At 74.3% G+C, this 57671-nt stretch carries 50 protein-coding genes and 1 tRNA gene (2 of these 51 cut by a window edge); 40 read left to right on the top strand and 11 right to left on the bottom strand.

The window, feature by feature from the left end:
• The 6 genes from pgeF to ACI795_RS08120 all read left to right on the top strand — a co-directional run.
• On the top strand, positions 1–568 hold the 3' portion of the coding sequence (pgeF, locus tag ACI795_RS08145) for a peptidoglycan editing factor PgeF (RefSeq protein ID WP_457074971.1). 182 nt of this gene lie to the left of the window's left edge; 568 of the gene's 750 nt are visible here — the last part of the coding sequence; its start codon lies beyond the left edge, outside the window; it ends in the stop codon at positions 566–568.
• Complete coding sequence (locus ACI795_RS08140) at positions 565–1338, top strand: YggS family pyridoxal phosphate-dependent enzyme (protein WP_457074970.1); 774 nt, start codon at positions 565–567, stop codon at positions 1336–1338. The genes pgeF and ACI795_RS08140 overlap by 4 nt, the downstream gene beginning before the upstream one ends.
• Before the next feature lie 74 nt (positions 1339–1412).
• Positions 1413–2222, top strand: coding sequence for a cell division protein SepF (locus tag ACI795_RS08135; RefSeq protein ID WP_457074969.1), 810 nt, complete (start codon positions 1413–1415; stop codon positions 2220–2222).
• A 52-nt stretch (positions 2223–2274) separates the two neighbouring features.
• Positions 2275–2571 (top strand): YggT family protein, encoded by a 297-nt coding sequence (locus ACI795_RS08130; protein ID WP_457074968.1) that lies wholly within the window; start codon positions 2275–2277, stop codon positions 2569–2571.
• A gap of 100 nt (positions 2572–2671) precedes the next feature.
• Complete coding sequence (gene wag31, locus ACI795_RS08125; RefSeq protein ID WP_457074967.1) at positions 2672–3397, top strand: DivIVA-like cell division protein Wag31; 726 nt, start codon at positions 2672–2674, stop codon at positions 3395–3397.
• Between the two features lie 137 nt (positions 3398–3534).
• Complete coding sequence (locus tag ACI795_RS08120) at positions 3535–4248, top strand: hypothetical protein (RefSeq protein ID WP_457074966.1); 714 nt, start codon at positions 3535–3537, stop codon at positions 4246–4248.
• Positions 4249–4278: 30 nt separating this feature from the next.
• Here ACI795_RS08120 and ileS read toward each other — a convergent pair whose 3' ends face one another.
• Positions 4279–7440, bottom strand: a complete 3162-nt coding sequence (ileS, locus tag ACI795_RS08115; protein WP_457074965.1) for an isoleucine--tRNA ligase — start codon at positions 7438–7440, stop codon at positions 4279–4281.
• Between the two features lie 94 nt (positions 7441–7534).
• On the opposite strand from ileS, the gene ACI795_RS08110 reads away from it, so the two are divergent.
• Positions 7535–9046 (top strand): potassium/proton antiporter, encoded by a 1512-nt coding sequence (locus tag ACI795_RS08110; RefSeq protein ID WP_457074964.1) that lies wholly within the window; start codon positions 7535–7537, stop codon positions 9044–9046.
• Positions 9047–9056: 10 nt separating this feature from the next.
• Here ACI795_RS08110 and ACI795_RS08105 read toward each other — a convergent pair whose 3' ends face one another.
• Positions 9057–10541: a malate:quinone oxidoreductase gene (locus ACI795_RS08105; protein WP_457074963.1), complete on the bottom strand. Its 1485-nt coding sequence runs from the start codon at positions 10539–10541 to the stop codon at positions 9057–9059.
• A 254-nt stretch (positions 10542–10795) separates the two neighbouring features.
• On the opposite strand from ACI795_RS08105, the gene lspA reads away from it, so the two are divergent.
• The 6 genes from lspA (at position 10796) to ACI795_RS08075 (ending at position 18335) form a co-directional block, all read left to right on the top strand.
• Positions 10796–11416: a signal peptidase II gene (gene lspA / locus ACI795_RS08100; RefSeq protein ID WP_457074962.1), complete on the top strand. Its 621-nt coding sequence runs from the start codon at positions 10796–10798 to the stop codon at positions 11414–11416.
• Positions 11417–11453: 37 nt separating this feature from the next.
• Positions 11454–12416 (top strand): RluA family pseudouridine synthase, encoded by a 963-nt coding sequence (locus ACI795_RS08095; RefSeq protein WP_457074961.1) that lies wholly within the window; start codon positions 11454–11456, stop codon positions 12414–12416.
• 12 nt (positions 12417–12428) lie between these two features.
• Positions 12429–13250, top strand: coding sequence for a CPBP family intramembrane glutamic endopeptidase (locus tag ACI795_RS08090; protein ID WP_457074960.1), 822 nt, complete (start codon positions 12429–12431; stop codon positions 13248–13250).
• Positions 13247–13711, top strand: coding sequence for a GNAT family N-acetyltransferase (locus ACI795_RS08085; protein WP_457074959.1), 465 nt, complete (start codon positions 13247–13249; stop codon positions 13709–13711). Before ACI795_RS08090 ends, ACI795_RS08085 begins: the two co-directional genes overlap by 4 nt.
• 223 nt (positions 13712–13934) lie before the next feature.
• The gene (dnaE, locus tag ACI795_RS08080; protein ID WP_457074958.1) at positions 13935–17501 is read left to right on the top strand and encodes a DNA polymerase III subunit alpha; all 3567 of its coding nucleotides are present in this window, start codon (positions 13935–13937) and stop codon (positions 17499–17501) included.
• A 150-nt stretch (positions 17502–17651) separates the two neighbouring features.
• Positions 17652–18335, top strand: a complete 684-nt coding sequence (locus ACI795_RS08075) for a DUF2567 domain-containing protein (protein ID WP_457074957.1) — start codon at positions 17652–17654, stop codon at positions 18333–18335.
• Positions 18336–18402: 67 nt separating this feature from the next.
• On the opposite strand, the gene ACI795_RS08070 is transcribed toward ACI795_RS08075, so the two are convergent.
• A complete protein-coding gene (locus ACI795_RS08070) occupies positions 18403–19302 on the bottom strand; it encodes an LON peptidase substrate-binding domain-containing protein (protein ID WP_457074956.1) in 900 nt (299 codons plus the stop codon).
• Between the two features lie 144 nt (positions 19303–19446).
• Between ACI795_RS08070 and hisD the strand changes: the two genes are divergently transcribed.
• From hisD to ACI795_RS08040, 6 genes are all read left to right on the top strand, one after another.
• Entirely contained in the window at positions 19447–20751 is a 1305-nt protein-coding gene (gene hisD, locus ACI795_RS08065; RefSeq protein WP_457074955.1) for a histidinol dehydrogenase, read from the top strand.
• The gene (locus ACI795_RS08060) at positions 20748–21869 is read left to right on the top strand and encodes a histidinol-phosphate transaminase (RefSeq protein WP_457074954.1); all 1122 of its coding nucleotides are present in this window, start codon (positions 20748–20750) and stop codon (positions 21867–21869) included. Before hisD ends, ACI795_RS08060 begins: the two co-directional genes overlap by 4 nt.
• Positions 21866–22462, top strand: a complete 597-nt coding sequence (hisB, locus tag ACI795_RS08055) for an imidazoleglycerol-phosphate dehydratase HisB (RefSeq protein ID WP_457074953.1) — start codon at positions 21866–21868, stop codon at positions 22460–22462. The genes ACI795_RS08060 and hisB overlap by 4 nt, the downstream gene beginning before the upstream one ends.
• Positions 22463–22467: 5 nt before the next feature.
• The gene (locus ACI795_RS08050; protein ID WP_457074951.1) at positions 22468–22644 is read left to right on the top strand and encodes a hypothetical protein; all 177 of its coding nucleotides are present in this window, start codon (positions 22468–22470) and stop codon (positions 22642–22644) included.
• A 52-nt stretch (positions 22645–22696) separates the two neighbouring features.
• A complete protein-coding gene (gene hisH / locus ACI795_RS08045; protein WP_457074950.1) occupies positions 22697–23335 on the top strand; it encodes an imidazole glycerol phosphate synthase subunit HisH in 639 nt (212 codons plus the stop codon).
• 65 nt (positions 23336–23400) lie between these two features.
• On the top strand, positions 23401–25704 hold the full coding sequence (locus ACI795_RS08040; RefSeq protein WP_457074949.1) for a M28 family peptidase: 2304 nt from the start codon (positions 23401–23403) through the stop codon (positions 25702–25704).
• A gap of 3 nt (positions 25705–25707) precedes the next feature.
• On the opposite strand, the gene ACI795_RS08035 is transcribed toward ACI795_RS08040, so the two are convergent.
• Positions 25708–26481 (bottom strand): SDR family NAD(P)-dependent oxidoreductase, encoded by a 774-nt coding sequence (locus ACI795_RS08035; RefSeq protein WP_457074948.1) that lies wholly within the window; start codon positions 26479–26481, stop codon positions 25708–25710.
• Between the two features lie 16 nt (positions 26482–26497).
• On the bottom strand, positions 26498–27097 hold the full coding sequence (locus ACI795_RS08030; RefSeq protein ID WP_457074947.1) for a nitroreductase family protein: 600 nt from the start codon (positions 27095–27097) through the stop codon (positions 26498–26500).
• Positions 27098–27158: 61 nt separating this feature from the next.
• On the opposite strand from ACI795_RS08030, the gene priA reads away from it, so the two are divergent.
• Genes priA through hisF form a run of 3 tightly spaced genes read left to right on the top strand, consistent with a single transcriptional unit; the run spans position 27159 to position 29076 of the window.
• The gene (priA, locus tag ACI795_RS08025; protein ID WP_457074946.1) at positions 27159–27884 is read left to right on the top strand and encodes a bifunctional 1-(5-phosphoribosyl)-5-((5-phosphoribosylamino)methylideneamino)imidazole-4-carboxamide isomerase/phosphoribosylanthranilate isomerase PriA; all 726 of its coding nucleotides are present in this window, start codon (positions 27159–27161) and stop codon (positions 27882–27884) included.
• Positions 27881–28285: a RidA family protein gene (locus ACI795_RS08020; protein ID WP_457074945.1), complete on the top strand. Its 405-nt coding sequence runs from the start codon at positions 27881–27883 to the stop codon at positions 28283–28285. The genes priA and ACI795_RS08020 overlap by 4 nt, the downstream gene beginning before the upstream one ends.
• Complete coding sequence (gene hisF, locus ACI795_RS08015; RefSeq protein WP_457074944.1) at positions 28282–29076, top strand: imidazole glycerol phosphate synthase subunit HisF; 795 nt, start codon at positions 28282–28284, stop codon at positions 29074–29076. The genes ACI795_RS08020 and hisF overlap by 4 nt, the downstream gene beginning before the upstream one ends.
• Positions 29077–29198: 122 nt before the next feature.
• On the opposite strand, the gene ACI795_RS08010 is transcribed toward hisF, so the two are convergent.
• Entirely contained in the window at positions 29199–29825 is a 627-nt protein-coding gene (locus tag ACI795_RS08010; protein ID WP_457074942.1) for a TIGR03085 family metal-binding protein, read from the bottom strand.
• Between the two features lie 129 nt (positions 29826–29954).
• Between ACI795_RS08010 and ACI795_RS08005 the strand changes: the two genes are divergently transcribed.
• From ACI795_RS08005 to ACI795_RS07930, 16 genes are all read left to right on the top strand, one after another.
• On the top strand, positions 29955–31766 hold the full coding sequence (locus ACI795_RS08005; RefSeq protein WP_457074941.1) for an ABC transporter ATP-binding protein: 1812 nt from the start codon (positions 29955–29957) through the stop codon (positions 31764–31766).
• A gap of 25 nt (positions 31767–31791) precedes the next feature.
• Positions 31792–33633: an ABC transporter ATP-binding protein gene (locus ACI795_RS08000; RefSeq protein ID WP_457074973.1), complete on the top strand. Its 1842-nt coding sequence runs from the start codon at positions 31792–31794 to the stop codon at positions 33631–33633.
• Between the two features lie 29 nt (positions 33634–33662).
• A complete protein-coding gene (locus ACI795_RS07995) occupies positions 33663–34190 on the top strand; it encodes a hypothetical protein (protein ID WP_457074940.1) in 528 nt (175 codons plus the stop codon).
• Complete coding sequence (locus ACI795_RS07990) at positions 34174–35829, top strand: FAD-binding dehydrogenase (RefSeq protein ID WP_457074939.1); 1656 nt, start codon at positions 34174–34176, stop codon at positions 35827–35829. Before ACI795_RS07995 ends, ACI795_RS07990 begins: the two co-directional genes overlap by 17 nt.
• Complete coding sequence (locus ACI795_RS07985; RefSeq protein WP_457074938.1) at positions 35826–36512, top strand: DUF3824 domain-containing protein; 687 nt, start codon at positions 35826–35828, stop codon at positions 36510–36512. The genes ACI795_RS07990 and ACI795_RS07985 overlap by 4 nt, the downstream gene beginning before the upstream one ends.
• A 35-nt stretch (positions 36513–36547) precedes the next feature.
• Positions 36548–36916: a phosphoribosyl-AMP cyclohydrolase gene (hisI, locus tag ACI795_RS07980; RefSeq protein ID WP_457074937.1), complete on the top strand. Its 369-nt coding sequence runs from the start codon at positions 36548–36550 to the stop codon at positions 36914–36916.
• Positions 36903–38402: an anthranilate synthase component I gene (locus ACI795_RS07975; protein ID WP_457074936.1), complete on the top strand. Its 1500-nt coding sequence runs from the start codon at positions 36903–36905 to the stop codon at positions 38400–38402. Before hisI ends, ACI795_RS07975 begins: the two co-directional genes overlap by 14 nt.
• Positions 38399–39007 (top strand): Trp biosynthesis-associated membrane protein, encoded by a 609-nt coding sequence (locus ACI795_RS07970; RefSeq protein ID WP_457074935.1) that lies wholly within the window; start codon positions 38399–38401, stop codon positions 39005–39007. The genes ACI795_RS07975 and ACI795_RS07970 overlap by 4 nt, the downstream gene beginning before the upstream one ends.
• Positions 39008–39139: 132 nt before the next feature.
• Complete coding sequence (gene trpC / locus ACI795_RS07965) at positions 39140–39949, top strand: indole-3-glycerol phosphate synthase TrpC (protein ID WP_457074934.1); 810 nt, start codon at positions 39140–39142, stop codon at positions 39947–39949.
• An 87-nt stretch (positions 39950–40036) separates the two neighbouring features.
• Positions 40037–41395 (top strand): tryptophan synthase subunit beta, encoded by a 1359-nt coding sequence (gene trpB, locus ACI795_RS07960; protein WP_457074933.1) that lies wholly within the window; start codon positions 40037–40039, stop codon positions 41393–41395.
• Positions 41392–42192, top strand: a complete 801-nt coding sequence (trpA, locus tag ACI795_RS07955) for a tryptophan synthase subunit alpha (protein WP_457074932.1) — start codon at positions 41392–41394, stop codon at positions 42190–42192. The genes trpB and trpA overlap by 4 nt, the downstream gene beginning before the upstream one ends.
• Entirely contained in the window at positions 42189–43190 is a 1002-nt protein-coding gene (gene lgt, locus ACI795_RS07950; protein ID WP_457074931.1) for a prolipoprotein diacylglyceryl transferase, read from the top strand. Before trpA ends, lgt begins: the two co-directional genes overlap by 4 nt.
• A 397-nt stretch (positions 43191–43587) precedes the next feature.
• Positions 43588–48261: a glutamate synthase large subunit gene (gltB, locus tag ACI795_RS07945; protein ID WP_457074930.1), complete on the top strand. Its 4674-nt coding sequence runs from the start codon at positions 43588–43590 to the stop codon at positions 48259–48261.
• The gene (locus ACI795_RS07940; RefSeq protein ID WP_457074928.1) at positions 48254–49741 is read left to right on the top strand and encodes a glutamate synthase subunit beta; all 1488 of its coding nucleotides are present in this window, start codon (positions 48254–48256) and stop codon (positions 49739–49741) included. Before gltB ends, ACI795_RS07940 begins: the two co-directional genes overlap by 8 nt.
• A 106-nt stretch (positions 49742–49847) precedes the next feature.
• On the top strand, positions 49848–51263 hold the full coding sequence (pyk, locus tag ACI795_RS07935; protein WP_457074927.1) for a pyruvate kinase: 1416 nt from the start codon (positions 49848–49850) through the stop codon (positions 51261–51263).
• A complete protein-coding gene (locus ACI795_RS07930; RefSeq protein ID WP_457074926.1) occupies positions 51260–52159 on the top strand; it encodes an acyl-CoA thioesterase in 900 nt (299 codons plus the stop codon). Before pyk ends, ACI795_RS07930 begins: the two co-directional genes overlap by 4 nt.
• Positions 52160–52175: 16 nt before the next feature.
• On the opposite strand, the gene ACI795_RS07925 is transcribed toward ACI795_RS07930, so the two are convergent.
• Both ACI795_RS07925 and ACI795_RS07920 read right to left on the bottom strand, forming a co-directional pair.
• Entirely contained in the window at positions 52176–53858 is a 1683-nt protein-coding gene (locus tag ACI795_RS07925) for a pyridoxal-dependent decarboxylase (RefSeq protein WP_457074925.1), read from the bottom strand.
• Positions 53859–53962: 104 nt separating this feature from the next.
• A tRNA-Leu gene (locus tag ACI795_RS07920) sits at positions 53963–54039 on the bottom strand.
• Between the two features lie 69 nt (positions 54040–54108).
• Here ACI795_RS07920 and ACI795_RS07915 point away from each other — a divergent pair.
• Both ACI795_RS07915 and ACI795_RS07910 read left to right on the top strand, forming a co-directional pair.
• On the top strand, positions 54109–54723 hold the full coding sequence (locus ACI795_RS07915; protein ID WP_457074924.1) for an ANTAR domain-containing response regulator: 615 nt from the start codon (positions 54109–54111) through the stop codon (positions 54721–54723).
• A gap of 310 nt (positions 54724–55033) precedes the next feature.
• The gene (locus ACI795_RS07910; protein WP_457074923.1) at positions 55034–56374 is read left to right on the top strand and encodes an ABC transporter substrate-binding protein; all 1341 of its coding nucleotides are present in this window, start codon (positions 55034–55036) and stop codon (positions 56372–56374) included.
• 63 nt (positions 56375–56437) lie between these two features.
• On the opposite strand, the gene ACI795_RS07905 is transcribed toward ACI795_RS07910, so the two are convergent.
• From ACI795_RS07905 to ACI795_RS07895, 3 genes are all read right to left on the bottom strand, one after another.
• On the bottom strand, positions 56438–56701 hold the full coding sequence (locus ACI795_RS07905) for a hypothetical protein (protein ID WP_457074922.1): 264 nt from the start codon (positions 56699–56701) through the stop codon (positions 56438–56440).
• A gap of 86 nt (positions 56702–56787) precedes the next feature.
• Positions 56788–57648, bottom strand: coding sequence for an ABC transporter ATP-binding protein (locus ACI795_RS07900; protein ID WP_457074921.1), 861 nt, complete (start codon positions 57646–57648; stop codon positions 56788–56790).
• A protein-coding gene (locus tag ACI795_RS07895) for an ABC transporter ATP-binding protein (RefSeq protein ID WP_457074920.1) crosses the window boundary here: on the bottom strand, positions 57645–57671 show its 3' portion. Its footprint extends 999 nt past the window's final position; only the last 27 of its 1026 coding nucleotides appear in the window; its start codon lies off the right edge, out of view; it ends in the stop codon at positions 57645–57647. The genes ACI795_RS07900 and ACI795_RS07895 overlap by 4 nt, the downstream gene beginning before the upstream one ends.

The raw sequence follows: 57671 nt of genomic DNA, 5'->3' as shown, positions 1-57671 counted from the left end.
TCAGCTGGTCTGGATGACCCAGGTGCACGGCACGGGGGTCGCGATCGTCGAGGACGCCGAGGAGAACCCGGTGGCCGACGTCGACGCGCTGGTCACGGCCACGCCCGGGCTGGTGCTCTGCGTGCTGGTCGCCGACTGCGTGCCGGTGCTGCTGGCCGACCCGGTCGCCGGGGTGGTCGCCGCGGTGCACGCCGGGCGGGAAGGCGTGCGCCGGGGGGTCGTGCCCGCCGCGCTGGCGGCGATGACCCGGCTCGGCGCCCGCCCGGCCGACGTCGAGGCGCTGCTCGGGCCGGCGGTCTGCGGCTCGGACTACGAGGTGCCGGCGGCGATGCAGGCCGAGGTGGCCCGCGTCGCCCCGGCCAGCGCGGTCCGCACCCGCGCCGGCACGCCGGGGCTCGACCTGCGCGCCGGCATCGCGGGTGTGCTGCGTGACGCCGGCGTCGGTCAGGTCGTGCACGACCCGCGGTGCACGGTGGAGGACCGCCTGCTCTTCTCGCACCGCCGCGAGGGCGTCACCGGGCGGCAGGCGGGGCTGGTCTGGCTGGACCCGTCGCCGGCGCAGGGATGACCGGCACGGGCGAGCTCGCCGACGCGCTGCGCGCCGTCCGGCGGCGGGTCGACGCCGCCGCGCGGGCGGCCGGGCGTGACCCGGCCGACGTGCGGCTGCTCGCGGTGAGCAAGACGCGGCCGGCGAGGGACGTCTGCCAGCTGGCCGCCCTGGGGCAGCTGGACTTCGGCGAGAACCGGGTGCAGGAGCTGCTCGGCAAGGCCGGTGAGCTCGCCGACGACCCCGCCGTGCCGCCCCTGCGATGGCACCTGGTCGGGCAGTTGCAGCGGAACAAGGCCTCGGCGGTGGCCCGGTTGGGTGCCACCGTGCACTCGGTCGACCGGGGCTCGCTGGTCCAGGCGCTGGCCCGGGCGGCCGAACGGGCCGACCGCGTGCTCGACGTCCTGGTGCAGGTCGACCTCGGTGGTCCCGAGGGGGAGCTCGGCGCCCGCGGTGGGGCCGCCGTCCCCGAGGTGCCCGGGCTGGCCGACGCCGTCGCGGCCGAGCCGGCGCTGCACCTGCGCGGGCTGATGGCGGTGGCCCCGCGCGGCGCCGACCCCGCGCCGGCGTTCGCCCGGCTGGCCGACCTCGCCGCCCGGGTCCGCGCCGACCACCCCGGGGCATCGGAGCTATCGGCAGGCATGAGCCAGGACCTGGAGGCTGCTGTGACGGCTGGGGCCACCGTGGTGCGTGTCGGTACCGCGTTGTTCGGTGCTCGCCCCCTAGCCTCCGATCGGGGTGGTGACGAGGGTCCCGTGCGGGCACCCGAGTCACACCAGCCCCACCCGTGACACCGCAGGACCAGACGACACCACCGCACCAGCGCGCGAGTCGCCCAGCGCACGAGACCAGAGGGAGACGCCGGATGGCCGGAGCCATGAGGAGGATGGGGGTCTACCTCGGCCTCGTCGAGGACGACGACACCCGCGGCGGGTACGACCGCTATGCCGCGCGGCAGTCCGACTACGAGCGCGACGAGCGGCGCTACGACCGCTACGCCGCGCGCGACGAGTCCGGCTACGACGCCGACGGCCGGTACGCCGACGACGAGTACCCCGCCGGGGACTACGGCTTCGAACCCGAGTACGCCGACGACGTCGCCGAGGAGCCGTTCGAGCCGGCGGCCGAGCCCGAGCCGGCGGTCTCCCTGGGCCGTCGCCCGGCTGCCCGTCCGCTGAACCTCGCCGGGTCGACCGGGTCCACGAGCGCCTCCCGCTTCGCCGGCGGCCTCGCCGCCGGGGCCGGGCTCACCTCGGCCGGGCCCTCGCTGGGGTCGGCGCGCGGCGGCGGCATCTCCGCCGGTGGTCGCGGGGGCGCGGGCGCCGGACTGGCGGTGCAGGAGCAGGCGGCCGCTCCGGTGCTGGCGCCGGCTCCGGAGCCGGCGCCGAAGCCGGAGGGGTACCGGATCACCACCGTGCACCCGGCCTCCTACAACGAGGCGCGGACCATCGGCGAGCGTTTCCGCGACGGCATGCCGGTGATCATGAACCTCACCGACATGGAGCACGCCGACGCGAAGCGACTGGTGGACTTCGCCATCGGTCTGACGTTCGGGCTGCACGGTAGTATCGAGCGGGTCACGGCCAAGGTGTTCCTGCTCAGCCCGCAGGACGTCGACGTGACCGCGGAGGACAAAGCCCGGATCCGTGAGGGCGGGTTCTTCAACCAGTCCTGACCAGTCGACCGCGTGACCCCCGGCCACGCGGTGCCCCGAACGAGCGAGGACCGTGCCACTTCTCCTGCAGATCGTCTCGTCGATCCTGCTCGTCTTCCTGATCCTGCTCTTCGCCCGGTTCGTCGTGGACTGGGTGATGGTGCTGGCCCGCAGCTGGCGTCCGCAGGGTGCGGTCGCCGCCGGGCTCGAGGTCGTCTACGCCGCCACCGACCCGCCGCTGAAGGCGGTGCGGAAGGTGATCCCGCCGCTCAACCTGGGGTCCATCCGGCTGGACCTCGGGTTTATGGTGCTGCTGATCGCGGTGATCGTGTTGCGCAGCGTGGTCCAGAGCCTGGCCTACTCCGTCTGATGACCTCTTCCACCGAGCCGGCGAGGGGCGCGGGCCGCAGGCGGCCCGCCGCCGGTCCGCACCCGTTCCCGTTCCTCCCGTCCGACCTGAGGTGAGCCGTATGCCACTGACTCCCGCCGACGTGCACAACGTCGTCTTCAAGAAGCCGCCGATCGGCAAGCGTGGCTACGACGAGGACGAGGTCGACGCCTTCCTCGACGTCGTCGAGGCCGAGCTGGCCCGCCTGATCGAGGAGAACAACGACCTGCGCGCCTCCGGGGGGTCGGCCCGGGCCGAGGAGCGCGCCGAGTCGGCGCCGATGACGGTCTCCGCGCCGCCGCCCCCGCCGCAGAGCTCCCCGCAGTCGCGCGAGGACGAGGCCGTGCGGGCCTCCCGCATGCTGGCGCTGGCCACCGAGACGGCCGAGCGGCACGTCAACGAGGCCAAGGCGCAGGCCGACCAGATGGTCGGCAGCGCCAAGAGCACCAGCGACCGGATGCTCACCGAGGCGCGGACCAAGAGCGAGCAGATGGTCAGCGAGGCCAAGCAGCGCGCCGACGCCATGCTCGGCGACGCCCGCACCCGCGCGGACACGATGGAGCGCGAGGCCCGCGCCAAGGCCACCGCGCTGCAGCAGGACGCGGAGCGCAAGCACGTCGAGGCGATGGGCTCGCTGGAGGAGAAGCGCGCGAGCCTGGAGCGCAAGGTCGACGAGCTGCGCACCTTCGAGCGCGAGTACCGCACCCGGCTGCGCTCCTACCTGGAGTCGCACCTGCGCGACCTGGACAGCCGCGGCTCGGCCGAGCCGTCGTCCAACAGCCGGCAGAACCAGCACGTCAGCGCCTGAGGAAACACCACCCTCCCCCTGGTGGGTGGCCAGCGACAGAGCCCCTCCGGACCTCGGTCCGGAGGGGCTCTGTCGTCGTCGGGGCCGCGCGGTGCCGCCACCGGCACGTGCGGCCCGGCGGCGGATAGCATCCGGCTGTGGTCCTGGTCGCGGCGCTGCTGGTCCTGGTCGCCGTCGGCCTGCTCGTCGCCGGGGTCGTCCAGGGAGAGCCGGCGTTGCAGTGGGGCGCGTTCGCGGCGAGCGCGCTGGCCACCGTCCTGATCGGGATCGGCGCCCTGCGCCGCCGCTCCGCTCCTCCCGAGCGCGCCGCCGACCGGCCGGCGGACCACAGCCCGGTCCGCGAGGCGGCGCCGCCGCCGGCCGAGGCCGGCCCGTCGTCGTCGGAGGCCTGGCCACCGCCGTCCGAGGCGGGGCCGCCCCCGGTCGTCCTCCCGCCCCGGCTCGGCAGCACCTCCCTGGCCCGCCTGGCCCGGCCGGACGACGACGAACCCGTGCGCCGCGTGTCCCTGCCCCCGGTGCCGCCGAGCTCGCCGATGCTGCCCCGCGTCGGCGGGCCGACCAGCCAGGGGGACGCCCGGTACGCATCGCCCGCCGAGCAGGCACCCATGGTGGGGGAGCCGCCCGCGGAGGACGTCGAGTTCGCCGACCTGCTGCTGATCATGGACCTGACCGACGAGGTGCTCGTGGTCGACGAGCACCCGCGGTACCACGTGGCGGGCTGCCCACGGCTGGCCGGCGTGCCGACCATCCCGATCCCGATGCTGCAGGCGCGCACCGACGGGTTCACCCCGTGCGGCATCTGCACGCCGGACCGGGCGATGGCGCAGCGCGAGCGCGCCCGCCGCGGCTGATCCGGGCCCCCACCGCGCGGGGCCCGTCGCTCAGGCCCGGGCGATCCAGAACCGCGAGTCCGCCGGCCCCTCGATGCCCTCGCCGGTGCCGGCGGTCCGCGCGTGCACCGCGGTGGCCAGCACCTCCCCGGCCCACGTTCCACCGGCCTCGGTCAGCGCCTCGGCCAGGTCCTGGCCGCCGGTCCACCAGACCTCGATCCGGTCGCTGACCGCCAGGCCGCTGGACTTGCGGGCCTCCTGCACCAGCCGGACCACCTCGCGCACCAGACCGGCGCGCTCGAGCTCCGGGGTGAGGGTGAGGTCGAGGGCGACGGTCAGGCCACCGGCGGCGGCCACCGTCCATCCCTCGCGCGGGGTCTCGGTGACCACCAGGTCGCCGTCCTCCAGGGCCACCTGCGCGCCCTCGACGTCGACCGTGGCGGTGCCCGCGCGGTAGGCGGCGACCAGCTCGGCGGCGTCGGCCGCGGCGACCGCCCTCGCCACCGCCTGCACCTGCTTGCCCAGCCGGCGCCCGACGGCGCGGAAGTCGACCTTCACCGAGACGTCGACCAGCTCGCTGCCGACGGCGCCGGAGAGCTCCACGACGTCGACGACGTTGAGCTCGTCGGCCACCTCGGCGACCAGGTCCCGGGGCAGCTGGGACCAGCCGGGTGCGGAGACGAGCGCCCGGGCCAGCGGCTGGCGGGTGCGGACCTTCGACGCCGTCCGCGCCGACCGGCCCAGCTCGACCAGCCGGCGCACCAGCGCCACCTGCTCCACCAGGGCGTCGTCACGGGCGTCGGTGTCGACCGTCGGCCAGGTGGCCAGGTGCACCGAGTCCGGCGCGGCCTCCTGCCCCGAGCGCCCGAGCAGCCCGGGCAGGACCGCGCCGCGCCAGACCCGCTCGGTGACGAACGGGGTGAACGGCGCCATCAACCGGGTGAGCCCGTCGAGCACCTCGTGCAGCGTGCCCAGCGCCGCCGGGTCGCCGTCCCAGAAGCGGCGGCGGCTGCGGCGGACGTACCAGTTGGACAGGTCGTCGACGAAGCCGGCGATCAGCCGGCCCGCGGTCTGGGTGTCGAACTCCTCGAGGGCGTCGGTGACCCCGGCGGTGACCGAGGCCAGCTCGGCGAGCGCCCAGCGGTCCATCAGCGGCCGCTCCGCCCGCGGGGGAGTGGCGGTGGTCGAGGGGTTCCAGCCGTTGGTCTCGGCGTAGAGCGTGAAGAAGCTCGCGGTGTTCCAGTAGGTCAGCAGGACCTTGCGGACCACCTCGGACAGTGTCTCGTGGCCGACCCGGCGGGCCGACCACGGCGAACCGCCGGCGAGCATGAACCAGCGGACGGCGTCGGCGCCGTGCCGGTCCATCAGCGGCATCGGCTCGAGGATGTTGCCCAGGTGCTTGCTCATCTTCCGGCCGTCCTCGGCCAGGATGTGCCCCAGGCAGAGCACGTTCTCGTAGGAGCTCTGCTCGAACACCAGGGTGCCGACGGCCATCAGCGTGTAGAACCAGCCGCGGGTCTGGTCGATCGCCTCGGCGATGAACTGCGCCGGGTAGGCGGCCTCGAACTCGGCCTGGTTGCGGTGCGGGGCGCCCCACTGGGCGAACGGCATCGAGCCGGAGTCGTACCAGGCGTCGATGACCTGGCGGACGCGCCGGTAGGTGCCCTCCTCGCCGGGGACGGTGAAGGTCACCTCGTCGATGAACGGCCGGTGCGGGTCCAGGTCCGAGAGGTCGCGGCCGGTGAGCTCCGACAGCTCGGCCAGCGAGCCGACGACGACCATCCGGCTCGGGTCGGCGTCGTTGCGCCAGATGGGCAGCGGGGTGCCCCAGTAGCGGTCGCGGGACAGCGCCCAGTCGACGTTGTTGTTCAGCCAGTCGCCGTACCGGCCCCACTGGATGTTCTCCGGGTGCCAGTTGGTGCGCTCGTTCTGCGTGAGCAGCTGCTCCTTGACCTGGCTCGTGCGGATGTACCAGGAGGGCTGCGCGTAGTACATCAGCGGCGTGTGGCAGCGCCAGCAGTGCGGGTAGCTGTGCTCGTACCGCAGCTCCCGGTACAGCACGCCCCGGTCGGTCAGGTCCTGCACCAGCGTCGGGTCGGCGGCCTTGAAGAAGTGCCCGCCCACCAGCGGGACGTCGGCGGCGAAGTGGCCCGAGGCGTCGATGGGGTTCACCACCGGCAGCCCGTAGGCCCGGCACACCGTGAAGTCCTCGGCGCCGAAGGCGGGGGACTGGTGCACCAGCCCGGTGCCGTCGTCGGTGGTGACGTAGTCGGCCAGCACGACGTAGTGGGCGTCGCCCTCGGGGAACTCGACCAGCTCGAAGGGGCGCTGGTAGTGGGTCCGCTCCCAGTCCCGTCCGGTGGTGCGCGCCAGCACCTCGGCCCCCTCGCCCAGCACCGCGGTCAGCAGCGGCTCGGCGACCACGAAGGTGCCGTCGTCGGTGCGGGCCACCACGTAGGTCACGTCGGGGTGCACCGCCACCGCGGTGTTGGACGGCAACGTCCACGGCGTCGTCGTCCAGACCAGCAGGTCGGCCTTGCCGGCCCACTCGCCGTCGGTGACCGGCAGCCGGACGTAGACCGACGGGTCGACCAGCGTCTCGTAGCCCTGGGCGACCTCGTGGTCGCTCAGCCCGGTGCCGCAGCGCGGGCAGTAGGGGGCCACGCGGTGGTCCTCGACCAGCAGGCCCTTGTCGAACACCTGCTGCAGCGACCACCAGACGCTCTCGATGTAGCTGGCGTCCATCGTCCGGTAGGCGGTCGACATGTCGACCCAGTAGCCCATCCGGCTGGTCAGCTCGGCGAAGGCGTCGACGTGCCGCTCGACGGACTCCCGGCACTTCGCGTTGAACTCCGCGATGCCGAACCGCTCGATGTCCGGCTTGCCGGCGAAGCCCAGCTCCTGCTCGACGGCGATCTCCACCGGCAGGCCGTGGCAGTCCCAGCCCGCCCGGCGGGGCACGGAGTACCCCTGCATCGTCTTGAACCGGGGGAAGACGTCCTTGAACGCCCGCGCCTCGATGTGGTGGGTGCCCGGACGCCCGTTGGCGGTGGGTGGGCCCTCGTAGAAGACCCACTGCGGCTTGTCGGCCGCGCCCTCCAGCGAACGGGCGAAGACCTTGTCGGCCTCCCACTGCTCGAGGACCTCGTGCTCGAGGGCCGGCAGGTCGACCTGGGGAGGAAGGGCCCGGAAGGGCCCGGAAGGCGCACTCACGCCACCAGTGTCTCAGTTCCGGCGGTCGCTCCCGACACATGTCGTCGGGCCGGGGTGCGCGGTACGGGAGACTGCCCCCCATGGGGGCCCGCCGATGAACACGACGGTCACCGTCGCGCTGGCCATCGGCGCCCTCGTGGTGCTCGTCGCGGCCATCGCCCTGCGCCTGGCCGACCGCATCGGCCTGCCCTCGCTGCTGTTGTACCTCGCGCTGGGCGTGGCCCTGGGGGAGAGCGGCGTTGGCATCCAGTTCGAGGACATCGCGCTGACCCAGACCCTCGGCGTGGCCGCCCTCGTGGTCATCCTCGCCGAGGGCGGGTTGACCACCCGGTGGAGCGACGTCCGGCGCGCGATCGGCCCCGGGCTCACCCTCGCCACCGTCGGCGTGGCGGTCAGCGTCTCGCTGACCGCGGCGATCACGGTGTGGCTGCTCGGCTACGGCTGGGGCTTCGCGCTCCTGCTGGCCGCGGTGATCAGCTCGACCGACGCCGCGGCGGTGTTCGCCACGCTGCGCCGGCTGCCGCTGCCCCGGCGGCTGGCCGCCTCGCTGGAGTCCGAGAGCGGCCTCAACGACGCCCCGGTCATCCTGCTGGTGCTCGCGCTGTCCGAGGGGCTCACCGGCGGGCCGGTGCACGCCTGGTACCTGGTGCTGGCCGAGGTCGTCGGGCAGCTCATCGGTGGCGCCGCCATCGGCCTGGCCATCGGCTTCGGCGGGGCCTGGCTGCTCAAGCGGGTGGCGCTGCCGCTGGCCGGCTTCTACCCGCTGGCCACCCTCGCCCTCTGCGTGCTGGCCTACTCCGCGGCCACGCTGGCCCTGACGTCGGGGATCGTCGCCGTGTACCTGTGCGGTCTGGTGCTCGGCAACTCGGCGCTGCCGCACCGGGCGGCGAGCATCGGCTTCGCCGAGGGCATGGCCTCGCTGGCCCAGATCGGGCTGTTCGTGCTGCTCGGGCTGCTGGTCTCGCCGTCCCGGCTGCCCGAGGCCCTGCTGCCGGCGCTGCTGGTCGGCGGGGCGCTGCTGCTGGTGGCCCGGCCGGTGTCGGTGCTGCTGAGCCTGAGCTGGTTCCGGATGCCGCTGCGCCAGCAGGCGTTCATCTCCTGGGCCGGGCTGCGCGGCGCGGTCCCGATCGTGCTGGCGACCTTCCCCGTCGCCGCCGGGGTGCCCCGGGCGGCGGGCCTGTTCGACACCGTCTTCGTGCTGGTCGTCGTCTTCACCGTGATCCAGGGATGGGGACTGCCCACCGTGGCCCGGCTGCTGCGCATCGCCGCGCCGGTCACCCCGCGGGACGTCGACGTCGAGTCCGCCCCGCTGGAGGAGTTCGACGCCGAGCTGATGCAGCTGCGGGTCTCGGACACCTCACGGCTGCACGGCGTGTACCTGCCGGAGCTGCGGTTGCCCGAGGACGCCGCGGTCGTGCTCGTCGTCCGCGAGGGCCGGCCGTTCGTCCCGGACCGGTCGACCCGGCTGATGCACGGGGACCATGCGCTGCTGGTCTCCGCCCGCGGCTCCCGGCAGGAGGCCGAGCGGCGGTTGCGCGCGGTCAGCCGGGCCGGGCGGCTCGCCACCTGGCGGGGCGAGACCGGCCGGCCCACCGAGCGGGACTAGCGGGGTTCGTTCAGCCCTGCAGTTCCAGGGTCCTCGTCGTGTCCGCGCGCACCTGGGCCAGCAGCTCCGGCTCGTCGGAGAGCTTGTGCCCGTAGGAGGGGATCGCCTCCTGCAGCTTCGGGCGCCACCCCTCGATCCGGTCGGGGAAGCAGCGCTCCAGCAGGGTGAGCATCGCGGAGGTCGCCGTCGATGCGCCGGGGGAGGCCCCCAGGAGGCCGGCGATCGAGCCGTCCGCGCCGACGACCAGCTCGGTGCCGAACTGCAGCACGCCGCGGCCGGTCTCGTCCTGCTTGATGACCTGGACCCGCTGGCCGGCCGTGATCAGCTCCCAGTCGTCGGGGTCGGCGGTCGGTACGAACTCCTCCAGCGCACGGAAGCGCGCCTTCGCCGACTGCAGCACCTGGCCGATGAGGTACCGGGTGAGCGGGATGTTGGCCCAGCCGGCGCCCAGCATGGAGCCGAGGTTGCCCACGCGCACCGACCGCGGCAGGTCCCACAGCGACCCGGCCTTGAGGAACTTGGGCGAGAAGCCGGCGTAGGGCCCGAAGAGCAGTGCCTGCTCACCGTCGATGAGCCGCAGGTCCAGGTGGGGCACCGACATCGGCGGGGCGCCGACCTTCGCCTGCCCGTAGACCTTGGCCTGGTGCTGCGCGACCAGCTCGGGGTTGCGGGTGCGCAGGAACTGCCCGCTCACCGGGAACCCGCCGAAGCCGCGGATCTCGGGGATGCCGGCGCTCTGCAGCAGCGGCAGGGCGCCACCACCCGCGCCGACGAACAGGAAGCGGCTGCGCACGGTGCGCTTGCGCCCGGTGGTCAGGTCCTTGACCGTGGTGGCCCAGCGGCCGGCGGAGTCGCGGCGCACGCGCTGCACCCGGTGCTGCAGGTGGAGCTGCACCCCGCGGGAGACCGCGGACTCGATCAGCAGCCGGGTCAGCGCCCCGAAGTTGACGTCGGTGCCGGCCAGCGAGCGGGTCGCGGCGACGGGCTCGCCGGGGGAGCGCTGCGCCATCATCAGCGGCACCCAGGAGTCCAGCACGGCCGGGTCGTCGGAGAACTCCAGCCCGGCGAACAGCGGCTGCGGTGCCAGCGCGTCGTAGCGGTTGCGCATGTAGCGGTGGCCGTCGGCGCCGGTGACGAAGCTGATGTGCGGCACCGAGGTGATGAAGGTCTTGGGCGAGTCGGTCAGCCCGGTGCGCACCAGGTGCGACCAGAACTGCCGGGAGACCTGGAACTGCTCGTTGATGCCCACGGCCTTCGCCGGGTCGACCGTGCCGTCGGGCCGGGCCGGGGTGTAGTTCAGCTCGCACAGCGCCGAGTGCCCGGTGCCGGCGTTGTTCCAGGGGCCCGAGCTCTCGCCGGCCACCTCGCTGCCGGCCTCGAAGACCTCGACGGTCCAGTCGGGGGCGACGATGCCCAGCAGCGCGGCGAGCGTGGCGCTCATGATGCCGCCGCCGACGAGGACGACGTCGGGGTTCGCGGGACCGTCCGTGCTCAAGGTCTTCCTCCGTGCAGATCGGTGCGTCAGGAGTCCATCGTCGTCCGCCGCCGCCGGGTGGACGTCCCGCGGGGGGTGTTCCCCCCGAACTGAGGGCGAGAGATGCGTCACAATCCGGCTCGGGATGCCGTCGATGCGGACCCGGCGGTCCCCTGAGGGTGACAGACGGCACCGCCTGGCCGGAGGACCCCCGGGACGCGGCTATCGTCGTCCACGACGTGGCCACCCGGGCCGCGACCGGGAGGACGGCGACGGTGTCCGAGCAGCCCGACCGGCCGACGGCCGGCCCCATCCCGGCCGCGGACCCGTCCGCACCTGCGGCCTCTGAGGGCGCCGGGCCCCGGCGGTCCCGGGCACGCCTGCTCGCGCTGCTGGCGGCAGGGGTGTTCGTGCTGGACCTGGGCACCAAGCTGCTGGTGGTGGCGACGCTGTCCGACCGCGAGCCGTTGCGGCTGCTCGGCGGGGCGCTCTACCTGACCGAGGCCCGCAACACCGGCGCGGCGTTCTCCTTCGCCGAGGGCGCCACCGTCGTCTTCACGCTGATCGCCGTGGCGGTCGTGGTCGTGATCGTGCGCGTGGCCCGGCGGCTGTACTCGACCGCGTGGGCGGTGGCGCTCGCGCTCGTGCTCGGCGGTGCGCTGGGCAACCTGGTCGACCGGGTGTTCCGCGACCCGGGCTTCCTCCGCGGTGGCGTCGTCGACTTCATCTCCCTGTTCGACCCCTACGGCGACGTCTGGCCGATCTTCAACGTGGCCGACTCCGCGATCGTCTGCGGCGGGGTGCTCGGCGCGCTGCTGGCCTTCCGGGGCGTCGAGTTCGACGGCCGCCGGGCCGGCGAGGAGCCCGCGGAGCACGCCGACGGCACCGCCGGCTGAGCGTGCTGCGGCCGGACCGTCGGCGGCAGCGGTCACAATGGACGCCGTGACCAGCCGCCCCTCCCCGGCGCCCCGGGGCGAGATCCGCGCGCTGCCGGTGCCCGACGGGCTCGAGGGCCAGCGCGTCGACCAGGCCCTGACCCGGCTCTTCGGGGTGTCGCGTGCCGTCGCCGCGGAGCTGGCCGACGCCGGGGCGGTCGTCGTGGACGGGCGGCCGCGCGGCAAGGGCGACCGGCTCTCCGGCGGCAGCTGGCTGGAGGTGGAGCTCCCCCCGCCGCCCGGCGAGCCGGTGGCGCCCCAGCCGGTCACCGGCATGACCGTGGTGCACGACGACGACGACGTCGTGGTGATCGACAAGCCGGTCGGGGTCGCCGCGCACGGCAGCCCGGGCTGGGACGGCCCGACCGTGACCGGCGGGCTGGCAGCGGCCGGCTACCGGATCTCCACCAGCGGCGCCGCCGAGCGGCAGGGGATCGTGCACCGGCTGGACGCCGCGACGACCGGCCTGATGGTGGTGGCCAAGAGCGAGCGGGCGTACACGCTGCTCAAGGCCGCGTTCAAGGAGCGCACCGTCGACAAGGGGTACCACGCCCTGGTGCAGGGCCACCCCGACCCGTCCCAGGGCACCATCGACGCCCCCATCGACCGGCACCCCAAGCACGACTGGCGCTTCGCCGTCGTCACCGGCGGCCGCCCCTCGGTCACGCACTACGAGGTGATCGAGGCCTTCCCGGCCGCCAGCCTGGTCGACATCCACCTGGAGACCGGGCGCACCCACCAGATCCGGGTCCACTTCTCCGCGCTGCGGCACCCCTGCGTGGGTGATATGACCTACGGCGCGGACCCGACGCTCGCCGCCCGGCTGAGGATCTCCCGGCAGTGGCTGCACGCGGTGCGGCTCGGCTTCGCCCACCCGGCCGACGGCCGCTGGGTGGAGTTCACCAGCGACTACCCGGCCGACCTCGCCGGTGCCCTGGCGGTCCTGCGTGCCGAGAACTGAGCTGCCCCGCTCGTGACCACGGTGCCCGACCTCCCCGACGCCTTCGCCGACCTGGGGCCGGCGCAGCTGGCGGCGGCGTTGATCGCCGTCTACCTGGTGGTCGGGGAGCCGCTCGTCGGCTGGGTCCTGCACCGCAGGTTCGAGAGCCGGCTGCGCACCGACCCGGCCGCCCGCCGCTCGTTCTACCGGCGGCTGCTGGTGCTGGAGTGGAGCCTCGCGGTCGTCGCCGCAGTGGTCTGGCTGGCTGCGCCCGGCGTCGGCGCCGCCGGGGTGGGGCTGGTGTGGCCGCACCGCTGGCCGGGCCCGGTCTCCTGGGTCGCGGTGCTGGCACTGGCCGCGCTGGTGGTGGTCTCGGTCCGGGCGCTGCGCTCCGGTGCGCTGGTCGGGCCGCCGCCGGAGGTCGTCCGGCCGCACGTCCCCGGCAGCCCCCGGCACGCGGAGCCGACCGGGCAGGGGACGGGGCAGTCGACCATCGCCCTGCTGCCCCGCACCCGGTCGGAGCGGCGGCTGTTCGCGCTGGTCGGCGTCACCGCCGGGGTGTGCGAGGAGTGGCTGTACCGGGGGTTCTTCCTGACCGTGGTCGCCGCGGCGCTGCCCGGGCTGCCGTTCGGGCTGCTCGTGCTGGTGGCCGCGGTCGCGTTCGGCCTGGCGCACGCCTACCAGGGTGCAGGCGGGATGCTCACCACCGGCGTGCTCGGCGGCGTGCTCGCCGCGGTCTACCTGGAGACGGGGTCGCTGCTGCTGCCGGTGCTGCTGCACGCGCTGATCGACCTGCGCTTCCTGCTGGTGCCGGCCTCCGCGCTGCCGTCCGGCCCGGCGGTGGTGTCCCGGTGAGCGGGCCCACCGCGTCGCTGGCCACGCCGGCCGACCTGGCCGAGATCGGCGCGCTGCGGCACCGGGTGTTCGTGCTCGAGCAGGGGGTGCCCGCCGAGCTCGAGCGGGACGCCGCCGACGCCACCGCGGTGCACGCGCTCAGCCGCGACCAGACCGGCCGGGTCGTCGCCACCGGCCGCCTGCTGCCCGACGCCGCCGGCCCCGGCCGGGCGGTGATCGGCCGGATGGCCGCCGACGCCGGGGCGCGGGGCCGGGGGCACGGGGCGGTGGTGCTCGCCGAGCTGCACCGCGCGGCCGCCGAGCTCGGGCAGGCCGAGGTCGAGCTGCACGCCCAGGTCAGCGCCCGCCGGTTCTACGAGCGGGCCGGCTACACCGCCATCGGCGCCGAGTACCAGGAGGCGGGGATCACGCACGTGACGATGCGCCGCAGCCTGGCCCCGGACGACGGGGGACCGGTGTGACGGAGTGGTCCGGATCGCGGAGACACGTTCTGTCGGACCCTCGGCGTAGGACTGCCGAAGTGCGAGGATCAGGGAGCCGGTCCCCGCGCGGGACCTGAGCAGCAGCCGAGTTGTCGAGCACCACCGAACGGCCTTCCCCGCCGGTCACCCAGAACGACCCGCCGCCCCTGCCCACCTGCCGGTGTCCAGGCGGCTGCACGACCCGTGAGGAGCACCCCACAGCATGAGCAGCACCCCGTCGTCCGGGAACTTCGTGCACCTGCACGTGCACACCGAGTACTCGATGCTCGACGGGGCCGCGAAGCTGGGCGAGGTGACCGCCGCCGCCGCTGAGGAGGGCATGCCGGCGCTGGCGATGACCGACCACGGCAACGTGTTCGGCGCCTACGACTTCTACAAGCAGGCGAAGTCCGCCGGGGTGAAGCCGATCATCGGCATGGAGGGCTACTACACGCCCGGCTCGCGGTTCGACCGCGCCCCGTTCGACTTCGGCGACAAGCTGATCGACGAGGAGGGCGACGGCGGGTCCAACCGCGGCAAGGCCGCGTACACCCACATGACCCTGCTCGCCCGCACCACCGAGGGCATGCACAATCTCTTCCGGATCTCCTCGCTGGCCAGCCTCGAGGGCCAGTACCGCAAGCCGCGCTTCGACCGCGACCTGCTGGAGAAGTACGGGAAGGGCCTGATCGCCACCACCGGCTGCCCCTCCGGTGAGGTCAACATGTGGCTGCGGGCCGGCAAGGTCGACCGCGCCCGGCAGGCGGCAGCGGACTTCCAGGACATCTTCGGGCGGGAGAACTTCTACGCCGAGGTGATGGACCACGGCCTGTCCATCGAGAAGAAGACCAAGCCCGCCCTGCTGGAGATCGCCAAGGACCTCGGCATCCCGCTGCTGGGCACGAACGACCTGCACTACACCCGCCGGGAGGACTCCGAGGCGCACGACGCGCTGCTGTGCATCCAGACCGGTTCCCGGCTCAACGAGCCCAACCGCTTCAAGTTCAACGGCGACGGCTACTACCTGAAGTCCGCCGCCGAGATGCGCGCGCTGTTCAAGGACATGCCCGAGGCCTGCGACAACACCCTGCTGGTCGCCGAGCAGTGCGAGGTGAGCTTCACCGAGGGCGCCGACCTCATGCCCCGGTTCCCGCTGCCCGAGGGGGAGGACGAGACGTCCTGGTTCGTCAAGGAGGTCGAGCGGGGGCTGCACAAGCGGTACCCGAACGGCGTCCCCGACCACGTGCGCAAGCAGGCCGACTACGAGGTCGGGATCATCACCCAGATGGGCTTCCCGGGGTACTTCCTCGTGGTCGCCGACTTCATCAACTGGGCCAAGGACAACGGCATCCGGGTCGGCCCCGGGCGTGGCTCGGCCGCGGGCTCGCTGGCCGCCTACGTCATGGGCATCACCGACCTCGACCCGCTGCAGCACGGGCTGATCTTCGAGCGGTTCCTCAACCCCGAGCGCGTCTCCATGCCCGACGTCGACATCGACTTCGACGACCGCCGCCGCGGCGAGGTCATCCAGTACGTCTCGCAGAAGTACGGCGAGGAGCGGGTCAGCCAGATCGTCACCTACGGCACGATCAAGGCCAAGGCCGCGATCAAGGACGCCGCCCGGGTGCTCGACCGGCCGTACTCGGTGGGCGACGAGCTGACCAAGCTGATGCCCCCGGGCGTCATGGGCAAGGACATCCCCCTGTCGGGGATCTTCGACCCCGCGCACGAGCGGTACAAGGAGGCCGCGGAGTTCCGCGCCCGCTACGAGTCCGACCCGGGCGCGGCCGAGGTGGTCGACCAGGCGCGCAAGCTCGAGGGCCTGAAGCGGCAGTGGGGCGTGCACGCGGCCGGCGTGATCATCGGCCGCTACCCGCTGATCGACAGCATCCCGATCATGCGCCGGGAGTCCGACGGCGCGATCATCACGCAGTTCGACTACCCGACCTGCGAGACGCTCGGCCTGCTGAAGATGGACTTCCTGGGCCTGCGCAACCTCACCGTGATCGACGACGCGCTGCGCAACATCGAGCGCAACGGCAAGGCGCCGGTCGACCTGGACGAGATCAGCAAGGACCTGACCGACCCGAAGACCTACGAGCTGCTGTCCCGCGGCGACACCCTCGGGGTCTTCCAGTTCGACGGCGGCCCGATGCGCTCGCTGCTGCGGCTGATGCGCCCGGACAACTTCGAGGACATCTCCGCCGTCGGCGCGCTCTACCGGCCCGGCCCGATGGGTGCGAACTCGCACACGAACTACGCGCTGCGCAAGAACGGCCAGCAGGAGATCACGCCGATCCACCCCGAGCTGGCCGAGCCGCTGGCCGAGATCCTGGGTCAGACGTACGGCCTGATCGTGTACCAGGAGCAGGTCATGGCGATCGCGCAGAAGGTCGCCGGGTACTCGCTCGGCAAGGCCGACCTGCTGCGCCGCGCGATGGGCAAGAAGAAGAAGTCCGTGCTGGACGCCGAGTACGTCGGCTTCGAGGCCGGCATGAAGGCCAACGGCTTCTCCGCGGCCGCGGTCAAGACGCTGTGGGACATCCTGGTCCCGTTCGCCGACTACGCGTTCAACAAGGCCCACTCGGCGGCGTACGGGCTGGTCTCGTACTGGACCGCCTACCTCAAGGCCAACTACCCGGCCGAGTACATGGCCGGGCTGCTCACCAGCGTCGGCGACGACAAGGACCGCCGCCCGGTGTACCTGGCCGAGTGCCGCCGGATGGGCATCAAGGTGCTGCCCCCGGACGTCAACGAGTCCTCCTGGGACTTCACCGCCGTCGGCAACGACATCCGCTTCGGCCTGGCCTCGGTGCGCAACGTCGGGCACAACGTCGTCGACTCGATCGTGCGGGCCCGCGAGGAGAAGGGCGCGTTCAAGGACTTCGCCGACTTCATGCGCAAGATCGACACGGTCGCCTGCAACAAGAAGGTGATCGAGTCCCTGGCGAAGGCCGGCGGGTTCGACTCGCTGGGCCACTCCCGCCAGGGCATCGCCGCGATCCACGCGCAGGCCGTGGACTCCGCGATGAGCCTCAAGCGCAAGGAGGCCGAGGGGCAGTTCGACCTGTTCGGCAGCTTCGGCGACGGGGACGGCGACGTCGCCGACCCGCTGAGCGCCGCGCTGGACATCCCGATCCCGACCGCCGACTGGTCGAAGGCCGAGCGGCTGGTGTTCGAGCGGGACATGCTCGGCCTCTACGTCTCCGACCACCCGCTGCACGGGGTCGAGCACGTGCTCACCTCGCACGCCGACACCCCGATCGCCGAGATCGTCTCCGGTGGGGTCGAGGACGGCGCGAACGTCACCATCGCCGGCATCCTGACCGCGGTCAGCCCCCGTACCAACAAGCAGGGCGCGCCGTGGGCCATCGCCACGCTGGAGGACCTGGAGTCCGGCATCGAGGTGCTGTTCTTCCCCAAGACCTGGCAGCAGGTGTCGGACAAGGTGGTCCGCGACCAGATCGTCGTGGTGAAGGGGCGGATCAGCCGCCGCGACGACACGCCCTCGCTCTTCGGCTCCGAGGTCATGATCCCCGAGCTCACCGAGGGGCCGCGGGGGCCGGTGCTGGTCTCGATGCCCGCCGCCCGGTGCACCCCGCCGGTGGTGGAGCGGCTGCGCGAGGTGCTGGGCAGCCACCCCGGCACGACCGAGGTGCAGCTCAAGCTGCTCAACGGCGGCCGGGAGACGGTGCTGCGCCTCGACCAGGGGCTGCGCGTGCGGCCGAGCACCGCGCTGATGGGCGACATCAAGGCCCTCCTGGGGCCGACGAGCGTCGCCCTGCTGTGATGAAGGTGGAAGGACCCCCGTGCCCCCCGCCAATCGCCGGCTCGCGGCGGGTCCCTGCACGGGGGCCGGGCCTCGTGCCTCGCACGCTCGGCACCAGCCTTCGGACGGGGCCGTCGGGGCCGGCCGGGCGGCGCGGGTGAGGATGGAGGCGTGAGCGCCTCCGGTCCCGGTCCCGTGCTGCCGCCGTCGTGGGCCCCGCCGGCCGGACCGGGCACCTCGCTCGCTGCCCGCCGGGCCGGGGTCCCCGGCCTGCGCGACAGCCGGGCCGACCTGCCCGGTGCCCTCGTCGCCGCCGGCGTGCTGACGGTCGCCGGGCTGCTCGTGGGCGGCCTCTGGCTCTGGCTGGCCCCGCGGGCGGAGTTCCGGGTCACCGACACCGACGTGGTCCCGGTCGGCCAGGCCCCCTCCAACGAGCTGTTCATGGCCGACGACGGCGTCCTCGTCCTGCTGCTGGCCGGGCTCGGCCTGGTCGCCGGGGTCGCCGGCTGGCTGTGGCGGCGCCGGCGGGGGGTGGTGCTGCTGGCCGGGCTGGCCATCGGCACGCTCGCCGCCGGCGTGGTCGCCTGGCAGCTGGGGGAGTGGCTGGCCCCCGGGCCGACCGAGGAGGAGCTGGGCCGGGTCGGCGGGACGGTCACCACCGGTCTGGAGCTGGGGGCGACGGCGGCGCTGGCCGCGGGCCCGTTCCTCGCCGTGCTCGTCTACCTGGTGGCCACGGCCCTCACCGCCCGCGACGACCTGGGCCGCGACGAGCCCGCCGTCCAGCCGGTGGCCCCGCTCCCACCGGAGGGCCGGCCGCCGCTGCCCCCGGTCCCGCCACCGCGCCCGCGGAGCTGAGCTGTCACTGGCCCCGTCCCGGGGCTCGCCCCGAGCGTGCGAGCGGTGAGGAGGACCGGGCCCTTCGTCAGTTGGGGGTCATCGGGCTGGAGAACTGCGCCAGCGGCACGGGCACCGCGCCCAGGGTGCGCAGCAGTGTGAGCTCACGCCGCAGCAGCCGTGACTCCATGGTCAGCCGGCGCCGGGTCGCCGACTCCGCGAGCAGCGCCTGCCGGTCGTCGGTGGTCAGCAGGGCGGCCGAGGCGACCAGCCAGGACAGCCCCCGGGCGTCGTCGCTGACCTCGCGCAGCGCCGCCGCCGTCGAGTCGGGGTCCTCGTCGTCGGCCTCGCCGCTGAGTGCCTCCAGCACGTCCTCCGGGAGGGCGTCGACCCCGTTCTGGCGCACCGCCACGTCGGCGACGTAGCGGGCGAACAGCTCCCGGACGTTGCCGGCCAGCAGCTCCAGCGAGCCACGGGCCACGTCGGTCACCACGTCGTCGGCGGCCGGGTCGTCGGCCGGGCCGGCCGCGGCCAGGACCGCCGCGTACCCCTCGCCGGCCGCCTCGGAGTCCCCGGCGGCCTCCTCGGCGGCCTCTTCCTCCTCCAGCCACTCGACCTCGGCACGCAGGTACGGCGGCTCGCCGCTGGCCGGATCGGGGAGGAGCACGTCGAGCAGGCGGAAGCGCTCACCGCCCACGGCCACCACGCGGTAGCCGCCGTCGGGCCGTGGGGAGATCAGCCGGAGCACCGCGGTGCAGCCCACGTCGAACAGCGCCTCGGCCGGCGCGACCTGCTCGACCTCCCAGCCCTGCCGGATGGCGACCACGCCGAAGCGCCGCTCGGGCCCCTCGGGCAGCGCGCTCAGCTCGGCGACCAGCCGCCGGTACCGCGGCTCGAAGATCTGCAGCGGCAGCACCACGCCGGGGAACAGCGGGGTCCCCAGCGGGAACAGCGGGATCACCGCACGGTTCCGCACGCTCTCGCCCACACCGGGGAGCCTAGGGGCTCGGCGGCCCGGGCACCCGGTCCCGCCCACCGGCTCGTCCGGGGAGGTGGCCGACCGGCTCCGCCGGGGGCAGCGGAGCCGCCGACTACGCTCGACACGACGTATACCGCTCTCCGGAGGTGTCTCGTGCTCGCCCGCATCGACCTGCGTGGGTCCGCTCTGCCCGGGCCGCGCGAGCTCGCCCACCTGCTGCCCCGCGCCGCCACCGACATCGACTCGGTCCTCGCGGTCGTGCGCCCGATCTGCGAGGACGTGCGGCTGCGCGGCGCGCAGGCGGTCCGGGAGATCACCGCCCGGTTGGACGGCGTCGACGCCGAGGACTTCGCCGTGCCGCAGGCCGCCCTCGAGGAGGCGCTGGCCGGCATCGACCCCACGTTGCGCGCCGCGCTGGAGGAGTCGATCTCCCGGGTCCGGAAGGTGCACGCCGACCAGCGCCGCACCGACGTCACCACCGACGTCGTCCGCGGCGGCACCGTCACCGAGCGCTGGGTGCCGGTGCGCCGGGTCGGGCTGTACGTCCCCGGCGGGCTCGCGCCGCTGCTCAGCTCGGTGGTCATGAACGTCGTTCCCGCGCAGATCGCCGGCGTGCAGTCCATCGCGGTCGCCACCCCGCCGCAGCGCGACAACGGTGGCCTGCCCGACCCGGGTGTGCTCGCCGCCTGCGCCCTGCTGGGCGTCACCGAGGTGTACGCCATCGGCGGCGCCCAGGCGATCGCCGTCTTCGGCTACGGAGCGGGCGCCTGCGAGCCGGTCGACCTGGTCACCGGGCCGGGGAACGTCTACACGACCGCGGCCAAGCGGCTGCTGCGCGGGCTGATCGGCATCGACTCCGAGGCCGGCCCGACCGAGGTCGCCGTCCTGGCCGACGACACCGCCGACCCGGTGCACGTCGCCGCCGACCTGGTCAGCCAGGCCGAGCACGACCCGCTGGCCGGGGCGGTGCTGGTCACCACCAGCGCGGAGCTGGCCGACGCGGTCGTCGACCTGCTCCCCGGGCAGGTGGCGGCCACCAAGCACAGTGACCGGATCCGCACGGCCCTGGGCGGCAGCCAGTCCGGCGTCGTCCTCGTCGACGACCTGGACGCCGGCCTCGCCGTGGTCGACGCCTACGCGGCCGAGCACCTGGAGATCCAGACCCGGGACGCCCGCGCGGTCGCCATGCGGGTCCGCAACGCCGGCGCGGTGTTCGTCGGCCCGTGGGCGCCGGTGTCGCTGGGCGACTACGCGGCCGGGTCCAACCACGTGCTCCCCACCGGGGGCTGCGCGCGGCACTCCAGCGGGCTGAGCGTGCAGACCTTCCTGCGCGGCATCCACCTGGTCGAGTACGACGAGCAGGCCCTCGCCGAGGTGGCCGGGCACATCGACGCCCTGGCCGGAGCCGAGGACCTGCCGGCGCACGCGGCCGCCGTCCGGGCTCGGCAGCGGGCATGACCTCCCTGGAGGAGCTGCCGCTGCGCCCGGAGCTGCGCGGGCGGACGCCCTACGGCGCCCCGCAGCTGGCCGTGCGGCACGCGCTGAACACCAACGAGAACCCGTACCCGCTGCCCGCGCCGCTGCTGGCCGACCTGGCCACCGCGCTCGCCGAGGCCGCCCCCGGGCTCAACCGGTACCCGGACCGGGAGGCGACGGCGCTGCGCGCCGACCTCGCCACCTACCTGACCCGCACCAGCGGGGTGCCGGTCGCCCCGGCGCAGGTGTGGGCGGCCAACGGCTCCAACGAGGTGCTCCAGCAGCTGCTGCAGACCTTCGGCGGCAGCGGGCGGACGGCGCTGGGGTTCACCCCGTCGTACTCGATGCACCCGATCATCAGCGCGGGCACCGCGACCCGGTGGGTCGACGGGCACCGGCGGGCCGACTTCACCATCGACCCGGCGCGGGCCGCGGCCCAGGTGCGCGAGGTGGGGGCCGACGTCGTCTTCGTGACCAGCCCGAACAACCCCACCGGCACCGCCGTGGAGCTGGACACGATCGCCGAGCTGTACGAGGCCACTCCAGGGGTGCTCGTGGTCGACGAGGCGTACACCGAGTTCGCCCGCGCCGGCACGCCCTCGGCGCTGACCCTGCTGGCCGGCCGGCCGCGGCTGGTGGTCAGCCGCACGATGAGCAAGGCGTTCGGGATGGCCGGGCTGCGGCTGGGCTACCTGGCGGCCGACCCCGCGGTCGTCGACGCCGTCCAGCTGGTCCGGCTGCCCTACCACCTGAGCTCGCTCACCCAGGCCGCCGCCCGGACGGCGCTCGCGCACACCGACGCCCTGCTGGCCACCGTCGACGCGGTCAAGGCCGAACGCGACCGGATCGTCGCGGCGCTGCCCGGCCTGGGTCTGACCAGCGTGCCCAGCGACGCGAACTTCGTCCTCTTCGGCCGGTTCGCCGACGCGTCCGCGGCCTGGCAGGCGCTGCTGGACCGGGACGTGCTGGTCCGCGACGTCGGCCTCCCCGGCTGGCTGCGGGTCACCGCCGGCACCCCGGAGGAGACCGACGCGTTCCTCACCGCGCTGGGTGAGATCGCCGCCGACCACCGCACCACTGAGGGAGACTCGAGCTCATGAGCCGCACTGCACGCGTCGAGCGGGCCACCAGCGAGACCAAGCTCGTCGTCGAGCTCGACCTCGACGGCACCGGCACCTCCGACATCGCCACCGGGGTCGGGTTCTACGACCACATGCTCACCGCGCTGTCCAAGCACAGCGGGATCGACCTGACCGTCCGCGCCGACGGCGACCTGCACATCGACGCCCACCACACCGTCGAGGACGTCGCGATCGCGCTGGGGCAGGCGTTCGCCGAGGCGCTGGGCGACAAGCGCGGGATCACCCGCTACGGCGACGCGACCATCCCGATGGACGAGGTGCTGGTGCAGGCCGCGGTCGACCTGTCCGGCCGACCGTACTTCGTGCACGCCGAGCCGGAGAACATGACGCCGATGATCGGGCCGGACTACCCGACGTCGCTGACCAAGCACGTGCTGGAGTCCTTCGCGTTCAACGCCCGGATCACCCTGCACGTGCGGGTGCTCTACGCCGGCCGCGATGCCCACCACATCGTCGAGGGCCAGTTCAAGGCCCTGGCCCGGGCGCTGCGCACCGCCGTCGCGCTGGACCCGCGGGTCAGCGACGTCCCCTCCACCAAGGGCGCGCTGTAACGCCGATGAACTTCGGGATCGTGCTGCTGGTCGTCGGCGGCTTCCTGCTCGGCGGCGCCTACAGCATCTTCAAGGCCGACTCCGACACCGACGGGCGCACCGGCGTGCAGGTGGGGTTCGCGGTCCTGCTGCTGGTCGCCGCCCTGCTGGCCACGGCGGCGGGCATCCTCCGGCTCGTCTGAGCCGGCGGGAATGCCGGCAGGGTGCGGACGGCTGGTGGGTAGCGTGGCTGCTGTGAAGAAGGTCGTCGTGCTCGACTACGGGTCGGGCAACCTCCGCTCCGCCGAGCGGGCGCTGTCCCGGGTGGGTGCTGACGTCACGGTGACCGCCGACCCGCAGGCGGCGCTGGACGCCGACGGGCTCGTCGTCCCCGGCGTCGGTGCGTTCGCCGCCTGCATGGACGGGCTGCGCGCCGTCGACGGACCCAAGGTGATCGGCCGCCGGCTGGCCGGTGGTCGGCCGGTGCTCGGCATCTGCGTCGGCATGCAGATCCTCTTCGAGCGCGGTGTCGAGCACGGCCAGGACGCCGACGGCTGCGGCGAGTGGCCCGGGGTGGTCGAGCCGCTGCAGGCGCCGGTGCTGCCGCACATGGGCTGGAACACCGTGCAGCCGCCGGAGGGCTCCACGCTCTTCGCCGGCCTGGCGGACCAGCGCTTCTACTTCGTGCACTCCTACGGGGTGCGCGAGTTCCCGCTCGCCGAGGCCGGGGTGACCGGGCGGCTCACGCCGCCGGCGGTGACCTGGGCCGAGCACGGCGACCGGTTCGTCGCCGGGGTGGAGAACGGCCCGCTGTCGGCGACCCAGTTCCACCCGGAGAAGAGCGGCGACGCCGGGGCGCAGCTGCTGACGAACTGGCTGGACACCCTCGACTGAGGTCCCCCCGACGGTGGCCGGGTCGCCCCTAGGGTGATCCGTCCCACGTCTGTCGGAGGTGTCCCGTGCGGTCCGCCCGCCTGCTCGGCCTGGTCGTCCTGCTGCTGCTCGGTGCGCTGGCCGCGCTGAGCATCGCCGTCCTGCAACCGCCGGACCCCGCCCCGGCCGACGCACCCGCCGCTGAGTTCAGCGCGGCCCGGGCCTTCGAGCACGTCGAGACGGTCGCCGCCGAGACCCACGTGACCGGCAGCCCGGCCAACGACCGGGTGCGCGACCACCTGATCGACACCCTCACCGAGCTGGGGCTCGACCCGCAGGTGCACGACGCCGTCGGGATGAACCCGGGTGGCCCGGGGGAGCTCGAGGTGGCCCGGGTCCGCAACGTCGTCGGCGTCCTGCCCGGCGCCGACCCGACCGGCCGGCTGTTCCTGGTCGCCCACTACGACTCGGTCGAGAACGGGCCAGGAGGCAACGACGACGCCGCCGGGGTCTCCACGATCCTGGAGACGGTCCGGGCGCTGACCACCGGGCCCCGGCCGCGCAACGACGTCGTGGTCGTGCTGACCGACGCCGAGGAGGCCTGCCTCTGCGGCGCCGAGGCCTTCGTCCGCGACCACCCGCTGGCCGACGACGGCGGGGTGGTGCTGAACCTGGAGGCGCGGGGCACCGGCGGCCCGCCGGTGATGTTCGAGACGGCCACCGGCAACGCCGCGCTGGCCGGGGTCTTCGCCGACGCCGCGCCGCACCCGGTGGCGACCAGCTTCGCCGTGGAGGTCTACCGGCTGCTGCCCAACGACACCGACTTCAGCCCGTTCCTGGACACCGGCCGGTTCACCGGGCTGAACACCGCCTACATCGACGGGTCGGCGGCGTACCACACGCCGCTGGACACCCCGTCCCGGATGAACCGCGGCAGTCTGCAGGCCATGGGTGACAACACCCTGGCGCTCACCCGCGCGCTGGCGGGGGCCGACCTCGACGAGCTCGCCGAGCCCGCGGCCGGGGACGCGACGTACTTCCCGGTGCTGGGCGGGCTGCTGCGGGTTCCCGGCGCGACGGTGTGGCCGGTGGCACTGCTCGCCGTCGGGACGGTCGGGGCGCTCGCCGTCGTGCTGCGGCGGCGCGCCGGCACCCCGCTGCGCCGCACCCTCGCCGGGTTCGCGCTGGCCGTGCTCCCGGTGGTCGCCGCGCCGCTGGCCGCCCAGGGGGTGTGGGCGCTGCTGGTGGCGGTGCGCCCGGGCTACGGCGGGATGACCGACCCCTGGCGGCCGGGCTGGTACCGGGTCGCGGTGGTGGTGCTCGTGCTCGCCGTCGTCCTGGGCTGGTACGCGCTGCTGCGCCGGCGGGTGGGCCCGGGAGCGCTGGCCGCCGGCGGGATCGGCTGGCTCGCCGTGCTGGGTGTCGTGCTGGCGGTGGTGGCTCCCGGCGGTTCCTACCTGGCCGCCGTCCCGGCGCTGGCGGCGGCACTCGCCGGCGTCGTCGCGGTGCTGGCCCGGCCGGGCCGGGTGCGGCTGGTGGCGGCGGCACTCGCCGGCGTCGTCGCCGTGCTGGTGCTCGCCCCGACGATCGCGCTGTTCTTCCCCGCCCTGGGCCTGGCGACCGGCGCGGCGCCGGCGCTGTTCACCGTGCTGCTCGCCCTGGTGCTGCTGCCGGTGTTCGAGCTGCTCTTCCCCGTCTCGCCGGCCCGTCGACGGGCTGGTGCGCTGGTGCCCGGGGTGGCCGTCGTGGCGGCCGCCGCCCTGCTGGTCACCGGGTTGGTGGTCGACCGGTTCGATGCCGAGCACCCGGCGCCGACCCAGCTGATGTACGCCCTGGACGCCGACGCCGGGGAGGCGTGGTGGATCAGCACCGAGGACGACCCGGTGCCCTGGACGGCGGGGCACGTGGCCGGCCCGGACGCCGACCCGGACGAGCTGACCGAGGCGTTCCCGGTCTTCTCCGGTGACGTCGCCACCGGGCCGGCCGAGGCCGCCGACCTGCCGGCGCCCGGGCTGGCGGTGGCCAGCTCGCCGCTGCCCGGCGACGGCCGGGAGGTGACCGTGCAGGTGACCTCCCAGCGCGACGCGCGGCTGCTGGTGCTCGACGTCTCCGGTGCGGAGGTCGTCGGCGGGGAGGTGCTCGGGCGCGCCGTGCCGGAGAGCGTGCTGGAGGAGCAGCGGCTGACGGTCACCGTGCACGCGCCGCCCGCCGACGGCGCCACCGCCACGTTCCGGCTCGCCGACGACCGGCCGGTCACGGTGCGCGCCCTGGACGGCACCGACGGGCTCACCGAGGTCCCCGGCTTCGACGGACGGCCGGACGGCGTCGGCATCGCCGGCACGCACACCTCGGACCTGCTGGTGGTGTCGACCGCCGCCGAGGTGCCGTGAGCGTCAGCTGCGCAGGTAGGAGGCGCCGTTGACGTCGATGATCGTGCCGGTGGAGAACCGGGCCCCGGGCGAGGCGAGCCAGAGCACCGCCGAGGCGACCTCCTCCGGGCGGGCCACCCGGCCGTAGGGCGACTGCGCCCGCACCGCGTCCCCGCCGGGGCCGTCGAGGACCTCCCGGGCCATCTCGGTCTGCACGAACCCCGGCGCCACGGTGCCCACCGAGATGCCGTGCGGGGCCAGCGCCAGCGCCATCGACTGGCCGAAGGCGTTGAGCCCGGCCTTGGACGCGCCGTAGGCGGGGTTGTTCGGCTCGCCGCGGAACGCCCCCCGGCTGGAGACGTTGACCACCGCCCCGCCGCCGGCGGCGATCAGGTGCGGCAGCGCGCGGAAGGTGGCGTTGGCCGGGCCGACCAGGTTGACCGCCAGGGTCCGCTGCCAGGCCGCCTGCCACTCGTCGTAGCCGGTCTCCAGCGGCGGGTGCGCGGTGAAGACGCCGGCGTTGTTGACCAGCACGTGCAGGCCGCCCAGCGCCTCGGCGGCCTCGTCGACCATCCGCCCGACGGCGTCCGGGTCGGTGAGGTCGGCCTGCACCAGCACGTGGCCCCCGCCGGGCAGCTCGGCCAGCACCTGCTCGGCGCGCTCCCGGGAGCCGCCCCAGTGCACGGCCACCCGGTCACCCTGGGCGGCGAAGGCCAGCGCGATGGCGCGGCCGATGCCGCGGGAGGCGCCGGTCACCAGGACGGCGCGGGAGGTCGACGACTGCTCGGTCTCGGTCACGCGGGGAGTCAACCAGTCACCAGCTGCCCCGGTGCACGACCTCGTCGAGCCCGCGCCGGCCCCGCCTCAGCGAGGGTGACCGCTTGTCCTCCGCGCCCGGCCAGCCAATCGACAGGCAGCCGACCGGGGTGTGCGTGTCCGGCACCCCGAACGCGGCGCACAGGGCGGCGACCCGCTCCGGCGGCACCCCGAAGAAGCACGCGCCGAGACCCTCGTCGACCGCGGTGAGCAGCATCAGCAGCGACGCCATGCCGGCGTCCACGTGCCAGTACGGCACCGGCCAGCGGGCCTCGTCCCGATCGGTCCAGCCCTTGTCCGGCTCGGCGTAGCGGTCGAGGTAGGCGTCCTTGGACGAGAACGGCACGATCAGCAGCGGCGCCCGGCGCATCCGGGTGAGCCAGCCGTCGGGGGTGCCGCCGTCGGTGGTGGCGGCCCAGAACCGGTCGCGCTCCTCGGCGGTCTCCAGCACCAGGAAGGCCCAGCCCTGGCTGAACCCGGCCGACGGGGCGCGGATCGCGTGCTCCAGCAGCCGGTCGCGCACCTCGGGCGGCACGGGCCGGTCGGGGTCGTAGTCGCGCACCATCCGGCGCCGTCGCACCACCTCGCTGAACTCCACGGTGAGCAGCCTGCCGCAGCGGTCCGACAGGACCGTCGGCGGCGTTCCCTAGGCTGGAGCCGTGCCGAAGCTGCAGCTGCTCCCCGCCGTCGACGTCGCCGACGGCCTCGCCGTCCGTCTGGTGCAGGGGGAGGCCGGGAGCGAGACCTCCTACGGCGACCCGCTCGAGGCCGCCCTGGCCTGGCAGCGCGACGGGGCGGAGTGGGTCCACCTGGTCGACCTGGACGCCGCGTTCGGGCGCGGTTCCAACCGCGAGCTGCTGGCCCGCGTGGTCGGCGAGCTGGACGTCGACGTGGAGCTGTCCGGCGGCATCCGGGACGACGAGTCGCTGGCCGCCGCGCTGGCCACCGGCTGCCGGCGGGTCAACCTGGGCACCGCGGCGCTGGAGTCGCCGGAGTGGTGCGCCCGGGCCATCGCCGAGCACGGCGACCGGATCGCCGTCGGCCTCGACGTCCGCGGCACCCGGCTGGCCGCCCGCGGCTGGACCAAGGAGGGCGGCGAGCTCTACGAGACCCTCGCGCGGCTCGACGCGGAGGGGTGCGCCCGCTACGTCGTCACCGACATCACCAAGGACGGCACCCTGCGCGGCCCGAACCTCGACCTGCTGCGCGAGGTCTGCGCAGCCACCCCGCGGCCGGTGGTCGCCTCCGGCGGGGTCAGCTCGCTGGCCGACATCCGCGCCCTCGCCGGGCTGACCGGGGTCGGCGTGGAGGGCGCGATCGTCGGCAAGGCGCTCTACGCGGGGGCGTTCACGCTGCCCGAGGCGCTCGCGGTGACCGCCGAGTGAGCGCCCGGCGGATCGGCTCCGGTGCGCCCTGGGAGGACGTCGTCGGCTACAGCCGGGTCGTCGTCTCCGGCGACGCCGCCTGGGTGAGCGGGACGACGGCGACCGTCGACGGCACCGTGGCCCATCCGGGGGACGCCGCCGCTCAGACCCGGGTGGCGCTCACCGGCATCCAGCGGGCCCTCGACGAGGCCGGGTTCGCGCTCGGCGACGTCGTCCGCACCCGGATGTACGTCACCGACATCGCACGCTGGGAGGAGATCGGCCGGGTGCACGGTGAGTTCTTCGGCGAGGTCCGGCCGGCCACCGCGATGGTGCAGGTGGCCGCGCTGATCGACCCGGCGATGCTGGTGGAAATCGAGGCCGATGCCGTTCGGGGTGCCGCGGTGCGGGGTGCGGCATGAGCCTCGCCGTCCGCGTGATCCCGTGCCTGGACGTCGACGCCGGGCGGGTGGTCAAGGGCGTCAACTTCGTCGACCTGGTCGACGCCGGTGACCCGGTGGAGATGGCCCGGGTCTACGACGCCGAGGGCGCCGACGAGCTCACCTTCCTCGACATCACCGCCAGCTCCGGTGACCGGGAGACCACCTACGACGTGGTCCGCCGCACCGCGGAGAGCGTCTTCATCCCGCTCACCGTCGGCGGCGGGGTGCGCAGCGTCGGCGACGTCGACAAGCTGCTGCGCGCCGGGGCGGACAAGGTCGCGGTCAACACCGCCGCCGTCGCCCGGCCGGAGCTGATCGCCGAGATCGCCGACCGGTTCGGCAACCAGGTGCTGGTGCTGTCGCTGGACGCGCGACGCGTGCGCGACGGCGCGGTCACCGACTCCGGCTTCGAGATCACCACCCACGGCGGGCGCCGGGGCACCGGGCGGGACGCCGTGGAGTGGGTGGTGCAGGCCGCACAGCTCGGGGTCGGCGAGGTGCTGCTGAACTCGATGGACGCCGACGGCACCCGCGCCGGTTTCGACACCGACCTGATCTCGGCCGTGCGCCGCGAGGTCACCGTGCCGCTGATCGCCAGCGGGGGAGCGGGGGCGGTCGACCACTTCCCGCCCGCGGTCGAGGCCGGCGCCGACGCGGTGCTGGCCGCCAGCGTCTTCCACTTCGGCCAGCTGCGGGTCGGGGAGGTCAAGGCCGGGCTGACCGCCGCCGGCGTCCCGATCCGCCAGGAGACCGACCACCCGCTGCGTTGAGCGCCACACCCCGGAGCACTGTGCGCTGAGGGCACGTTCCGCTGCCGGAATGCGCGGTCAGCGCACACTGCTGCGCCGGGTCGGCCAGCAGTCCAGCCCACGTGGCCCGGCCGCCGCCGGGCTCACTCGACGGTCAGGTCCACGCAGGCGACGTCCTGGCGGCCGCTCACCCAGAGCAGCACCTCCAGCGGGGCGCCCACCACGGTGGTGGTCGGCGTGCGCTTGCGCAGCCGCCGCTCGCTGCCCGGCGCCCCGTCGGGGACGTCGCTGCGCCGCACCATCAGCCCGCCGTCGGGGCGGGCGGCCTCCCGGCCGCGGGCCAGGAACGGCACGGCCTTCCACAGCTGGTCCTGCACGCCGCGCGGCAGGTCGCGCGGTGACCAGTCCGGCTGGGCGCGGCGCACGTCCTCGTGGTGGATCACCAGCTCCGCGGTGTTCAGCAGCCGGTCGGCCACCGGCCAGGACCCCGGCAGCCACGGCGGCGGACCGGACCGGAGGGCGGCGACCAGCTGCGGCCAGTCGCGTGCCCCCGCCCGCTGCTGCACCCGCTGGGTCCAGGTCGAGAACGGGCCGCCGAGCGCCAGTCCGGGCATCGAGTCCGGCCGGCGGTCGCGCACCACCAGGTGCGCGGTGAGGTCGCGGGTGGTCCACCCCTCGCACCGGGTCGGCTGGTCGGGACCGAGTTCCTCGAGCAGGTCCGCCAGCGCCGCTCGCTCCGACCGGGACACGGGCACGGCAGAGGTGGGCACACGTCGAGGCTATGCCAGCTCTGCTCCGGCGGGGGCCTCCGGCGAGACGCCCCCGCCCGCAACCGCTTAGGGCGGGTAAGCAACCCGGGTAGGCTGCAGGCACCGCCCGCACCACCGACTGGAGGCCCCGTGCCGCGCCGCAGAGACGCCGTGGTCCGCCGCGGGGTCCGCCACATCGGGCGCGCCATCGCCGGGCAGCCGGGGATCTTCACCCTCGCCGTGCTCGGCAGCAGCCTGTACGGCGGGATGACGGTCGCCAGCGCCTACGTGATCGGCGGGATCACCGAGCGGGTGCTGCTGCCGGCCTTCGACGAGGGCGACACCACCGCCGGCGCCCTCGCCCTGGCCGCACTGGCGATCGTCGTCGTCGCCCTGCTGAAGATCGTCGGCATCCTCGGCCGCCGGCTCTTCGCCGGGATCATGAGCTACCGGCTCCAGGCCGAGTACCGCCGGCGGGTCACCGGTCAGTACCTGCGGCTGCCGCTGTCCTGGCACCAGCGCCACCCCACCGGGCAGCTGCTGTCCAACGCCAACTCCGACGTCGAGGCCGCCTGGTTCTTCGTCTCCCCGCTGCCCTTCGCCTGCGGCGCACTGGTCATGATCGCCATCACCATCGCCGCGCTGGTGCTCACCGACCCGCTGCTGGCGGTCGTCGGCTTCGTCGTCTTCCCGCTGGTCTTCGTGGTCAACGCCGTCTACAGCCAGGTGATGAGCCCGCGCATGGCCCGCGCCCAGCAGCTGCGCGCCGAGGTCAGCGAGATCGCCCACGAGAGCTTCGACGCCGCCCTGGTGGTGAAGACCCTCGGTCGCGAGGCCGACGAGACCACGCGCTTCGCCGCCCGCGCCGACGACCTGCGCGACGGGCTGGTCGCCGTGGGCCGGGTCCGCGGCCTGTTCGACCCGCTGATGGAGGCCCTGCCCAACCTGGGCACCCTCGCCGTGCTGCTGGTCGGCGCCGAGCGGGTGGCCGCCGGCGCCACCGGCGCCGGCGACCTGGTCTCCATCGCCTACCTGTTCACCCTGCTGGCGCTGCCGATCCGCGCCATCGGCTGGGTGCTGGCCGACCTCCCGCGCGCGCTGGCCGGCTGGGACCGGGTCACCCCCGTGCTCGAGGCCACCGGGGAGACCCCGCACGGCCCGGACGCCGCCCCCGGCGGTGACCGCGGCGCCGTCGTCGGCCTGCGCGACGTCGGCTTCGCGCACCCCGACGCGGGACGGCCGACCCTGGAGGGCGTCACCTTCGACGTGCCCGCCGGCCGCACCCTCGCCGTCGTCGGCCCGACCGGCGCGGGCAAGTCGACCCTGGCCGGCCTGCTCGTGCGCCTGGTCGACCCGGAGCGCGGCGACGTGCTGCTCGACGACGTCGACCTGCGCACCCTGCGCGAGGGCGAGGTGAGCGACCAGGTCGCGTTCGTGGCCCAGTCGACCTTCCTCTTCGACGACACCGTGCGCGACAACATCACCCTGGGCGGCGACTTCACCGACGCGCAGGTGCACGAGGCGCTGCGGATCGCCGCTGCCGAGGACTTCGTCGCCCGGCTCCCGCACGGCCTGGACACCCGGGTCGGGGAGCGCGGCGCCAGCCTCTCCGGCGGCCAGCGGCAGCGCCTCGCCCTGGCCCGCGCCGTGGTCCGCCGGCCCCGGCTGCTCGTCCTCGACGACGCCACCAGCGCCGTCGACCCCGCCGTGGAGGCCCGCATCCTGGACGCGCTCCGCGCCGCCGACCGCCCCGCCACCGTGGTGGTCGTCGCCTACCGCCAGGCCACCATCGCGCTCGCCGACGAGGTCGTCTGGCTGGAGCGTGGCCGGCTGGTCGCCCGCGGCACGCACGCCGAGCTGCTCGCGCAGGTGCCCGGCTACGCCCGGCTGGTCCGCGCCTACCAGCAGCCCGAGACCGGCGCCGACGCGGCCGGCCGCGCGCCCGCGGAGGCCCAGGCGTGAGCGGAGTGGACCGAGCGTGAGCACCATGGACACCCCCGGGGACGGCGACGTCGTCCTGGCCGCCGACCGCCGGCCGGAGAGCGCCACCGCCACCCTCCGCCGCGGCCTGCGGATGATGCCCGAGTTCCGCCAGGGCCTGCCGGTCACCTTCCTGCTCGCGCTGATCGCCACCGCCGGCCGGGTGGTCGTGCCGATCGCCGTCCAGCAGGTGCTCGACCGCGGGCTGGGCGCACCCGGTGGCCCGGACATCCCGCTGATCCGCGAGCTGGTGGTGATCTCCGCCGTCGTCGTGGTGATCACCGGCGTCGCCGTCTACCGGATGAACGTGCGGCTGTTCCGCACCACCGAGACCGCGCTCGCCGGGCTGCGGGTGCGCGCCTTCCGGCACGTGCACGACCTGTCCGTGCTGCACCAGCAGGGCCAGCGGCGCGGCTCGCTGGTCTCCCGGGTCACCAGCGACGTCGACCAGCTGTCGGTCTTCATGCAGTGGGGCGGCGTCCTCGGCCTGGTCAGCGTCGGCCAGCTCGTCGTCGCCACCGTCGTCATGGCGGTCTACTCCTGGCAGCTCACCCTGCTGGTGCTGGCCTGCTTCGTGCCGCTGGCGATCGCGGTCAAGTGGTTCGCCCGGCGGCTGGCCGCGGTCTACGGCGTCGTGCGCGAGCGGGTCGGTGACGTGCTGGCCGCCGTCGGCGAGTCCGTCGTCGGCGCCCCCACGGTGCGCGCCTACGGCATCCGGGCCCGGACGGCGGCCCGCATCGACCGCGCCATCGACCGGCACTACCGCGCCTCCATCGACGCGCAGAAGGTCACCGCCGGGGTCTACGTCAGCGGCGAGCTGGTCGCCGCGATCGCCAACGCCGCGGTCGTGGTGGTCGGTGTGCTGCTCGGCATCGCCGGGGACATCAGCGCCGGCACGCTGGTCGCCTTCCTGTTCCTGGTCACCCTCTTCGTGGCGCCGGTGCAGACCGCCAGCGAGGTGCTCAACGAGGCGCAGAACGCCGTCGCCGGGTTCCGCCGGGTGCTCGACGTGCTCGACACCGAGCCCGACGTGCAGGACCCCGCCGCGGGGCGTGCGCTGCCGCCCGGCTCCCTGGACGTGCGGTTCGAGCACGTCTCCTTCGCCTACTCGGCCGGCGGCCGCAAGGCCCTCGACGACGTCGACCTGACCATCGCGGCCCGCACCCGGGTGGCGATCGTGGGCGAGACCGGGTCGGGCAAGACCACGTTCGCCAAGCTGGTCACCCGGCTGATGGACCCGACCGAAGGGCGCGTCCTGGTCGGTGGCGTGCCGCTGGCGGAGGTCGCGTTCGCCTCGCTGCGCCAGCGGGTGGTGATGGTGCCGCAGGACGGGTTCCTCTTCGACGCCTCGGTCGCCGACAACGTCCGCTACGGCCGGCCCGGCATGACCGACGCGCAGGTCACCGCCGCCTTCGACGAGCTGGGCCTGGGCGACTGGGTCACCGGCCTGCCCGACGGCGTGGCCACCCCGGTCGGCCAGCGCGGGGAGTCGCTCAGCGCGGGGGAGCGGCAGCTGGTCGCCGTCGCCCGCGCCTACGTCGCCGACCCCGACCTGCTGGTGCTCGACGAGGCGACCAGCGCGGTCGACCCGGCCACGGAGATGCGGCTGACCCGGGCGCTGGACGCGCTCACCGACGGGCGGACGACGCTGACCATCGCCCACCGGCTCTCGACCGCGGAGCGGGCCGACGAGGTGCTCGTCGTCGACGCGGGCCGGGTCGTGCAGCGCGGCACGCACGCCGAGCTGGTCGACCGCGACGGTCCCTACGGCCGGCTGCACGCCTCCTGGCGGCGCAGCTCCGGCCGGCAGCCGGAACCGGCAGCCCCCGTCCAGCCGCTGCCCAGCTGAGCGTCAGGGGGTCGTCCTACCCTCCGGGCATGCCGTCGCCCCGGCCGCAGGCCCGCTCCCGTCAGCCCCAGCCGCGCCGGCCGCTCGGCCGTGGCTTCACCGCCGCGCCCGCCGCACCCACCCGGCCCCAGGCCGCCCCGTTCGCGGCGGTGTTCGGCCTGCTCGTCGCGGTCGAGGACCTCTGGCTGGGCTGGCTGCTGTGGGATGCCGACCCCGGCTGGGGCTGGTACCTGCTGGGGCCGGTGGCGCTGGCCGCCCTCGCCGTCCTCGGGGCGGTGCTGGTCTGGCGCGGCACCGGCCTGGGGCCGCTGCCCGGCTGGCTGCTGCTCCTGCTGGCCTGCCTGCTGCCCCTGATCGGGCTGCTGGTGCTCGCCGGCTTCTTCGGGCTGCTCGGTGGCGGCTCGGCGGCGGCCTCGCCGCTGCTGCTCGCCGTCGGGCCGCTGGGCGGGCTGGTGCTCGCCGCGCAGCGCCCGGTGCGGGAGTGGGCCCGCGCGGGTCGTCGGGCGCCGTCGGCGCCGCACGCCCGCTACCGTCGCGGTGGTGAGCACCGACGCTGACGTGATCGTGGTGGGAGCGGGGCTGGCCGGGCTGGTCGCCACCGCCGAGCTGGCCGAGGCCGGCAAGCGGGTGCTGCTGCTGGACCAGGAGCCGGCGACGTCGCTGGGTGGGCAGGCGCACTGGTCCTTCGGCGGGCTGTTCCTCATCGACACCCCCGAGCAGCGCCGGCTGCGGGTGCAGGACTCCCTCGAGCTCGCCCGGCAGGACTGGTTCGGCGCCGCCGGCTTCGATCGTGAGGAGGACCACTGGCCCCGCCAGTGGGCCGAGGCCTACCTGCAGTTCGCCGCGGGGGAGAAGCGCGCCTGGCTGCGCGCCCAGGGCGTGCGGTTCTTCCCGGTGGTCGGCTGGGCCGAGCGCGGCGGCTACACGGCCACCGGCCACGGCAACTCGGTACCGCGCTTCCACGTCACCTGGGGCACCGGCCCCGGCGTGGTCGCCCCCTTCGCCCGCCGGGTCGCCGACGCCGCGGCCCGCGGGCTGGTCGACGTCCGCCACCGGCACCGGGTCGACGGGCTGGTCGTCACCGACGGCGCGGTCACCGGCGTCCGGGGCGCGGTGCTCGAGCCCAGCGACGTCCCCCGCGGGGTGGCCAGCTCCCGGGCCGAGGTCGGCGAGTTCGCGCTCTCCGCCCAGGCCGTCGTCGTCACCTCCGGCGGCATCGGCGCCAACCACGAGCTGGTCCGGCGCAACTGGCCGGCCCGGCTCGGCCCGGCGCCCCGGCGGCTGCTCTCCGGCGTCCCCGCGCACGTCGACGGCCGGATGCTGCAGATCACCGAGGCCGCCGGTGGCAACGTCATCAACCCCGATCGGATGTGGCACTACACCGAGGGCATCGCCAACCACTCGCCCGTCTGGGAACGGCACGGCATCCGGATCCTGCCCGGGCCCTCCTCGCTGTGGCTGGACGCCACCGGGACCCGGCTGCCCGTCCCGCTGTTCCCCGGCTTCGACACCCTCGGCACCCTCGCGCACATCGGCACGACCGGCTCCGAGCACACCTGGTTCCTGCTCACCCAGAAGATCGTGGAGAAGGAGTTCACCCTCTCCGGCTCCGAGCAGAACCCCGACCTCACCGACAAGGACCTGAAGCTGCTGCTCACCCGCGTGCGCAGCGGGGCCGCCGCACCGGTGCAGGCGTTCCTGGACCGCGGGGAGGACTTCGTCGTGGCCCCCACGCTGCCGCAGCTGGTCGCCGGGATGAACCGGCTCACCGGCGACACCCCGCACGTCGACCTGGCGACCGTCGAACGAGAGGTCGTCGCCCGCGACCGCGAGATCGCCAACCGGTTCACCAAGGACGCCCAGGTCACCGCCATCCGCCAGGCCCGCAGCTACCTCGGCGACAAGCTGATCCGGGTCGCGCAGCCGCACCGGCTGCTCGACCCCGACGCCGGCCCGCTGATCGCCGTGCGGCTCAACCTGCTCACCCGCAAGACCCTCGGCGGCCTGGAGACCGACCTCTCCGGCCGGGTGCTCCGCGCCGACGGCGAGCCCTTCCCCGGCCTGTTCGCCGCCGGGGAGGTCGCCGGCTTCGGCGGCGGCGGGATGCACGGCTACCGCTCGCTGGAGGGCACCTTCCTGGGCGGCTGCCTGTTCTCCGGCCGGGTCGCCGGGCGCGCGCTGGCGGCGGCCCTGTGAGCGCCCCGGACTGGGACGCCGTGCCGCCCCACCCCCAGCAGCCCGCCGGCCCGCCCTACGGCGGCCCGCCGCCGATGCCGCAGCAGTGGGCCCCGCCGCCGGCCGCCCAGCAGTGGGGCCCGCCGCCGATGCCGCAGCAGTGGGGCCCGCCGCCGGCCGCCCAGCAGCAGTGGGGCCCGCCGCCGGCCGCCTCTCAGCAGTGGGGTCAGCCGCCGTACCCCGGGTGGGGCGGGTACGCCCCGCCCTTCGCCCGCGGACCCCGCCGCCCCGGCGTCGTCCTCGGCGCCGCGGCGCTGGCGTTCGGCTCGGCGCTGCTCACGCTGGTCGGCACCGTCTACGCGATGGCCTTCAGCGCGCTGCTCGCCGTCACCCGCGGACCCTCGGCCGGCATCGGACCGTGGATCGCCCTGGTGCAGCTCCTCGTCGTCGCGCTGTTCGTGGTCGGCGGGCTGATGGCGCTGTCCGGCGGGCGCCGCGAGTGGCTGCTGGGTGCGGCCGTCGCCCAGGTCGGCCTGTCGGTGTACTGGGTGGTGGTGCTGACCAGCGCCGCCCCCGCGCCGATCGGCGACACCGTCCTCGTGCTGCCGGTCCTCTACGGCGCCCTCGCCGTCGCCGCCGCCGGTCTCACCTTCCTGCCCGACGCGGTGGCGTGGTCCCGGGCGGCCCAGGCCCGCAGGGGCTGACCGGGCGGTCGCGGGCGGGTGGGACGATCAGCGGCATGTCCGCCCCCTCCGATCCCCGGCTCGACCCGGCGGTCGCCGACCTGCTCCGCCGCGACCCCGCCGGCCTGGTCGCCGCCGTTGCCCAGCAGCACGACACCGGCGAGGTGCTCATGGTCGCCTGGATGGACGACGAGGCCCTGCGCCGCACCCTGGCCACCGGCCGGGCCACCTACTGGTCGCGCAGCCGGCAGGAGTACTGGGTGAAGGGCGAGACGTCGGGCCACCGGCAGCGGGTGCGCGAGGTCCGGCTGGACTGCGACGGCGACGCGCTGCTGCTGCTCGTCGACCAGGAGGGCCCGGCCTGCCACACCGGCGAGCGCAGCTGCTTCCACCGGGAGCTGGAGGTGCAGCATGCGGCTGGGTGAGACCTCGCCGACGGCGACGGAGTTCGCGGCGCTGGACGCTGCCGTCGTCCCGGTCACCCGCCGGCTGCTGGCCGACAGCGAGACCGCGGTCGGCCTGTACCGCAAGCTGGCCCGCAACCGCCCCGGCACGGTTCTGCTCGAGTCGGCCGAGCAGGGCAAGCAGTGGTCCCGGTACAGCTTCGTCGGGGTGCGCAGCGCCGGCACGCTCACCGAGCGCGACGGGACGACGGTGTGGCTGGGCGACCCGCTGCCCGGGCTCACCGACGACCTGCCCGCCGACCCGCTGGCCGCCGTCCGCACGCTGGCCCGGCGGCTGCGCTCGCCACGCACGCCGGGGCTGCCGCCGCTCACCGGGGGCCTCGTCGGCTACCTCGGTTACGACGTCGTCCGCCGGCTGGAGCGGCTGCCGGACACCAGCACCGACGACCTGGGCATGCCCGAGCTCGCGCTGATGCTCGTCACCGACCTGGCCGTGCTCGACCACACCGACGGCACCGTGCTGCTCATCGCCAACGCCCTGGGCACGGGGGCGGCGGCGCACGCCGACGCCGTCGCCCGGCTCGACGCGATGGCCGCGGACCTGACCTCGGCGGTGCCGCCGTCGGTGGCCACGCTCGCCACCGCGGACGCCCCGCCGGTCAGCAGCAACATGGCGCCGGGGGTGTACGAGGCCGGCGTGGAGCGGGTGCGGGAGCACGTGCGCGCGGGGGACGTCTTCCAGGCCGTGCTCGCCCAGCGCTTCGAGCTGGCCACCGAGGTCGACGCGCTGGACCTCTACCGGGTGCTGCGGGCCAGCAACCCCTCGCCGTACATGTACCTGCTGCGCTTCGCCGGCCGGGAGTCGCCGTTCGACGTGGTCGGCTCCTCGCCGGAGGCGCTGGTGACGGTGACGGGGGAGCGGGCCGTGGTGCACCCGCCGGCCGGCACCCGTCCCCGCGGCGCGTCGCCGGAGGAGGACGTGCGCCTGACCGAGGAGCTGCTCGCCGACCCCAAGGAGCGCGCCGAGCACGTGATGCTGGTCGACCTGGCCCGCAACGACCTGGGCCGGGTCTGCGTGCCGGGCTCGGTGGAGGTCGCGGACTTCATGCGCGTGGAGCGCTACAGCCACGTCATGCACCTGGTGTCGACCGTCGCCGGGCAGGTGGCGCCGGGTCGCGACGCCCTCGACGTGTTCGACGCGACGTTCCCCGCCGGCACCGTCTCCGGGGCGCCCAAGCCGCGGGCGATGGAGGTCATCGAGTCCCTCGAGCCGACCCGGCGGGCGCTGTACGCGGGCACCGTGGGCTACGTCGACGCCAGCGGCGACATGGACATGGCCATCGCCATCCGCACCGCGGTGCTGCACGACGGCCGCGCCTACGTGCAGGCCGGCGCCGGGATCGTCGCCGACAGCGACCCGGCCACCGAGGAGGCCGAGACCCGGCACAAGGCGCGGGCGGTGCTGTCGGCGATCGCGACGGCCGAGGGGCTGCGGGAGCTCCCGTGAACGGTGCCTCGGGGGCGCGGCGGGAGCTCACGTTCGCGGTGCTGGGCAGTGCGCTGGCCGGCGGGTTGGCGCTGTCGGCGTCCGGCCAGCCGTGGGCCGACGTCACGATCGTCCGCGAAGCGCCGCTGCCGCCGGTCGCCGCGGTGCTCACCGGCGCCGACGCCGCCCCGCTGGTCGCCGCCTGCGGGCTGCTGCTGCTCGCCGCCGCCGTGGCGGTGGTCGCCGTCCGGGGCGTCGGCCGCGTCGTCGTCGGCCTGCTCGTCGCCGTCGCCGGCGGTGCGCTGACCTGGTCGGCCGTCCGGGCGGTGCGGGGCGGGCTCTCGGAGGCCTCCACGGAGCTGCCCGGGGTCGGGCCGGGGCCCGGGCCGGTGACCGTCGACGTGGCGGCCGGCTGGCCCGCGGCCGCCGGCGCCGCGGGGGTACTGGCCGTCCTCGTCGGCCTGCTCGTGGTGCTGCGCGGCGGGAGCTGGCCGGGCATGGGCCGCCGGTACGAGCGCACGGCGCCCGGTGCGCCGCCGGCCCGGTCGGACCGCCCGGCCACCGACGAGGACCGCCACCAGGCGGCCTGGAAGGCGCTGGACCGGGGCGAGGACCCGACAGTGTGAACCCTCCGGTCGGGCAGCGCGCGCCCGGCCCCCGACCGGAGCACCGCGGTGCCGCCTCTACAGTGATCTCACCGACTCCGAGTGGTGGGGAGTCGATCCGAGGCCGATGATGTGGGGTTGCGAGGAGGGGTCATGAGCGTCCTCGACGACATCGTGGCGGGCGTCCGTGAGGACGTCGCCGCGCGGCAGGCCGCCGTTCCGCTCCCGGAGGTGCAGGCCGCCGCCCGCGACGCCCGCCCGGCGCTGGACGCCCTCGCGGCCCTGCGCGCGCCCGGGGTCGGGGTGATCGCCGAGGTCAAGCGCAAGAGCCCCTCCAAGGGTGCACTGGCCGAGATCACCGACCCCGCCGCGCTGGCCGTGCAGTACGCCGCCGGTGGTGCGCGGGTGATCAGCGTGCTCACCGAGGGCCGCCGGTTCGGCGGCTCGCACGCCGACCTGGCCGCCGTCCGCGCCGCCGTCGACGTCCCGGTGCTGAACAAGGACTTCGTGGTCAGCAGCTACCAGGTGCACGAGGCCCGCGCCCACGGCGCCGACCTGGTGCTGCTGATCGTCGCCGCGCTCGAGCAGCCGGTGCTCACCGGCCTGCTGGAGCGGATCGAGTCCCTGGGCATGACGGCGCTGGTCGAGGTGCACAGCGAGGCCGAGGCCGACCGGGCGCTCGCCGCCGGCGCCTCGGTGATCGGGGTCAACGCCCGCGACCTCACCACGCTGTCGGTCGACCGCTCCACCTTCGAGCGCATCGCCCCAGGGCTGCCCAGCGAGGTGGTCAAGATCGCCGAGTCCGGCGTCCGCGGGCCGCACGACCTGATCAGCTACGCCGGCGCCGGTGCCGACGCGGTGCTCGTCGGCGAGGGCCTGGTAACCGCCGGCGACCCGCGGCAGGCCGTCGCGGACCTGGTCACCGCCGGTTCGCACCCGGCCACCCCCCGCACGACCCGCTGAACCGTTCCGGGGACCCGTGCCCGGAGACCGCATACGTCGTGTCAAGCTGGGCACGTGACCCTCTCCGCGCACCCTCCGGCCCCTGACGTGAGCACCCCTGCTCTCGACGTCACGGCGCGCCCGGAGTGGCCCGACGCCACCGGCCACTTCGGTCCCTACGGCGGTCGGTTCGTCCCCGAGGCGCTGATCGCCGCTCTCGACGAGCTGACCGAGGCCTACGAGGCGATGCGGGTCGACCCCGCCTTCCTCACCGAGTTCGCCGAGCTGCAGCGCGACTACACCGGGCGGCCCAGCCCGGTCACGGCCGTCCCGAAGTTCGCCGAGCACTGCGGCGGCGCCACCGTGCTGCTCAAGCGCGAGGACCTCAACCACACCGGATCGCACAAGATCAACAACGTGCTGGGCCAGGCGCTGCTGACCAAGCGGATCGGCAAGAGCCGGGTCATCGCCGAGACCGGCGCCGGCCAGCACGGCGTCGCCACTGCGACCGCCGCGGCGCTGATGGGGCTGTCCTGCACCATCTACATGGGCGAGGAGGACACCCGGCGCCAGGCGCTGAACGTCGCCCGGATGCGGTTGCTGGGTGCCGAGGTCGTCCCGGTCACCACCGGCTCGCGCACCCTCAAGGACGCCATCAACGAGGCGTTCCGCGACTGGGTCACCAACGTGGAGACCACCAACTACGTCTTCGGCACCGTCGCCGGCCCGCACCCCTTCCCGGCGATGGTCCGCGACTTCCAGCGGGTCATCGGCGACGAGGCGCGCGGCCAGCTGCTCGACCGGCTGGGCCGGCTGCCCGACGCGGTGCTCGCCTGCGTCGGCGGCGGCTCCAACGCGATCGGCATCTTCACCGCGTTCGTCCCCGACGAGGGCGTGCGGCTGATCGGCCTGGAGGCCGGCGGTGACGGTGTGGAGACCGGCCGGCACGCCTCGTCGATCACCGGGGGCGTCCCCGGCGTGCTGCACGGGGCCCGCAGCTACCTGCTGCAGGACGAGAACGGGCAGACCATCGAGTCGCACTCCATCTCGGCCGGTCTGGACTACCCCGGCGTCGGGCCGGAGCACTCCCACCTGCACGACGTCGGGCGGGCCGAGTACCGGCCGGTCACCGACGCGCAGGCGATGGAGGCCTTCGCGCTGCTGTGCCGCACCGAGGGGATCATCCCGGCGATCGAGTCCGCGCACGCCCTCGCGGGGGCGATGCAGGTAGGCCGCGAACTGGCGGCCCAGGGGGCCGGTGGGCGGGGAGGGGAACCGCCGGTGCTGCTGGTGAACCTCTCCGGCCGCGGGGACAAGGACGTGGAGACCGCCTCGGCCTGGTTCGGGCTCGGCGACCGCGAGGAGGTCGACCCCGGCCCCGGGATGGACACCGACCAGCAGCCCACCGAGGGCGCGGTCGCCAACGGCGAGGCCGTTCCCGGCGAGCAGGCGGGGGAGCAGGCATGAGCCTGCTCGCGACCCGGATCACTGCGGCCCGCGCCGAATCGCGGGCGGCGCTGATCGCCTACCTGCCGGTCGGCTACCCCGACGTCGACGGGTCGATCGAGGCGATGGTCGCCGCCGTCGAGGGCGGCGCCGACATCGTCGAGATCGGCGTGCCGTACTCCGACCCGGGCATGGACGGGCCGGTCATCCAGCAGGCCGTGGACGTCGCCGTCCGGGCCGGCGTGGGGATGGCCGACGTGCTCCGCGCCGTCCGGGCCGTGGCCGACGCCGGCGCGGTGCCGGTGGTGATGAGCTACTGGAACCCGATCGAGCGCTACGGCGTCGACCGGTTCGCCGACGACCTGGCCGCCGCCGGGGGAGCCGGGGCGATCACCCCCGACCTCATCCCCGACGAGGCCGGGCCCTGGATCGCGGCCACCGACCGCACCGGGCTGGACCGGGTCTTCCTGGTCGCCCCCTCGTCGACCGATGCCCGGCTGGCAACCACCGCCGCGGCCTCCCGGGGCTTCGTCTACGCCGCCTCGACCATGGGGGTCACCGGCACCCGGGCCACGGTGGGCGACGCCGCCGAGCGGCTGGTCGCCCGCACCCGCGCGGTCGCCGAGCTGCCCGTCTGCGTGGGGCTGGGCGTCTCCGACGCCGACCAGGCCGCGGAGGTCGCCGGCTTCGCCGACGGCGTCATCGTCGGCTCGGCCTACGTCCGCCAGCTGCTCGAGGGGCGCGGTCCCGACGGCGTCCGGCGGCTGTCCCAGGACCTGGCCGAGGGCGTGCGCCGCCGGCCGGTGGTGCTGTCGTGACCGTGCTCGCCGCGATCCCCAGTCCCACCCAGGCCGTCTGGGAGATCGGGCCGTTCCCGCTGCGCGCCTACGCGCTGTGCATCATCGCCGGCATCGTGCTGGCCGTCCTGATCTCGGAGCGGCGCTGGGTCGCCCGCGGCGGCGCACCCGGTGACGTCCTCGACATCTCCATCTGGGCGGTGCCGTTCGGCATCGTCGGCGGCCGCATCTACCACGTGCTCACCACGCCGCAGCCCTACTTCGGTGAGGGCGGCGACCCGCTGCGGGCGATCGCGATCTGGGACGGCGGCCTCGGCATCTGGGGCGCCATCGCCCTCGGCGGTGTCGGCGCCTGGATCGCCTGCCGCCGGCGGGGCATCCCGCTGCCCGTCTACGCCGACGCCATCGCCCCCGGCATCGTCGTCGCGCAGGCGGTCGGCCGGCTGGGCAACTGGTTCAACAACGAGCTCTACGGCCGGGCCACCGACCTGCCCTGGGCCCTCACCATCCACCGCTGGGACCCCTCGGTCGGCCGCGCGATCACCGGGCCCGACGGGCGGGCGGAGGTGCTGGGCACCTTCCACCCGACCTTCCTCTACGAGCTGCTGTGGAACCTCGGCGTCGCGGCGCTGGTCGTCTGGGCCGACCGCCGGTTCCGGCTCTCGCACGGGCGGGCCTTCGCCCTGTACGTGGCGGCCTACTGTGCCGGCCGGCTGTGGATCGAGATGCTCCGGATCGACACCGCCGAGGAGTTCCTGGGGCTGCGGCTCAACGTCTTCACCTCGATCATCGTGGGCCTGCTCGCGGTGGCCTACCTGGTCTGGCAGCGCGGTCGCCCGCGCGAGGTGATCACCCGGGGCCGGGACGCCCGGGCGGCGGCCGAGCCGGCCGCCAGCGGTGACGAGGCAGGTCGCCCGACCGGTGACCGGGCCGGGGCGGGTCCCGCGTCGGACGCCGGCACCGGCTCCACGGCAGCCCGGGCCGGTGGGGACGAGACCCGGGGCCCGGCACCGGGCTGAACCGTGGCCTGCGGGGCGGTTCGGCGTCGCCGGAAGAGAGATGTGCGACATCAGATCGACATGTCCCGCAGGTGACGGTGCTGTGTACGCTCCTTGTCGGCCGACCAGTGATCCTGGGCCGGCCGGCGACGTCGGAACCGGGCCAGCGCTGCCCCGCGCACGACCTCCCCGCGGACACCCGACCGCGGGACCGCGGGTCTGCAGGCCGTCCGGACGAACCGAGTCCGCCCGATCTGCGCGGCTCCACCCGTCGGACCGCTCCGGTCCTCCCCGCACCGATCCTCCCTGCACCACCCACCCGCTCTGACCACCCGGCGGGGTCCTCGCGACCCCCCGCACCGCGCCCGGGCCCGGCTCCGCCGGACGGGCGTCGCGGCCAGCCGACGACGGGAGTGACATGTCTGACCTCGCCGCCCCCAGCCGCCTCGCCGGCACCGACGCCCAGCCGGCGCCGGTCGCCTTCTCGGCGCTCCCCGCCGCCACCGGCCTCTACGACCCGGCCCGCGAGCACGACGCGTGCGGCGTGGCCTTCGTCGCCGACGCCCGCGGTCGCCGTTCCCGGTCCATCGTGGCGGCCGGGCTGACCGCCCTGCACAACCTCGACCACCGCGGCGCCGCCGGGTCCGAGCCGAACTCCGGTGACGGCGCCGGGATCCTCACCCAGGTGCCCGACGCGCTGCTGCGGGCCAGCGTCGACTTCGACCTGCCGCCGCTGGGGGAGTACGCGGTCGGCATCGCCTTCCTCCCCGGCGACGAAGCCGAGCGGGCCACCGTCGTCGACGGGGTCGCCGCGCTCGCCGCGGAGGAGGGGCTGACCGTGCTCGGCTGGCGCGAGCTGCCGGTCGACCCCGACGGCGCCGACCTCGGCCCCACCGCCCGCCGGGTCATGCCCTTCTTCGCGCAGCTGTTCGTCGCCGAGACGATCGGCGCGCGGGCCGACGCGCAGGCCTTCGGCGGCACCGCCGCCCCGCACGGGGTCACCCGGCTGGAGCGGCGCTCGTTCGTCCTCCGCAAGCGCATCGAGCGGGCCGCCCGGGACGCCGGCACCAACTGCTACATCGCGTCGCTGTCGGCGCGCACCATCACCTACAAGGGGATGCTGACCACCGACCAGCTGCCGGCGTTCTTCCCCGACCTGCGCGACGAGCGCTACGAGTCGGCGATCGCCCTGGTGCACAGCCGGTTCTCCACCAACACGTTCCCGAGCTGGCCGCTGGCCCACCCGTTCCGCTTCATCGCGCACAACGGCGAGATCAACACGATCAAGGGCAACCGCAACCGGATGCGCGCCCGCGAGGCCAAGCTGGAGACCGAGCTGTTCGACGGTCCGGCCGGCCCGGCGAGCGAGCTCGGCCTGGAGCGGATCTTCCCGGTCACCGCCAGCGACTTCAGCGACTCGGCGACCTTCGACGAGGTCCTCGAGCTGCTGCACCTGTCCGGCCGCTCACTGCCGCACGCGGTGCTGATGATGATCCCCGAGGCGTGGGAGAACCACGCCGAGATGGACGCCGCTCGCCGGGCGTTCTACCGCTTCCACTCCTCGATCATGGAGCCCTGGGACGGGCCGGCCTGCGTGGCCTTCACCGACGGCACGCTCATCGGCGCCGTGCTCGACCGCAACGGCCTGCGCCCGGGCCGCTGGTGGCGGACCAAGGACGACCTGGTCGTGCTGGCCAGCGAGGCCGGCGTGCTGGACATCCCGGCGTCGGAGGTCGTCGCCAAGGGCCGGCTGCAGCCGGGCCGGATGTTCCTGGTCGACACCGCCGCCGGCCGGATCGTCTCCGACGAGGAGGTCAAGGGCGAGCTGGCCACTGCCGAGCCCTACGGCGACTGGCTGCACGCCGGCCTGGTGCACCTGCCGCAGCTGCCCGAGCGCCGCCGCGCCCGGCCCAGCCACGAGTCCGTCGTCCGCCGCCAGCTCCTCTTCGGCTACACCGAGGAGGAGCTGCGCATCCTGGTGCAGCCGATGGCCGCCAGTGGCGCCGAGCCGATCGGCTCGATGGGCACCGACACCCCGATCGCCTCGCTGTCGGACCGGTCCCGGCTGCTGTTCGACTACTTCACCCAGCTGTTCGCGCAGGTCACCAACCCGCCGCTGGACGCGATCCGGGAGGAGCTGGTCACCAGCCTGGGGCGCACCTTCGGCCCCGAGCAGAACCTGCTCTCGGCGACCCCGGCCTCCTGCCGGCAGGTGTTCCTGCCGTTCCCGGTGATCGACAACGACGAGCTGGCCAAGATCCTGCACATCGACGACGACGGCGACCTGCCCGGGTTCGCCGCCGTGCGGATCACCGGCCACTTCGACGTCAACGGCGGGGGCACGGCCCTGGCCCAGGCGATCACCGAGCTGCGCACCAAGGTGAGCAAGGCCATCGCCGCCGGCGCCCGGGTCATCGTGCTGTCCGACCGGGACTGCGACGAGAAGCGCGCGCCGATCCCGTCGCTGCTGATGACCGCCGCCGTCCACCACCACCTGGTGCGCGAGCGCACCCGGATGGAGGTCGGCCTGGTCGTCGAGTCCGGCGACTGCCGCGAGGTGCACCACATCGCCCTGCTGCTGGGTTACGGCGCGGCCGCGGTCAACCCCTACCTGGCGTTCGAGAGCGTCGAGGACCTGATCCGGTCCGGTCAGCTCACCGGCATCCAGCCGGCCCAGGCCGTGCGCAACGTCGTCAAGGCCATGGGCAAGGGCGTGCTCAAGGTGATGAGCAAGATGGGCATCAGCACCGTCGGCTCGTACACCATGGCGCAGATCTTCGAGACCGTCGGCCTGTCCAAGGACCTCGTCGACGAGTACTTCACCGGCACGTCGGCCACCCTCGACGGCGTCGGGCTGGACGTGCTCGCCGAGGAGGTGGCCATGCGCCACCGGCGGGCCTACCCGAGCAACCCCACCGAGCGCGCCCACCGGCGGCTGGAGACCGGCGGGGAGTACCAGTGGCGCCGTGAGGGCGAGGTGCACCTGTTCAACCCCGAGACGGTGTTCCTCCTCCAGCACGCCACCCGCTCCCGGCAGTACGAGGTCTTCCAGCGCTACGCCGACACCGTGGACGGCCTGTCCGCCGAGGCGGCGACCCTGCGTGGGCTGTTCCGGTTCAGGACCGGTGCGCGCCCCGCGGTGCCCCTGGAGGAGGTCGAGCCGGTCAGCGAGATCGTCAAGCGCTTCCAGACGGGGGCGATGAGCTACGGCTCCATCTCCGCCGAGGCGCACGAGACGCTGGCGATCGCGATGAACCGGCTCGGGGGCCGCTCCAACACCGGCGAGGGCGGTGAGGACCCCGATCGCTTCACCCCCGACCCGAACGGCGACCTGCGGCGCAGCTCGATCAAGCAGGTGGCCAGCGGCCGCTTCGGTGTGACCAGCGAGTACCTGGTCAACGCCGACGACATCCAGATCAAGATGGCGCAGGGCGCCAAGCCCGGCGAGGGCGGCCAGCTGCCCGGCAGCAAGGTGTACCCGTGGGTGGCGCGGACCCGGCACTCCACGCCGGGCGTGGGGCTGATCAGCCCGCCGCCGCACCACGACATCTACTCGATCGAGGACCTCAAGCAGCTCATCCACGACCTCAAGAACGCCAACAACGAGGCGCGGATCCACGTCAAGCTGGTCTCCGAGACCGGCATCGGCACGGTGGCCGCCGGCGTCGCGAAGGCCAAGGCCGACGTCGTCCTGGTCTCCGGGCACGACGGCGGCACCGGTGCCGCGCCGCTGACCTCGCTCAAGCACGCGGGCACCCCCTGGGAGATCGGCCTGGCCGAGACCCAGCAGACGCTGCTGGCCAACGGGCTGCGCGACCGGATCGTCGTGCAGGTCGACGGGCAGATGAAGACCGGGCGCGACGTCATCGTGGCGGCGCTGCTGGGGGCGGAGGAGTTCGGCTTCGCCACCGCCCCCCTGGTGGTCGAGGGCTGCGTGATGATGCGCGTCTGCCACCTGGACACCTGCCCGGTGGGCGTGGCCACGCAGAACCCGGAGCTGCGCAAGCGGTTCACCGGCAAGCCGGAGTTCGTGGTCACCTTCTTCGAGTTCATCGCCGAGCAGGTGCGCGAGCAGCTGGCCCAGCTGGGCTTCCGCACCCTCGACGAGGCGGTCGGCCACGCCGAGCTGCTCGAGGTGGCGCCGGCGGTCGACCACTGGAAGGCCGCCGGGGTCGACCTGACGCCGATCCTCGCCGTTCCGGAGCTGCCCGAGGGAGCGGCCCGCCGGCAGGTCACCGCCCAGGACCACGGTCTGGACGTCGCCCTGGACCAGACGCTGATCCAGCTGTGCGAGGGAGCGCTGCTCGACGCCCGCCCGGTGCACCTGGAACTGCCCGTCCGCAACGTCAACCGCACCGTCGGCACGATGCTGGGGTCGATGGTGACCCGCCGCTTCGGTGGCGCGGGCCTGCCCGACGGCACGATCGACCTGACCTTCACCGGGTCGGCCGGTCAGTCCTTCGGCGCGTTCCTGCCCCAGGGCATCACCATGACGCTGCTCGGCGACGCCAACGACTACGTCGGCAAGGGCCTGTCCGGCGGGCGGATCGTGGTGCGGCCCGCGCCGGAGTCCGGCTTCGCCGCCGAGGACAACGTCATCGCCGGCAACGTCATCGGCTACGGCGCCACCACGGGGGAGCTGTTCCTCCGCGGCCGGGTCGGCGAGCGCTTCTGCGTGCGCAACTCCGGTGCGCTGGCGGTCGTCGAGGGCGTGGGCGACCACGCGCTGGAGTACATGACCGGCGGCTCGGCGATCATCCTGGGGCCCACCGGCCGCAACATCGCCGCCGGCATGTCCGGGGGGATCGGCTACGTGCTCGACCTCGCCCGGCACCGGGTGAACCCGGAGATGGTGGAGGTCGAGCAACTGGACGGCGAGAGCTCGCTGTGGCTGCGCGACGTCCTCACCCGCTACCGGGAGGCGACCGACTCCACGGTGGCCGCTGCCCTGCTCGCCGACTGGGGTCGGTGGTCGGAGCGGTTCAGCGTGATCATGCCGCGTGACTACCGGCGTGCCCTGGAGGCCCGACGGGCCGCCGAGGCCGCCGGGTACGACGTGGACCGAGCTGTGATGGAGGCGGCACGTGGTTGATGCGACGGGTTTCCTGAAGTACGACCGGCAGTTGCCGCCGCGGCGGCCGGTCGACCTGCGACTGCTGGACTGGAAGGAGGTGTACCTCAACCGGGACACCGGTGAGGACGCCGTCTTCCCCGTGCCGGCCCTGCGCGAGCAGGCGGCGCGCTGCATGGACTGCGGCATCCCCTTCTGCCACCACGGCTGCCCGCTGGGCAACCTCATCCCGGAGTGGAACGACCTCGCTCGCCGGGACGACTGGCAGGAGGCGATCGAGCGGCTGCACGCCACCAACAACTTCCCCGAGTTCACCGGGAAGCTGTGCCCGGCGCCGTGCGAGGCCGCGTGCGTGCTCAACCTGGAGAACTCCCCGGTCACGATCAAGCAGATCGAGTGGGAGATCATCGACCAGGCGTTCGTCAACGGCTGGGTCACGCCGCAGCCGCCGGCGGAGCTGACCGGCAAGAAGGTCGCCGTCGTCGGCTCCGGGCCGGCGGGGCTCGCCGCCGCCCAGCAGCTGACCCGGGCCGGTCACGAGGTGACCGTCTTCGAGCGGGACGACCGGATCGGTGGGCTGATCCGCTACGGCATCCCCGAGTTCAAGATGGAGAAGCGCCACCTGGACCGGCGGCTGGACCAGATGCGCGCCGAGGGCACCCGGTTCGTCACCGACGTCAACGTCGGCGGGGACGGCCCCGACGACGTCTCGGTGGAGCGGCTGCGCGCGGACTTCGACGCGGTCGTGCTCGCGATCGGCACGCCGGTGGCCCGTGACCTGCCGCTGCCCGGCCGCGAGCTGCCCGGGGTGCACTTCGCCATGGAGTACCTGCCCGACGGCAACCGCCAGGCGCTCGGCGAGCTCGAGCACCCGGCGATCGACGCCCGGGACAAGCACGTGGTGATCATCGGTGGCGGGGACACCGGCGCGGACTGCCTGGGCACCGCTCACCGCCAGGGCGCGGCGTCGGTGGCCCAGCTGGACTACAAGCCGGCCCCGCCCGGCACCCGCCCGCAGGACAACCCGTGGCCGACCTACGAGATGATCCTGCGGGTGTCCCCGGCCCACGAGGAGGGCGGCGAGCGGCTGTTCGCGGTCAACACCGAGGGGTTCGTCGCCGGGGACGACGGCCGGGTGGCCGGCGTCCAGGTCTCCGACGTCCGGCTCGTCAACGGCCGCCGGGAGACCGTCGAGGGCACCACGCGGGTGCTCCCGGCCGACCTGGTGCTGCTGGCGCTGGGCTACACCGGCCCGCAGACCACCGGGCTGGTCGAGCAGCTGGGCTGCGCGGTCACCGAGAAGGGCGCGGTCGCCCGGGACGGCGACTACATGTCCACGACGCCGGGCGTCTTCGTCGCCGGCGACATGGGCCGCGGTCAGTCGCTGATCGTCTGGGCGATCGCCGAGGGGCGGGCTGCCGCTGCCGCCGTCGACACCTGGCTGACCGGCGCCTCGATGCTGCCCCGCCCGGTCACGCCGACGGCGGTTCCCCTGCGCTGACCTGCCGCCTGACCAGCGCAGACGTCCCAGACGACTAGGCCCCTCCGGGGGGACACGGCCGACCCGTGCGGCGTGTCCCCCCGGGGGGTCGACTAGTTTCAGTGCCATGTCTCGCCGCGCCAAGATCGTCTGCACGTTGGGGCCGGCGACCGGCACCCCGGAGCAGGTCACCGCCCTCGTCGAGTCCGGGATGGACGTCGCCCGGCTCAACTTCAGCCACGGCAAGCACGCCGACCACGAGAAGGCCTACCGCCTGGTCCGGGAGGCCTCGGACAAGGTCGGCCGCGCCGTCGCCGTCCTCGCCGACCTCCAGGGCCCGAAGATCCGGCTGGGCACCTTCACCGAGGGCAGGGTGGAGTGGCCCACCGGCGCCCGCGTCTGCATCACCGTCGAGGACGTCGAGGGCACCGCCGAGCGGGTCTCGACCACCTACAAGGACCTGGCCAACGACGTCCGCGTCGGTGACCGCCTGCTGGTCGACGACGGCAAGCTCGCGCTGGCCGTGGCCGAGGTCGACGGCCCGGACGTGTGGTGCCTGGTCCTCGAGGGCGGGCCGGTCTCCAACAACAAGGGCCTGTCCCTGCCGGGCGTCGCCGTCAGCGTCCCCGCGATGTCGGACAAGGACGAGGAGGACCTGCGCTTCGCCCTCTCCCTGGGGGTCGACTTCATCGCCCTGTCCTTCGTCCGGTCCCCCCGGGACGTCGAGCTGGTCCGCGAGGTCATGGCCCAGGAGGACGTGTTCGCCCCGGTCATCGCCAAGCTGGAGAAGCCCGAGGCGGTGGAGAACCTGGAGGCGATCTGCGACGCCTTCGACGGCATCATGGTCGCGCGCGGTGACCTGGGCGTGGAACTGCCGCTGGAGCAGGTGCCGCTGGTCCAGAAGCGCGCGGTGCAGGCCGCGCGTGAGCGCAACAAGCCGGTCATCGTGGCCACCCAGATGCTCGAGTCGATGATCGAGAATTCCCGGCCCACCCGCGCGGAGGCCTCCGACGTCGCCAACGCCGTCCTCGACGGCGCCGACGCGGTGATGCTGTCGGGGGAGACCTCGGTCGGCAAGCACCCGATCGCCGCCGTCCGAACGATGGAGCGCATCATCGCCGCGGTCGAGACCGACGAGATCCTCGCCCCCCAGCTGGTGCACGCCTCGCGGTCCCGCCCCGGCGCGATGGTCCGCGCGGCCAAGGACATCGGCGAGGCGCTCGACGTGTCCGCGCTCGCCGCCTTCACCTCGACCGGCCGCAGCGCCCAGCGGCTGGCGGCGCTGAAGACCCGGCTGCCGATCCTCGCCTTCACCAACGAGCCGCGGGTGCGCAACCGGCTGGCGCTGTCGTGGGGCGTGGAGACGTTCATCGTGCCGACGGTCGAGCACACCGACGACATGGTCGCCCAGGTGGACTTCTCGCTGCTGTCCATCGGCCGGCTGCGCGAGGGCGACCAGGTCGTCGTGGTGGCCGGCTCCCCGCCCAACACCGCCGGGACGACCAACCTCGTCCGGGTGCACGAGGTGGGAACGCAGGCGTGACCGCGGCAGCGGCGTCGTCGGGGGAGGGGGCGGCCCCCACCCCGGCGGCCGAGCTCATGGTCGTCCTCGGCCTGGAGGAGCGTGCCCCCGACCTCTTCGTCGGCACGACCCCGACGACGCCGCTGCAGCGCATCTTCGGCGGCCAGGTGGCCGCCCAGGCGCTCGCTGCGGCGAACGCCACGGTGCCGGCCGACCGGCCGGTGCACTCGCTGCACTCGTACTTCCTCCGACCGGGCGACCCGCACGAGGAGATCCGCTACGAGGTGGACCGGATCCGTGAGGGCCGGTCGTTCAGCACCCGCCGGGTGGTCGCCCGGCAGACCCGCAAGGGCGAGGACGTCGCCATCTTCGCGCTCACCGCCGACTTCACCGCGGGGGAGCGGGCGGTGGTGGAGCACTCCCTGCCGATGCCGGAGGTGCCCGGCCCCGACGGGCTGCCCGGCCTGCCCGAGGTGCTCGCCGCCCATCCCGACCGGGCGCAGGGCGCCCGTGCGCTCAACCGGGCGGTCGAGTCGCGGTACCTGCGCGACCCGTACGACCCGGAGCCGCGGGCGCCGGGGGACACCGCGTTCCGGGCCTGGTTCCGGGTGGCCGGGCGGCTGCCCGACGACGACAACGTGCACGCCGCGGCGCTCACCTTCGTCAGCGACCTGACCCTGCTCTCCGCCGGGCTGGCCCGGATCGGCGGCGGCTGGGGCGGGTCGATCGTCGGCGCGAGCCTGGACCACGCGGTGTGGTTCCACCGGCCTGCGCGGGCCGACGAGTGGTTCCTCTACGAGACCGACAGCCCGGCCGCGGCCAGCGGCCGCGCGCTGTGCTTCGGGCAGATCTGGTCCGCCGACGGCACCCACGTGGCCACCGTCGCCCAGGAGGGGCTCATCCGCTCGCTCGGCTGAGCCCCTCCCGGCCTGGTCACTCGTCCGGGGTGGGCTCGCCGTCCAGCTCGGACTGGGCGGCCGCCTGCTCGGTGGTCTCGTCCCCGGCGGCGGGCGTCTCGACCACCGGCGTCGGCTCGCCGGCTGCCTGCTCGGCCGCCGCCCGGCGGTCGGCCTCCTCCCGCTCGGCGGCCGCCCGGCGGTCGGCCTCCTCGCGCTCGCGGCGCTCGGCCTCCTGGCGCTCCCTGGCCTGCTCGGCGAAGTCGTTGGCCAGCCAGTCGTGGCCCTCCACCAGCAGCGCCCAGACCCGCTCGACGTGCTGACGGGCGGTCGCCGGCGCGCCGATCGCGATCCGCAGCACCGCGGCGCCGGCCACCGTCGTGTGGGTCAGGAAGACCTCGCCGCCGTCGTTGAGCCGCTCCAGCAGGGTCATCGTGGCGACGTCGGCGTCCACGCCGTCGGCCCAGCGGGGGCGTAGGCAGACCAGCGACAGCGGGTGCGGGGCGACGACCTCGAAGCGGTCGTCGGCCGCGGCCCAGGCCGCGAGCTCCTGGGCCAGGGCTACGTGGCTCCGGACGTGCTCGCGCAGCCCCTCCGCCCCGTACCAGCGGAGCACGAACCACAGCTTCAGCGCGCGGAACCGGCGGCCCAGCTCGATCTGCCAGTCCCGGTAGTCGACGACCGCCCCGGTCTCGGTGGCGGCGTTGCGCAGGTACTCCGGAAGGATCGACAGCGCGCCGGTGAGGGCCGCGCGGTCGGCCACCCAGAACAGCGTGGCGTCGAAGCCGGTGAGCAGCCACTTGTGCGCGTCGGTGGTGTAGCTGTCGGCCCACTCCACCCCGGCCTGCAGTGCGCGCAGCTCCGGTGCGACCGCGCTGACCCCGGCGTAGGCGGCGTCGACGTGCAGCCACACCCCGAACCGCTGGCACACCGGGCCGATCTCGGCCAGCGGGTCGATCGCCGTCGTCGAGGTGGTGCCCACCGTGGCGCAGACCAGCACCGGGGTGAAGCCACGGGCGGCGTCCCGCTCCAGGCGTGCGGCCAGGGCGCCGGGCCGCATCGCCAGCTGCTCGTCGACCTCGACGATGCGGATCGCCTCGGTGCCGAGGCCGGCGATCCGCACGGCCTTCTCCATCGAGCTGTGCGTCTGGGCGGAGACGTAGACGGTGTACTCCTCGGGGAGCACGCCGTGGCGCAGCGTGGCGCCCTTGCTGGCCCGGTGCAGGGCGGCGAGCAGTGCCACCAGGTTGGCCCCGGAGCTGGAGTCCTGGACGACGCCGCCGCCGGTGCCGGTGGAGCGGAAGGACTCCGGCATCCCGAGCAGCTCGGCCAGCCAGTCCATGACGTGCTGCTCGAGCTCGGTGGCGGCCGGGCTGGTCACCCAGGACATGCCCTGCACGCCCAGGCCCGCGCTCACCAGGTCGCCCAGCACCGAGGGGCCGGAGGTGTTGGCCGGGAAGTAGCCGAAGAACCCGGGGTGCTGCCAGTGGGTGAGGCCGGGGACGACGACGCGGTCGAGGTCGGCCAGCACCGCGCCGAACGGCTCGCCCTGCTCGGGCGCCTGCGGGGGGAGCGCGGCACGGACGTCCCCGGGGGAGACCTGCGATCGCACCGGGAGCGAGGCCGGGTCCTCCTGCAGGCGTCCCCAGTAGTCGGCGATCCAGTCGACCACCTCGTGGCCGTGCTGGCGGAACTGCTCGGGGGTCATGTGGCCGGTCACGACAGCCAACTTAGGGGGCGCCACGACGGACCACTGCGTGCCCCCGGTGCGACTCGAACGCACACTGCGCGGGTTGTGGATCGCTGCAGTTCTCACTGATTGCCTGGTGCCCCCGGTGCGACTCGAACGCACACTGCGCGGGTTTTGAATCCGCTCCCTCTGCCGATTGGGGTACGGGGGCCAACTCGACTGGGTGGCCCGCAGCCTATCCGGCTCGGGTTCCGCTCCTGCGGTCGATAGGATGATCTCCGTGAGCAACGAGCCGACCCGGGTCCTCATCGCCGAGGACGAGGCGCTGATCCGCCTCGACCTCAAGGAGATGCTCGAGGAGGAGGGGTACGTCGTCGTCGCCGAGGTCGGCGACGGGCAGGCCGCCGTCGAGCAGGCCGAGCAGCTGCGCCCCGACCTCGTCGTCCTCGACGTGCAGATGCCCGTCCTGGACGGCATCGCCGCCGCGGAGCAGATCGCCAGCGCGCGCATCGCGCCGGTCATCGTGCTCACCGCCTTCAGTCAGCGGGAGCTGGTCGAGCGTGCCCGCGACGCCGGTGCGATGGCCTACCTGGTGAAGCCGTTCTCCAAGAACGACCTGGTGCCCGCGATCGAGGTCGCCGTCGGCCGCTTCCAGGAGATGCACGCCCTGGACGCCGAGGTCGCCGACCTGAAGGAGCGCCTGGAGGCGCGCAAGGTCATCGAGAAGGCGAAGGGCCGGCTGATGACCGAGCGCGGGATGACCGAGGCCGAGGCCTTCCGGTGGATCCAGCGCACGGCGATGAACGAGCGCACCTCGATGCGGGCGCTGGCCGAGGCGATCATGGCCACCGAGGTCGACGACGCCGCCCCGGCCGGGGGACAGCCCACCGCCTGACCCCGCCGCGACCCCAGGACGGCCGCCGGCTCCGCGAACCCGCGGACCGGCGGCCGTTGCGTTCCCCGGGCAGGTGACGGTGGTCGCCTGGCAGCTGTGGTGCGCGCCACCCGCGTTGCGTGCGTGTGTCGGCGTGTCCCACGGTGTGGCACGCCGGAGTCGCCCAGGTCACAACGTCATCACGGTGCACTGAGCAGGGCTGGTGGCCGCCGGTGCGGCAGTTAGGTTCTCCGCACCGACCGGCCGGCCGGTGGGCTGACCAGCCCACCGGGACCGGCGACCACGCACGCACCCCACTGGGAGTTCCTTGATGCGCACCCGCACCACCGCTCGCGCGATCGCCCTGTCCGGTGCCGCCCTGCTCGCGCTGACCGCCTGTGGCGGCGGCAGCGACGACGGCGGCGACTCCGGCAGCGGCGGTGGCGACGCGAGCGGCGAGAAGCAGGTCAACGTCTACGGCACCGACGGCAACATGGGCAACGCCCTCGGCGAGGACTTCTCCGAGCAGGGCGCGCTGGCCGGCATGTCGGGCACCACGCCGCTGACCAACCTCTCCGGTGACTTCCGTGACCGGCTGCTCACCGTCGACCCCGACCTGCAGGACTTCAACTACGCCGGCGAGTCCTACGACGCCGTCGTCCTCAGCGCGCTGGCCGCGCAGATGGCGGGCAGCAACCAGGCGAGCGCGTTCGCGCCGTACATCAACGGGATCACCTTCGGCGGCGAGAAGTGCACCGACTTCGCCTCCTGCCTGGAGATCATCAACGCCGGCGGCAACCCCGACTACGACGGCATCACCGGCCCGCTGGCCTTCGCCGACCCCGGTGAGCCCGCCGAGGCCAGCTTCGGCATCCTGTCCTTCGAGGACGACAACACCATCGACCCGGAGAACAACGACTACGTGTTCGCCGGCGACGAGGCGAACGCCGCCAGCGACGAGGGTCCGGACCCCGTTGCGCCCGGCGCCACCGGCGACCAGCTGGTCATCGGCACCCTGCTGCCGGAGACCGGTGACCTCGCCTTCCTCGGCCCGCCGGAGTTCGCCGGCGTCGAGCTGGCGATCAACGAGATCAACGAGGCCGGTGGCGTCCTGGGCCAGGACGTGCGGCTGGTCAACGGTGACTCCGGTGACGCCTCCACCAACACCGCCACCCAGACCGTCGACCGCCTGCTCAACGAGGGCGTCAACGCCATCATCGGCGCCGCGTCCTCCACGGTGAGCCTCACCGTCATCGACCAGATCGTCGGCGCGGGCGTGGTCATGTTCTCCCCGGCGAACACCTCCGACCAGTTCACCACCTACGCCGACAACGGCCTGTACTTCCGCACCGCCCCGCCGGACACCCTGCAGGCGCGTGCGCTGGCCGACCTGATCCTCCAGAACGGCGACAACTCGGTCGGCATCCTGGCCCGCAACGACTCCTACGGCACCGGGCTGGCCGACAACACCGTCCAGAACCTGATCGACTCGGGGGTCCCGGAGGACGCCATCCGCAGCGTCACCTACGACCCCACGGCGGCGAACTTCGACGCCGAGGTGCAGCAGATGGTCGACTTCAACCCCGACGGCATCGTCGTCATCGGGTTCGACGAGTCCGCCCGCATCATCCAGGGGCTCAACGCGCAGGGCATCGGCCCGGCCCGCGGCTGACCCGCTCGCTCCACCTGCGGCCCGGTGCCCCCTCGGGGGTGCCGGGCCGCAGTGCGTCCCGGGTCAGCCGCGGGCGACCCGGCCGGTCGCCAGGACGTTGCCGGTGGCGACGGCGACCCGGGCGGTGTCCACCCGCAGCAGGCGGCGGTGTCCCGCGGCGGAGGAGCCCTGCCCAGCCGCCGGTGCCGCGGCAGGAGCGCCGCGGTGGAGAGTGGGGAGGCCTCGGCGGGGAGGGCGGTGACTGGGGGGGACCACCCCGCGTACCGTCCACTGCGGCCCGGCGCAGGCCGCGACGAGCGCGAGGTGCAGCGCCGGCAGCACCGTCACCGCTGCCGCGCCTCCCCGCGCCGCCCCCGGACGCACGACGGCGCCGCCCCCCGCGTGGGGGACGGCGCCGTCTGCCGGGCCGAGGGCTACTGGGCCTTCGCCAGCGTGCCGAGGTAGAGCTCGATGACCTTCGGGTCGTGCATCAGCGACTCACCGGTGTCGGTGTAGGCGTTGCGGCCCTGGTCGAGGACGTAGCCCCGGTCGCAGATCTGCAGGCACCGGCGGGCGTTCTGCTCGACCATGATGATCGAGACGCCGGTGGCGTTGATCCGCCGGCAGCGGATGAACACCTCGTCCTGGTAGGCCGGCGACAGCCCGGCGGACGGCTCGTCGAGCAGCAGCACCGACGGGTCCATCATCAGCGCGCGGCCCATCGCCACCATCTGCCGCTCACCACCGGACAGCGACCCGGCCTTGCCCTTGCGCCGCTCGCCGAGCAGCGGGAACAGGTCGACGACGTAGTCGAAGCGGTCCTTGAACGTCTTGGGCCGCAGGTAGACGCCCATCTGCATGTTCTCCTCGATGGTCAGCGAGGGGAACACGTTGTTGTTCTGCGGCACGTAGCCCACGCCCATCGACACCAGCCGGTGCGCGGGGGCGCCGGTGATGTCCTCGCCGCGCAGCGTGACCCCACCCGAGCGCACCGGGATGAGCCCGAACAGGGTCTTCAGCAGCGTCGACTTGCCGGCGCCGTTCGGGCCGATGATGCCGACCAGCTCGCCGTCCTGCAGGTAGAAGTCGCACCCGCGCAGGATGTTGACCCCCGGCACATAGCCGGCGACCAGCTCGTCGGCGCGCACCAGGGCACCCTCGGCCAGGCGCACGTGCTCCTCGCGGGTGGCCGCCTTCTCCGCGGGGGAGAGCTCGCCGGCCGCGGCGGCCGGGCCCTTCCCGGACTCGACCTGGAACATCGGGTCCTCGCTGGCGGGGTCGTCCAGAGTGCTCATCGGTGCGTCCTCCCCGAGCCGTC

This window comes from Modestobacter sp. SYSU DS0290, from assembly GCF_054050955.1.
The sequence above is the reverse complement of the archived record's forward strand: the minus strand, read 5'-3'. Positions and strand labels throughout refer to the sequence as shown.

Excerpts from the sequence above, each read along its gene's own strand:
- trpC (WP_457074934.1), top strand. The coding sequence starts at position 39,140 with ATGAGCGTCCTCGACGACATCGTGGCGGGCGTCCGTGAGGACGTCGCC.
- ACI795_RS08060 (WP_457074954.1), top strand. The coding sequence starts at position 20,748 with ATGACCTCCCTGGAGGAGCTGCCGCTGCGCCCGGAGCTGCGCGGGCGG.
- dnaE (WP_457074958.1), top strand. The coding sequence starts at position 13,935 with ATGAGCAGCACCCCGTCGTCCGGGAACTTCGTGCACCTGCACGTGCAC.
- hisF (WP_457074944.1), top strand. The coding sequence starts at position 28,282 with ATGAGCCTCGCCGTCCGCGTGATCCCGTGCCTGGACGTCGACGCCGGG.
- ACI795_RS07910 (WP_457074923.1), top strand. The coding sequence starts at position 55,034 with ATGCGCACCCGCACCACCGCTCGCGCGATCGCCCTGTCCGGTGCCGCC.
- hisI (WP_457074937.1), top strand. The coding sequence starts at position 36,548 with ATGTCCGCCCCCTCCGATCCCCGGCTCGACCCGGCGGTCGCCGACCTG.
- ACI795_RS08050 (WP_457074951.1), top strand. The coding sequence starts at position 22,468 with ATGAACTTCGGGATCGTGCTGCTGGTCGTCGGCGGCTTCCTGCTCGGC.
- ACI795_RS08135 (WP_457074969.1), top strand. The coding sequence starts at position 1,413 with ATGGCCGGAGCCATGAGGAGGATGGGGGTCTACCTCGGCCTCGTCGAG.
- gltB (WP_457074930.1), top strand. The coding sequence starts at position 43,588 with ATGTCTGACCTCGCCGCCCCCAGCCGCCTCGCCGGCACCGACGCCCAG.
- ACI795_RS08000 (WP_457074973.1), top strand. The coding sequence starts at position 31,792 with ATGGACACCCCCGGGGACGGCGACGTCGTCCTGGCCGCCGACCGCCGG.
- ACI795_RS07900 (WP_457074921.1), bottom strand. The coding sequence starts at position 57,648 with ATGAGCACTCTGGACGACCCCGCCAGCGAGGACCCGATGTTCCAGGTC.
- ACI795_RS07975 (WP_457074936.1), top strand. The coding sequence starts at position 36,903 with ATGCGGCTGGGTGAGACCTCGCCGACGGCGACGGAGTTCGCGGCGCTG.
- ACI795_RS07995 (WP_457074940.1), top strand. The coding sequence starts at position 33,663 with ATGCCGTCGCCCCGGCCGCAGGCCCGCTCCCGTCAGCCCCAGCCGCGC.
- wag31 (WP_457074967.1), top strand. The coding sequence starts at position 2,672 with ATGCCACTGACTCCCGCCGACGTGCACAACGTCGTCTTCAAGAAGCCG.
- ACI795_RS08110 (WP_457074964.1), top strand. The coding sequence starts at position 7,535 with ATGAACACGACGGTCACCGTCGCGCTGGCCATCGGCGCCCTCGTGGTG.
- pyk (WP_457074927.1), top strand. The coding sequence starts at position 49,848 with ATGTCTCGCCGCGCCAAGATCGTCTGCACGTTGGGGCCGGCGACCGGC.
- trpA (WP_457074932.1), top strand. The coding sequence starts at position 41,392 with ATGAGCCTGCTCGCGACCCGGATCACTGCGGCCCGCGCCGAATCGCGG.
- ACI795_RS08140 (WP_457074970.1), top strand. The coding sequence starts at position 565 with ATGACCGGCACGGGCGAGCTCGCCGACGCGCTGCGCGCCGTCCGGCGG.
- hisB (WP_457074953.1), top strand. The coding sequence starts at position 21,866 with ATGAGCCGCACTGCACGCGTCGAGCGGGCCACCAGCGAGACCAAGCTC.
- ACI795_RS08095 (WP_457074961.1), top strand. The coding sequence starts at position 11,454 with ATGGACGCCGTGACCAGCCGCCCCTCCCCGGCGCCCCGGGGCGAGATC.